General features: G+C 67.4%; 52 protein-coding genes, 1 other RNA gene and 1 riboswitch (1 of these 54 only partly in view). Of the genes, 27 read left to right on the forward strand and 26 right to left on the reverse strand.

Going from position 1 to position 56,013, the window contains the following annotated elements; all coding sequences use genetic code 11:
* Positions 1–130: 130 nt before the first annotated feature.
* From recG to AC1DR7_RS06120, 6 genes are all read right to left on the reverse strand, one after another.
* The gene (gene recG, locus AC1DR7_RS06095; RefSeq protein ID WP_478051208.1) at positions 131–2,242 is read right to left on the reverse strand and encodes an ATP-dependent DNA helicase RecG; all 2,112 of its coding nucleotides are present in this window, start codon (positions 2,240–2,242) and stop codon (positions 131–133) included.
* A 1-nt stretch (position 2,243) separates the two neighbouring features.
* Positions 2,244–2,636: a RidA family protein gene (locus tag AC1DR7_RS06100; RefSeq protein ID WP_457317971.1), complete on the reverse strand. Its 393-nt coding sequence runs from the start codon at positions 2,634–2,636 to the stop codon at positions 2,244–2,246.
* Positions 2,637–3,234: 598 nt separating this feature from the next.
* Positions 3,235–5,394: a RelA/SpoT family protein gene (locus tag AC1DR7_RS06105; protein WP_457317972.1), complete on the reverse strand. Its 2,160-nt coding sequence runs from the start codon at positions 5,392–5,394 to the stop codon at positions 3,235–3,237.
* Positions 5,395–5,615: 221 nt separating this feature from the next.
* Positions 5,616–5,915: a DNA-directed RNA polymerase subunit omega gene (rpoZ, locus tag AC1DR7_RS06110; RefSeq protein WP_005410877.1), complete on the reverse strand. Its 300-nt coding sequence runs from the start codon at positions 5,913–5,915 to the stop codon at positions 5,616–5,618.
* Positions 5,916–6,027: 112 nt separating this feature from the next.
* The gene (gmk, locus tag AC1DR7_RS06115; protein WP_256776037.1) at positions 6,028–6,693 is read right to left on the reverse strand and encodes a guanylate kinase; all 666 of its coding nucleotides are present in this window, start codon (positions 6,691–6,693) and stop codon (positions 6,028–6,030) included.
* Positions 6,690–7,550: a YicC/YloC family endoribonuclease gene (locus AC1DR7_RS06120; protein ID WP_256776036.1), complete on the reverse strand. Its 861-nt coding sequence runs from the start codon at positions 7,548–7,550 to the stop codon at positions 6,690–6,692. Before AC1DR7_RS06120 ends, gmk begins: the two co-directional genes overlap by 4 nt.
* 121 nt (positions 7,551–7,671) lie before the next feature.
* On the opposite strand from AC1DR7_RS06120, the gene rph reads away from it, so the two are divergent.
* The 7 genes from rph (at position 7,672) to pepQ (ending at position 15,207) form a co-directional block, all read left to right on the forward strand.
* Positions 7,672–8,400 carry a ribonuclease PH gene (rph, locus tag AC1DR7_RS06125; protein ID WP_256776035.1) on the forward strand — a complete coding sequence of 243 codons (729 nt, stop codon included), beginning with the start codon at positions 7,672–7,674 and terminating at the stop codon, positions 8,398–8,400.
* Positions 8,397–8,786, forward strand: a complete 390-nt coding sequence (locus tag AC1DR7_RS06130; RefSeq protein WP_457317973.1) for a VOC family protein — start codon at positions 8,397–8,399, stop codon at positions 8,784–8,786. Before rph ends, AC1DR7_RS06130 begins: the two co-directional genes overlap by 4 nt.
* Positions 8,783–9,376, forward strand: a complete 594-nt coding sequence (gene rdgB / locus AC1DR7_RS06135) for an RdgB/HAM1 family non-canonical purine NTP pyrophosphatase (RefSeq protein WP_457317974.1) — start codon at positions 8,783–8,785, stop codon at positions 9,374–9,376. The genes AC1DR7_RS06130 and rdgB overlap by 4 nt, the downstream gene beginning before the upstream one ends.
* 58 nt (positions 9,377–9,434) lie before the next feature.
* On the forward strand, positions 9,435–10,664 hold the full coding sequence (gene hemW, locus AC1DR7_RS06140) for a radical SAM family heme chaperone HemW (protein ID WP_457317975.1): 1,230 nt from the start codon (positions 9,435–9,437) through the stop codon (positions 10,662–10,664).
* Between the two features lie 235 nt (positions 10,665–10,899).
* Positions 10,900–13,440 (forward strand): DUF1631 domain-containing protein, encoded by a 2,541-nt coding sequence (locus AC1DR7_RS06145; protein WP_457317976.1) that lies wholly within the window; start codon positions 10,900–10,902, stop codon positions 13,438–13,440.
* Positions 13,437–13,796 (forward strand): PilZ domain-containing protein, encoded by a 360-nt coding sequence (locus tag AC1DR7_RS06150; protein WP_256776030.1) that lies wholly within the window; start codon positions 13,437–13,439, stop codon positions 13,794–13,796. The genes AC1DR7_RS06145 and AC1DR7_RS06150 overlap by 4 nt, the downstream gene beginning before the upstream one ends.
* A gap of 82 nt (positions 13,797–13,878) precedes the next feature.
* Positions 13,879–15,207: a Xaa-Pro dipeptidase gene (gene pepQ / locus AC1DR7_RS06155; protein ID WP_256776029.1), complete on the forward strand. Its 1,329-nt coding sequence runs from the start codon at positions 13,879–13,881 to the stop codon at positions 15,205–15,207.
* 228 nt (positions 15,208–15,435) lie between these two features.
* Here pepQ and AC1DR7_RS06160 read toward each other — a convergent pair whose 3' ends face one another.
* Both AC1DR7_RS06160 and AC1DR7_RS06165 read right to left on the reverse strand, forming a co-directional pair.
* Positions 15,436–16,761 carry an aminopeptidase P N-terminal domain-containing protein gene (locus AC1DR7_RS06160; RefSeq protein WP_457317979.1) on the reverse strand — a complete coding sequence of 442 codons (1,326 nt, stop codon included), beginning with the start codon at positions 16,759–16,761 and terminating at the stop codon, positions 15,436–15,438.
* A gap of 7 nt (positions 16,762–16,768) precedes the next feature.
* On the reverse strand, positions 16,769–17,317 hold the full coding sequence (locus AC1DR7_RS06165; RefSeq protein ID WP_256776028.1) for a UPF0149 family protein: 549 nt from the start codon (positions 17,315–17,317) through the stop codon (positions 16,769–16,771).
* Positions 17,318–17,516: 199 nt separating this feature from the next.
* On the opposite strand from AC1DR7_RS06165, the gene AC1DR7_RS06170 reads away from it, so the two are divergent.
* The 8 genes from AC1DR7_RS06170 (at position 17,517) to AC1DR7_RS06205 (ending at position 21,767) form a co-directional block, all read left to right on the forward strand.
* Positions 17,517–17,738 carry a TIGR02449 family protein gene (locus AC1DR7_RS06170; RefSeq protein WP_038686482.1) on the forward strand — a complete coding sequence of 74 codons (222 nt, stop codon included), beginning with the start codon at positions 17,517–17,519 and terminating at the stop codon, positions 17,736–17,738.
* Positions 17,735–18,031 (forward strand): cell division protein ZapA, encoded by a 297-nt coding sequence (locus AC1DR7_RS06175; RefSeq protein WP_259207475.1) that lies wholly within the window; start codon positions 17,735–17,737, stop codon positions 18,029–18,031. The genes AC1DR7_RS06170 and AC1DR7_RS06175 overlap by 4 nt, the downstream gene beginning before the upstream one ends.
* A gap of 199 nt (positions 18,032–18,230) precedes the next feature.
* Positions 18,231–18,415, forward strand: a non-coding RNA gene (ssrS, locus tag AC1DR7_RS06180) — 6S RNA.
* 79 nt (positions 18,416–18,494) lie between these two features.
* Complete coding sequence (locus AC1DR7_RS06185) at positions 18,495–19,097, forward strand: 5-formyltetrahydrofolate cyclo-ligase (RefSeq protein WP_457322028.1); 603 nt, start codon at positions 18,495–18,497, stop codon at positions 19,095–19,097.
* A 12-nt stretch (positions 19,098–19,109) separates the two neighbouring features.
* On the forward strand, positions 19,110–19,586 hold the full coding sequence (locus AC1DR7_RS06190; protein ID WP_137190237.1) for an EVE domain-containing protein: 477 nt from the start codon (positions 19,110–19,112) through the stop codon (positions 19,584–19,586).
* Between the two features lie 28 nt (positions 19,587–19,614).
* Entirely contained in the window at positions 19,615–20,262 is a 648-nt protein-coding gene (rpiA, locus tag AC1DR7_RS06195) for a ribose-5-phosphate isomerase RpiA (RefSeq protein WP_478051603.1), read from the forward strand.
* Positions 20,263–20,314: 52 nt separating this feature from the next.
* Complete coding sequence (locus tag AC1DR7_RS06200) at positions 20,315–20,764, forward strand: DUF192 domain-containing protein (protein WP_256776023.1); 450 nt, start codon at positions 20,315–20,317, stop codon at positions 20,762–20,764.
* A gap of 157 nt (positions 20,765–20,921) precedes the next feature.
* Positions 20,922–21,767, forward strand: a complete 846-nt coding sequence (locus AC1DR7_RS06205; RefSeq protein ID WP_312235977.1) for a SirB1 family protein — start codon at positions 20,922–20,924, stop codon at positions 21,765–21,767.
* Between the two features lie 116 nt (positions 21,768–21,883).
* Here AC1DR7_RS06205 and AC1DR7_RS06210 read toward each other — a convergent pair whose 3' ends face one another.
* On the reverse strand, positions 21,884–22,075 hold the full coding sequence (locus AC1DR7_RS06210; protein WP_256776021.1) for a rubredoxin: 192 nt from the start codon (positions 22,073–22,075) through the stop codon (positions 21,884–21,886).
* 72 nt (positions 22,076–22,147) lie between these two features.
* On the opposite strand from AC1DR7_RS06210, the gene thiE reads away from it, so the two are divergent.
* Together thiE and hemL are read left to right on the forward strand one after the other, a co-directional pair.
* Positions 22,148–22,783: a thiamine phosphate synthase gene (gene thiE, locus AC1DR7_RS06215; RefSeq protein WP_457320853.1), complete on the forward strand. Its 636-nt coding sequence runs from the start codon at positions 22,148–22,150 to the stop codon at positions 22,781–22,783.
* Positions 22,784–22,798: 15 nt separating this feature from the next.
* On the forward strand, positions 22,799–24,088 hold the full coding sequence (gene hemL, locus AC1DR7_RS06220) for a glutamate-1-semialdehyde 2,1-aminomutase (protein WP_457320855.1): 1,290 nt from the start codon (positions 22,799–22,801) through the stop codon (positions 24,086–24,088).
* A gap of 200 nt (positions 24,089–24,288) precedes the next feature.
* On the opposite strand, the gene azu is transcribed toward hemL, so the two are convergent.
* Positions 24,289–24,699: an azurin gene (gene azu / locus AC1DR7_RS06225; RefSeq protein ID WP_306175407.1), complete on the reverse strand. Its 411-nt coding sequence runs from the start codon at positions 24,697–24,699 to the stop codon at positions 24,289–24,291.
* Positions 24,700–24,859: 160 nt separating this feature from the next.
* Here azu and AC1DR7_RS06230 point away from each other — a divergent pair, with 160 nt between their 5' ends.
* Positions 24,860–25,471, forward strand: a complete 612-nt coding sequence (locus AC1DR7_RS06230) for an HAD-IA family hydrolase (RefSeq protein ID WP_457320857.1) — start codon at positions 24,860–24,862, stop codon at positions 25,469–25,471.
* 60 nt (positions 25,472–25,531) lie between these two features.
* On the opposite strand, the gene AC1DR7_RS06235 is transcribed toward AC1DR7_RS06230, so the two are convergent.
* Positions 25,532–26,761 carry an acetylornithine transaminase gene (locus AC1DR7_RS06235; protein ID WP_478052727.1) on the reverse strand — a complete coding sequence of 410 codons (1,230 nt, stop codon included), beginning with the start codon at positions 26,759–26,761 and terminating at the stop codon, positions 25,532–25,534.
* A gap of 64 nt (positions 26,762–26,825) precedes the next feature.
* Between AC1DR7_RS06235 and AC1DR7_RS06240 the strand changes: the two genes are divergently transcribed.
* Positions 26,826–27,698, forward strand: coding sequence for an ion transporter (locus AC1DR7_RS06240; protein WP_457321370.1), 873 nt, complete (start codon positions 26,826–26,828; stop codon positions 27,696–27,698).
* Between the two features lie 84 nt (positions 27,699–27,782).
* Here AC1DR7_RS06240 and AC1DR7_RS06245 read toward each other — a convergent pair whose 3' ends face one another.
* Together AC1DR7_RS06245 and AC1DR7_RS06250 are read right to left on the reverse strand one after the other, a co-directional pair.
* A complete protein-coding gene (locus AC1DR7_RS06245; RefSeq protein WP_478052728.1) occupies positions 27,783–28,733 on the reverse strand; it encodes a YiiG family protein in 951 nt (316 codons plus the stop codon).
* Positions 28,734–28,822: 89 nt separating this feature from the next.
* On the reverse strand, positions 28,823–29,641 hold the full coding sequence (locus tag AC1DR7_RS06250; RefSeq protein ID WP_256776014.1) for an SDR family oxidoreductase: 819 nt from the start codon (positions 29,639–29,641) through the stop codon (positions 28,823–28,825).
* A gap of 108 nt (positions 29,642–29,749) precedes the next feature.
* On the opposite strand from AC1DR7_RS06250, the gene AC1DR7_RS06255 reads away from it, so the two are divergent.
* A complete protein-coding gene (locus AC1DR7_RS06255; protein WP_457319666.1) occupies positions 29,750–30,436 on the forward strand; it encodes a hypothetical protein in 687 nt (228 codons plus the stop codon).
* Between the two features lie 7 nt (positions 30,437–30,443).
* Here the strand turns inward: AC1DR7_RS06255 and AC1DR7_RS06260 are convergent, their stop codons facing one another.
* Together AC1DR7_RS06260 and AC1DR7_RS06265 are read right to left on the reverse strand one after the other, a co-directional pair.
* A complete protein-coding gene (locus AC1DR7_RS06260; RefSeq protein WP_457319667.1) occupies positions 30,444–30,938 on the reverse strand; it encodes a DUF2867 domain-containing protein in 495 nt (164 codons plus the stop codon).
* A gap of 11 nt (positions 30,939–30,949) precedes the next feature.
* On the reverse strand, positions 30,950–31,612 hold the full coding sequence (locus AC1DR7_RS06265; protein WP_256776011.1) for a protein kinase family protein: 663 nt from the start codon (positions 31,610–31,612) through the stop codon (positions 30,950–30,952).
* A gap of 102 nt (positions 31,613–31,714) precedes the next feature.
* On the opposite strand from AC1DR7_RS06265, the gene AC1DR7_RS06270 reads away from it, so the two are divergent.
* The gene (locus tag AC1DR7_RS06270) at positions 31,715–33,715 is read left to right on the forward strand and encodes a bifunctional DedA family/phosphatase PAP2 family protein (RefSeq protein ID WP_256776010.1); all 2,001 of its coding nucleotides are present in this window, start codon (positions 31,715–31,717) and stop codon (positions 33,713–33,715) included.
* Between the two features lie 170 nt (positions 33,716–33,885).
* Here the strand turns inward: AC1DR7_RS06270 and AC1DR7_RS06275 are convergent, their stop codons facing one another.
* The 3 genes from AC1DR7_RS06275 to AC1DR7_RS06285 form a co-directional block, all read right to left on the reverse strand.
* A complete protein-coding gene (locus tag AC1DR7_RS06275) occupies positions 33,886–34,464 on the reverse strand; it encodes an LON peptidase substrate-binding domain-containing protein (protein WP_457319669.1) in 579 nt (192 codons plus the stop codon).
* 13 nt (positions 34,465–34,477) lie between these two features.
* The gene (gene mpl / locus AC1DR7_RS06280) at positions 34,478–35,842 is read right to left on the reverse strand and encodes a UDP-N-acetylmuramate:L-alanyl-gamma-D-glutamyl-meso-diaminopimelate ligase (protein WP_478051345.1); all 1,365 of its coding nucleotides are present in this window, start codon (positions 35,840–35,842) and stop codon (positions 34,478–34,480) included.
* 318 nt (positions 35,843–36,160) lie between these two features.
* Positions 36,161–36,724, reverse strand: coding sequence for an adenylate kinase (locus tag AC1DR7_RS06285; protein WP_312235992.1), 564 nt, complete (start codon positions 36,722–36,724; stop codon positions 36,161–36,163).
* 141 nt (positions 36,725–36,865) lie between these two features.
* Here AC1DR7_RS06285 and AC1DR7_RS06290 point away from each other — a divergent pair, with 141 nt between their 5' ends.
* Positions 36,866–38,122, forward strand: a complete 1,257-nt coding sequence (locus tag AC1DR7_RS06290; protein ID WP_457319235.1) for a 6-phosphofructokinase — start codon at positions 36,866–36,868, stop codon at positions 38,120–38,122.
* Between the two features lie 96 nt (positions 38,123–38,218).
* Here the strand turns inward: AC1DR7_RS06290 and AC1DR7_RS06295 are convergent, their stop codons facing one another.
* Positions 38,219–38,722 (reverse strand): hypothetical protein, encoded by a 504-nt coding sequence (locus tag AC1DR7_RS06295; protein ID WP_256776005.1) that lies wholly within the window; start codon positions 38,720–38,722, stop codon positions 38,219–38,221.
* 403 nt (positions 38,723–39,125) lie between these two features.
* Here AC1DR7_RS06295 and AC1DR7_RS06300 point away from each other — a divergent pair, with 403 nt between their 5' ends.
* Positions 39,126–41,153: a sodium-translocating pyrophosphatase gene (locus tag AC1DR7_RS06300; protein WP_256776004.1), complete on the forward strand. Its 2,028-nt coding sequence runs from the start codon at positions 39,126–39,128 to the stop codon at positions 41,151–41,153.
* A 64-nt stretch (positions 41,154–41,217) separates the two neighbouring features.
* Here the strand turns inward: AC1DR7_RS06300 and AC1DR7_RS06305 are convergent, their stop codons facing one another.
* Positions 41,218–41,532, reverse strand: a complete 315-nt coding sequence (locus AC1DR7_RS06305) for a hypothetical protein (RefSeq protein WP_457319237.1) — start codon at positions 41,530–41,532, stop codon at positions 41,218–41,220.
* Between the two features lie 281 nt (positions 41,533–41,813).
* Between AC1DR7_RS06305 and AC1DR7_RS06310 the strand changes: the two genes are divergently transcribed.
* Entirely contained in the window at positions 41,814–42,071 is a 258-nt protein-coding gene (locus AC1DR7_RS06310; RefSeq protein WP_256776073.1) for a DUF2789 domain-containing protein, read from the forward strand.
* 273 nt (positions 42,072–42,344) lie between these two features.
* Here the strand turns inward: AC1DR7_RS06310 and AC1DR7_RS06315 are convergent, their stop codons facing one another.
* Entirely contained in the window at positions 42,345–43,262 is a 918-nt protein-coding gene (locus AC1DR7_RS06315) for a hypothetical protein (RefSeq protein WP_256776002.1), read from the reverse strand.
* Between the two features lie 184 nt (positions 43,263–43,446).
* Here AC1DR7_RS06315 and ppa point away from each other — a divergent pair, with 184 nt between their 5' ends.
* Positions 43,447–43,983: an inorganic diphosphatase gene (gene ppa, locus AC1DR7_RS06320; RefSeq protein WP_256776001.1), complete on the forward strand. Its 537-nt coding sequence runs from the start codon at positions 43,447–43,449 to the stop codon at positions 43,981–43,983.
* A 151-nt stretch (positions 43,984–44,134) separates the two neighbouring features.
* On the forward strand, positions 44,135–45,256 hold the full coding sequence (locus AC1DR7_RS06325) for an HDOD domain-containing protein (protein WP_478052729.1): 1,122 nt from the start codon (positions 44,135–44,137) through the stop codon (positions 45,254–45,256).
* Between the two features lie 626 nt (positions 45,257–45,882).
* Here AC1DR7_RS06325 and AC1DR7_RS06330 read toward each other — a convergent pair.
* The 5 genes from AC1DR7_RS06330 to thiC form a co-directional block, all read right to left on the reverse strand.
* Positions 45,883–48,735: a TonB-dependent receptor plug domain-containing protein gene (locus tag AC1DR7_RS06330; protein WP_457319598.1), complete on the reverse strand. Its 2,853-nt coding sequence runs from the start codon at positions 48,733–48,735 to the stop codon at positions 45,883–45,885.
* A gap of 68 nt (positions 48,736–48,803) precedes the next feature.
* Complete coding sequence (locus tag AC1DR7_RS06335) at positions 48,804–49,685, reverse strand: helix-turn-helix transcriptional regulator (RefSeq protein WP_256776479.1); 882 nt, start codon at positions 49,683–49,685, stop codon at positions 48,804–48,806.
* Positions 49,686–49,806: 121 nt separating this feature from the next.
* Positions 49,807–52,119: a winged helix-turn-helix domain-containing protein gene (locus tag AC1DR7_RS06340; protein ID WP_478051182.1), complete on the reverse strand. Its 2,313-nt coding sequence runs from the start codon at positions 52,117–52,119 to the stop codon at positions 49,807–49,809.
* A 251-nt stretch (positions 52,120–52,370) separates the two neighbouring features.
* Entirely contained in the window at positions 52,371–53,048 is a 678-nt protein-coding gene (locus AC1DR7_RS06345) for an ion channel (RefSeq protein ID WP_256776482.1), read from the reverse strand.
* Between the two features lie 101 nt (positions 53,049–53,149).
* The gene (gene thiC / locus AC1DR7_RS06350) at positions 53,150–55,027 is read right to left on the reverse strand and encodes a phosphomethylpyrimidine synthase ThiC (protein WP_457318147.1); all 1,878 of its coding nucleotides are present in this window, start codon (positions 55,025–55,027) and stop codon (positions 53,150–53,152) included.
* 113 nt (positions 55,028–55,140) lie between these two features.
* A riboswitch (TPP riboswitch) is annotated at positions 55,141–55,242 on the reverse strand.
* A 219-nt stretch (positions 55,243–55,461) separates the two neighbouring features.
* On the opposite strand from thiC, the gene AC1DR7_RS06355 reads away from it, so the two are divergent.
* Positions 55,462–56,013, forward strand: partial view of a BCCT family transporter gene (locus AC1DR7_RS06355; RefSeq protein ID WP_478051184.1) — the 5' portion only. The gene runs 1,017 nt beyond the window's last position; only the first 552 of its 1,569 coding nucleotides appear in the window; the start codon lies at positions 55,462–55,464; the stop codon falls past the right edge of the window.

Genomic DNA, 56,013 nt, shown 5'->3' on the forward strand with positions numbered 1-56,013 from the left:
CGGTAGGCCTTTCTGCGAATGTTCCCCGGTATCCGCCTGCGGCGGCTACCTCCTCCTTTATTTCGCCGAAAGGCCTACCGGCCGCGAAGCGGCTCGGCTTGCGGAAGGAAGGGAGCCAGGCTAAGGGGCTCTATGCCGACGCGTAGCGCACGGCTGTGCCGATCCAGCGCCGCACGACCTGGTCGGCCACGTCGGGAGCTTCGGCCAGCAACCGCTCGGCCAGGTCATGCACACCCGGCAGCAGGTCCGCATCGCGGGCCAGGTCGGCCATGCGGAACCCGGCCAGGCCGGTCTGCCGGGTGCCCAGCAGTTCGCCGGGGCCACGCAGCTCCAGGTCCTTCTCGGCGATGAGAAAGCCGTCGTTGGTCTGGCGCATGGTTTCGAGCCGCTCGCGCGCCATGTTCGACAACGGCGCCTGGTACAGCAGCACGCAGCGCGAGACCGCCGAGCCGCGCCCTACCCGTCCGCGCAACTGGTGCAGCTGGGCGAGGCCGAGGCGCTCGGCATTTTCGATGATCATCAGCGACGCATTGGGCACGTCCACGCCGACCTCGATCACGGTGGTGGCCACCAGCAGGTCGATCTGCCCGGCCTTGAAGGCCACCATGGTGGCCAGCTTTTCGCTCGCCTTCAGCCGCCCGTGCACCAGGCCCACGCGCACGCCCGGCAGCAACGCCTGCAGCGATTCGAACGTGGCCTGGGCCGGGGTGGCGTCGAGCTCTTCGCTCTCCTCGATCAGCGTGCACACCCAGTAGACCTGCTGCCCTTCGCGGCACGCCACGGCGATGCGTTCGATCAGTTCCGGGCGGCGGTCATTGTTGAGCGCGACGGTCTGCACCGGGGTGCGGCCCGGCGGCAGTTCATCGATGGCCGAGACATCCAGGTCGGCGTACTCGGACATCGCCAACGTGCGCGGAATCGGGGTGGCGGTCATCACCAACTGGTGCGGCACGCTGCGTCCGTCCGCGCCCTTGTCGCGCAGCGCAAGGCGCTGATGCACGCCGAAGCGGTGCTGCTCGTCGACGATGGCCAGCGCCAGGTCCTTGAACACCACGCTGTCCTGCATCAACGCATGCGTGCCGACGACCACCTGCGCCTCGCCCGAGGCGACCTCGGCCAGCACCCGGGTGCGCGCCTTGCCGGTGACCTTGCCGGCCAGCCAGGCGGTACGCACGCCCAGCGGTTCCAGCCAGGCGCGCAGGTTGTTCAGATGCTGCTCGGCAAGCAGCTCGGTCGGCGCGGCCAGGGCAACCTGCTTGCCCCGCTCCACCGCCAGCATCGCCGCCAACGCGGCCACCACCGTCTTGCCCGAGCCGACGTCGCCCTGCACCAGGCGCAGCATCGGATGCGCCTTGGCCAGGTCGTTGCGGATCTGCTCGAACACGCGCTGCTGCGCGCCGGTGAGCTGGAACGGCAGGCTGTCGCGCAGCTGTTTGACCAGCGCGCCGGACCCACGCAGCGACGGTGCGTGATGCGCCTGCAATGCCATGCGCTGGCGGCGCAGGCTGAGGTGATGGGCCAACAATTCTTCAATCGCCAGCCGTCGTTGCGCCGGGTGCCGGCCGGCTGCCAACGCGGCCAGATCGGCATCCGGCGGCGGCCGGTGCACGGTCAGCAGCGCACTGCGCAGCGACGGCAGCCCCATCCCGGACAGCCAACCGGGCGGCAACAGCTCCAGCGTGGATTCTTCCGGCAACCGATCCAGCGCGAGCCCGATGAACCGGCGCATCGTGGCCGGCCCGACGCCGTCGACCGCGGGATAGACCGGGTCGAGGCTGTCGCCGAGTTCGTCATCGTCGTTACTGCCCATCACCCGGTAGCTGGGGTGGACGATCTCCAGCCCGAGATGCCCGGGCTTGGCGGTGCCGTAGCAGCGGATCCGCGTGCCGACGGCAAACTGCGATACCTGCTGGGCGCGGAAGTGGAAAAACCGCAGCACCAGCGTGCCGTAGGAATCATCTTCGATGGCGACCTTGAGCACCGGTCGACCACGGAACCCGCGCTCGACCGCGCTCACCCGCCCTTCCACCTGCGCCGCCACGCCCGGCTGCAACCGGGCGATGGTGGTCAGCCGGGTGCGGTCTTCATAGCGCAGCGGCAGGTGCAGCCACAGGTCCTGCAGCGAGGACAGGCCACGGGCCACCAGCTTGGCGGCCACCGCCGGGCCGATCCCGGAAAGCATCGACAACGATGCTTCCCCGGCCGCGGCCAGCGCCGGTGCAGGAGCCCGTGACCGCGCCACGTCAGGCCTGGTCGAGCACCATCACCGCATCGACTTCGAAGTTGGCGCCCTTGGGCAGGCCCGATACTTCGATCGTGGAGCGGGCCGGGAACGGCGCCTTGAAGTAGTCCTGCATGACCGCATTGACCTTGGCGAACTCGGCCAGATCGGTCAGGTACAGGCCCAGACGCACGATCTGGTCCAGCGAACCGCCGGCTTCTTCGGCCACGGCCTTGAGGTTGTCGAACGCCCGACGCGCCTGCGCCTCGATATCGCCGGCACCGACGATGTCACCGGTGCCCGGGTCCAGCGGAATCTGGCCGGAGAAATACACGGTATTGCCAGCACGCACGGCCTGCGAATACGGACCGATCGCGGCCGGTGCCTTGGCGCTGGTGATGATCTGGCGGGACATGGGAGCTCCACGGTTCAAAAGGGGGAGCGCAATTGTAGCCCCGAAGCCCCGATCAAAGCCCCGATCAAAGCCACGATCCACGGTAGAGCCGACCGTTGGTCGGCTGACTGGAGAACGACGAAGACGATTGGTCGGCTGGCCGGAGAACGACGAAGACGATTGGTCGGCCGGCCGGAGAATGACGAAGACGGTTGGTGGGCCGGCCGACCATATCGATCATTGTCGCGCAGTGTGCGAGCAGCCGACCAACGGTCGGCTCTACCCTCTGGTGGTGTGCCCATTGCCCGGCGAAGAGGCGTTGGAGCCGGCCATCGCCGCACGGTGCACGGCAGCCGACCAACGGTCGGCTCTACCCTGGTGGTGTGCCGATTGCCCGGCGAAGAGGCGTTGGAGCCGATCATCGCCGCGCGGTCTACGGCAGCCGACCAACGGTCGGCTCTACCTTGGTGGTGTGCCCATTGCCCGGCGAAGAGGCGTTGGAGCCGATCATCGCCGCGCGGTCTACGGCAGCCGACCAACGGTCGGCTCTACCCTCCGGTGGTGTGCCCATTGCCAGGCGAAGGGCGTCGGCGCCTATCATCGCCGCGCGGAATGCGGCTTATTGTCGGCGAACCGACTGCACCACCGACAACCGCCGCAGCCGGCGCATTACCTCGGCCAGATGGTTGCGGTCGCGCACCTGGATATTGAACGCCAGCACCGCCGCGTTGAAATCGCGATCCAGATAATCGACCCGCTCGATGTTGGAGTGACTCTGCGCGATCGCCGCCGCCAGCTGCGCCAGCACGCCCGTCCCGTTTTCCACCTCCACCACCAGCGCCGTATCGTAATCGCCCGACACCGTCGTATCCCACCCGATCGGCACCCAGCGCTCCGGCGACTTGCGCAGCTCCGCCAGGTTCGGACAGTCCAGACGATGCACCACGATGCCCTTGCCGGCCGTGTGGTAGCCCATGATGTCGTCGCCCGGAATCGGCTGGCAGCAGTTGGCGAAGCTCACCACCCCGCGCTCGCTGCCGTTGATCAGGATCTTCTCCTGCGAATGCTTCGAGTGACCGCCACCGCGCAGCTCCGCATAGGCCATCAACGCCTGTGCCGCCTGGTTCGGCATCCAGTTGCCCAGTGCCACTTCTGCCAGCAACGCCTCCAGACGCGGGTACCGGTGCTCGGCCAGGAACGCATCCAGCCGACCCTTCGGCAACCGCTCCAGCGAACTGTCCATCGCCTCCAGCGCGCGATCCAGCATCCGATGGCCCAGCTGCACCGCGTCCTCATGCTCCAGCTGCTTGAGCTGGTGGCGGATCGCCGTGCGCGCCTTCGAACTGACCACGAACTCCAGCCACTGCGGCTTGGGCGTGGCCGAGCGCGCGGTGATCACTTCCACCGTCTGCCCGCTCACCAGCTTGGTGCGCAACGGCACCAGCTTCTTGTCCACCCGCGAGGCCACCGCCATGTTGCCCACGTCGGTATGCACCGCATAGGCGAAGTCCAGCGCCGTCGAGTTGCGCGGCAGGGCCAGGATCTTGCCCTTCGGCGTGAACAGATAGACCTCGTCCGGGAACAGGTCGACCTTGACGTTGTCCAGGAATTCCAGCGACGAACCGGCCGCGCGCTGCGAATCGATCAGCTCCACGATCCATGCATGCGCACGACTCTGCGCGCTATTGGGGGAATCGCCGCCGAACTTGTAGGTCCAGTGCGCGGCCACGCCGCGCTCGGCGATCAGGTCCATTTCCTCGGTGCGGATCTGCACCTCGATCGGTGAACCGTACGGCCCGAACAGCACCGTGTGCAGCGACTGGTAGCCGTTGGCCTTGGGGATCGCGATGAAATCGCGGAAGCGCCCGTCCAGCGGCTTGAAGGTGGCATGCACCGCGCCGAGCGCGTGGTAGGCGCTGGGCACGTTGCGCACGACCAGGCGGAAGCCGAACACGTCCATGACCTGGTCGAAGGATTTGTTCTCGTCGTGCATCTTGTTGTAGATGCTCCACGGGGTCTTGATGCGACTGACCAGGCGGTGTTCCAGCCCTTCCTTGGCCAGGCGCTGGCTCAGCTGCACTTCCACCTGCGCCATTGCCTCGCGGCGCACCACCGGCTGGCTGCGGATGTGTTTTTCCAGGATCGCGTGGCGCCACGGATACAGCGCCTTGAAGCCCAGGTTCTGCAGCTCGCTCTTGACCAGGCTCATGCCCAGCCGCTGCGCGATGGGTGCGTAGATTTCCAGGGTTTCGCGGGCGATGCGGCCGCGCGCTTCGCGGCTCTGCGCGCCCAGCGTGCGCATGTTGTGCAGGCGATCGGCCAGCTTGATCATGATCACGCGCAGGTCGCGCGACATCGCCAGCAGCATCTTGCGGAAGCTCTCGGCAGCCGCTTCCTGGCGGTCGCGGAACTTCAGCTTGTCCAGCTTGGTCACCCCATCGACCAGCTCGGCCACCGCTTCGCCGAATTCGGCGGCCAGCTCCTCGCGGGTCAGCGGGGTGTCTTCGATGGTGTCGTGCAGGATCGCGGCGATCAGCGCTTCCACGTCCAGGCCGAGCTCCGCCAGCACCTGCGCCACGGCGACCGGATGGGTAATGTAGGGCTCGCCGGACTTCCGGGTCTGCCCGGCATGCGCGGAGGCACCGACTTCCCAGGCACGGCGCAGCAACGGCAGTTGCTCGGGCGGCAGGTAATGCGCTGCGCGTTCGAGCTGGAGGACATAGTCGGGTACGGCCGCGCCGGGGGGCGAGGCGACCTTGGCAGTGGGGCCTGGGTTCATGGCTGGAAGACTATGCCAGCGGCGGGATAACGGCAAACATCTGAACAGGGGATCCGCCCCCCGCTGCGTCGACCAACGGCGGTCGCCTACCGATGATGGTGGCGCGCGATGCGGCGAGTGACCATCTTCGCAACGCGGCATTTCCCCGATGTGCCACGCCCAAACGCAGAACAGCCCGCCAGGGGCGGGCTGTTCAAACAACAACGAACGATCAGGTGCGATCAGTCGTCGTTCTTGGACATGTCTTCGTCGGCGACGACTTCGGCAGCGGCCCATTCCAGTGCTTCACGCTCGGCACGCTCGCGCTCGGCCTTCTCGACTTCGTCGATCAGGGCGTTGTCGATCTTGCGGGCGGCAATTTCGCGCAGCGCCAGCACGGTCGGCTTGTCTTCGGTTTCGCTGTTGTCCAGGGTGGCCTGGACGCCATTGGCCAGCTGACGGGCGCGCTTGGACGCCATCATGACCAGTTCGAAACGGTTGTTCACGACTTCCAGACAATCTTCTACGGTGATGCGGGCCATGCGGGCTCCCGGCAGCCGGTGAGGGCTGCTCAATCGAATGAGGGAAAGGGGACGGATTGTACCGGCCAGGACTGGACAAAATCAAGCCAACCGGCTAGCACCCCGTTGAGAATCAGTCAGTTGTGGCCGCTTCCTGGGTCAACAGGGCCTGAATGAGGCCCGCGTGGCGGACCTTCTGGGCCTCCCGGCGCAGGCGGCTGGCGGTGAAGATGGCGCAGAGCTCGTCCACGGCGGTTTCGAAGACTTCGTTGACGATGACGTAGTCGAAGTCATTGAAATGCAGCATTTCTTCACGCGCGGCGGCCAGCCGCTGGGCGATCACCGCCTCGCTGTCCTGCCCGCGCTTGCGCATGCGGTCCTGCAGGGCCTGCCTCGACGGCGGCAGGATGAACACCGTCACCGTGCCCGGCACCAGCTGGCGGACCTGCTGGGCACCCTGCCAGTCGATCTCCAGCAGCACGTCCTGGCCGGCGGCCAGCTGCGGCTCCACCGATTGCCGCGCGGTGCCCTTCCAGTCGCCATGTACCCAGGCATGCTCGAAGAAGTCGCCGGCGGCGATCATCCGCTCGAACTCGGCCGCACTGACGAAGTGGTAGTGCTCGCCGTTGATCTCACCCGGGCGCGTGGCCCGCGAGGTGAACGAGATCGACAGCGCGATCTGCGGGTCGCGCGCCAGGGTGGCGTTGACGATGCTGCTCTTGCCGGCCCCGGAGGGCGCGGCCACGATGTACAGCGTGCCGCGTGCGGGCTCGGCGGTCGGCGTGGGCTGGCTGCTCATTCGATGTTCTGCACCTGTTCGCGGATCTGGTCGATCAGTACCTTCAGCTCGACGGCGGCGTTGGAGGTGCGGCTGTCCACCGACTTGGAGCCCAGCGTATTGGCTTCGCGGTTGAACTCCTGCAGCAGGAAGTCCAGTCGCCGGCCGACCGGCTCGCGCTGGGTGAACACCCGGCGGATCTCCACGATATGGCTGCCGAGGCGGTCCAGCTCCTCATCCACGTCCAGCTTCTGCAGCCACATCACCAGCTCCTGCTCGGCACGACCCGGATCGACCGGGTGCGGCAGATCGGCCAGGCGCGCGGCCAGCTTGGTGCGCTGGCCCTCGCGGATCAGCGGGATCAGCGTGGTGACTTCGGCGGCGATGCGCTCCACCCCATCCACGCGTTCCTGGATGGCAGTGGCCAGCTTGTCGCCTTCACGCTCGCGCGCGGCCACGAAGCCGTCCAGGGTGGCATCGAGCAGGGCCAGCGCCTCGGCATGCAGCGCAGCGGCGTCGACCGCCTCGCCCTGCATCACCCCGGGCAGCTGCAGCAGTTCGGTGAAGCTCACCTGCAGGTTCGGGAAGCCGGGCGACAAGCGGGTGGCCAGCGTACCGAGCTGGGCCAGCAGCGCATCGTTGACCACCAGCGCACCGGTGACCTCCGGGGCACGCAGGCGCATGACCAGGTCGATCTTGCCGCGGCTGCAGCGGGAAGCGACGCGCTCGCGCAGTTGCGGCTCCAACGCACGCAGTTCGTCGGGCAGGCGCACGCCCACCTCCAGAAACCGGTGGTTGACCGAACGCAGCTCGCAGGCCAGCGTGCCCCAACGGGTGGCGCGCTCGCCGTTGGCATAGGCGGTCATGCTTCGAATCATGCGGGTTTCCGGTGCTCTCAAAGTGCAAATGGTACCCTAGCGGTCTCCTTGCGACCTCCTCGCCTGCCGGTCCTCCGGTCCGGGCGCGGTCCTGCATCCCCTGACTTACCGGAAGCCAAGCATGTCCGATTCCCGTCCCAGCGGCCGCCAGGCCGACCAGCTGCGCGAAGTGCGCATCGAACGCGCCTTCACCCGCCACGCCGAGGGCTCGGTGTTGGTCAGCTTCGGTGAAACCCGCGTGCTGTGCACCGCCAGCGTGGAAAACCGCGTGCCGGGCTTCCTGCGCGGCAAGGGTGAAGGCTGGGTCACCGCCGAGTACGGCATGCTGCCGCGCTCCACCCACACCCGCAACGACCGCGAAGCGGCGCGGGGCAAGCAGGGCGGCCGCACCCTGGAAATCCAGCGCCTGATCGGCCGCACGCTGCGCGCCTGCATCGACCGCGGCGCCCTGGGCGAGCGCACCATCACCCTGGACTGCGACGTGCTGCAGGCCGACGGCGGCACCCGTACCGCGGCGATCACCGGTGCCTACGTGGCCCTGGTCGATGCGGTCAACTTCCTGCTCAAGCGCGGGGACATCAAGCGCAACCCGATCTTCGGCGCGGTCGCGGCGGTGTCGGTGGGCGTGTACCGCGGCACGCCGGTGCTGGACCTGGATTACGCCGAAGACAGCGACTGCGACACCGACATGAACGTGGTCATGAACGACGGCGGCGGCTTCATCGAACTTCAGGGCACCGCCGAAGGCCATGCCTTCCGTCGCGATGAACTGGACGCGCTGCTGCTGCTGGCCGAGAAGGGCATCAAGGACCTGTTCGCGGCACAGCAGGCCGCCCTGGCGTCTGCATGAACCGCCGCATCGCCCTGACCACCCTGGTGGTGGCCGATTACGACGAGGCCATCGCCTGGTACACCGCCAAGCTCGGCTTCACCCTCATCGATGACATCGACCAGGGCGACAAGCGCTGGGTGGTGGTCGGGCCGACCGACGGCAGTGCCGCTGCCCTGCTGCTGGCCCGCGCCAGCACCGAGGAACAGCGCACGCGGATCGGCAACCAGACCGGTGGCCGGGTCGGTTTCTTCCTGAACACCGACGATTTCTGGCGCGACCACGCGGCCATGACCGCCCAGGGCGTGGAATTCCTGGAAACCCCGCGCGAAGAGGTTTACGCGACCGTCGCGGTGTTCCGCGACCTCTACGGCAACACCTGGGATCTGCTGGAGGCGAAAGGATGAAACTGGTCCTGGCCAGCGGCAACGCCGGCAAACTCAAGGAACTGCAGGCCATGCTCGGCGACCTGCCGCTGCAGATCGTGGCGCAGGGCGAGCTGGGCGTGAGCGATGTGCCGGAAACCGGACTGACCTTCGTCGAGAACGCGCTGATCAAGGCCCGCCACGCTTGCCAGAGCACCGGCCTGCCGGCGCTGGCCGACGACTCGGGCCTGATCGTCGATGCGCTCGATGGCGCGCCCGGCCTTTACAGCGCGCGCTATGCCGGCAGCCCGACCGACGATGCGGCCAACAACGCCAAGCTGCTGGAGGCGATGCGCGACGTGCCGGCCGAGCGCCGGACCGCACGCTTCTATGCGGTGATCGTGCTGCTGCGCCATGCCAACGACCCGCAGCCACTGATCTGCGAAGGCAGTTGGGAAGGGGTGATCCTGGACGAACCGCGCGGCAGCCATGGCTTCGGTTACAACCCGGTATTCCTGGACCCCGCGCTCGGCCTGACCGCGGCGGAAATGGAACCGGCGCGGAAGAACGCCATCAGCCATCGCGCCATCGCCCTGCAGCTGCTCAGGCAGAAGCTGCCCGCCCTGCTGTGATGCCTACCCTGATGATGTCTGGAAAGCCGACCAGCGGCCGGCACTACCCTTGAATGCCATGCAGCAGCCACACGACCATTGCGACCACCTGCCCGGCGAACACTGCACCGGCGATCACGACCACGCCCACGAACTGCGGCTGATTCCGCCGCCGTTGTCGCTGTACGTGCACCTGCCGTGGTGCGTGCGCAAATGCCCCTACTGCGATTTCAATTCGCACGCGGCCAAGGGTGAGCTTCCGTTCGAGGCGTACATCGACGCGTTGATCCGCGACCTGGACCAGGACCTGCCCCTGGTCTGGGGCCGGGTAGTGAGCAGCGTGTTCTTCGGTGGCGGCACGCCGAGCCTGTTCCCGCCGGAAGCGATCGACCGCTTCCTGCAGGCGGCCTCGGCCCGGCTGCGTTTCGCGCCGAACCTGGAAGTGACCCTGGAGACCAACCCGGGCACCGCCGAGCACGGTCGCTTCGACCGCTACCGCGCTGCCGGGGTGAACCGGATCAGCTTCGGCATCCAGACCTTCAACGACGAGGCGCTCAAGCGCCTGGGCCGCATCCACGACAGTGGCGAAGCCGAGCGCGCGGTGAAGCTGGCGCAGGACGCCGGCTACGACAACTTCAACATCGATCTGATGTATGCGCTGCCGCAGCAGACGCTTGCGCAGGCCGAGCATGATCTGGAGCGTGCCTTCGCGCTGCAGCCCACGCATCTGTCGCACTACCAGCTCACCCTGGAACCGAACACGGTGTTCTTCGCAAAGCCGCCGCAGGGCATCCCCGACGAGGATTCGGCGTGGGACATCCAGGAGCATTGCCAGGCCCTGCTCGCCAACGCCGGCTACGCCCAGTACGAAGTCAGCGCCTACGCCAGGCCGGGCCGGCAGAGCGCGCACAACCTCAACTACTGGCGCTTCGGCGATTACCTGGGGATCGGCGCGGGCGCGCACGGCAAGATCAGCAGTGGCGCCGAACAGCACGTGCTGCGCCGCTGGAAGCACAAGCACCCGCAGACCTTCATGGACGCCGCCGGCAGCCCGGCGGCGATCGGCGGCGATGACATCATCGATGCGCCGCGCCTGCCGTTCGAGTACATGCTCAACCTGCTGCGCCTGCATGAAGGCTTCACCCTGAAGGACTTCGAATCGCGCACCGGGCTGGCGCGCGCGAGCATCGCCGCGCCGCTGCAGGCCGCCATCGCGCGTGGCTGGATGACGCTCGACGGCGAGCATGCCCGGCCCACCGAACTGGGCCGGCGCTTCACCAACGACGTGGTCGAACTGTTCCTCCCGTAGAGCCGACCGTTGGTCGGCTGCTCTTGATCCTGCTCTTGATCCTGCTCTTGATTGCCTGCCGCTGGTCGGCCACTGTCGGTCAGCGGCCCCCGATCAGCCCACGTCATCCAGCCCGCCAACGCCATGCAAAGCAGCCGACCCACGGTCGCGTCCACGCTGTCGGGGTATCCCTTCTGGCGGTGACAGGGCGAAAACGTTAGATTCTGTGCTCTCAGGGGAGCCGGAACTACAACGGATGTCTGCGTCCGCACCTTCAACGTCCCAGCCCGATCCGGCCCGTTTCGCCAGCGTGGCCGCGCCACCGCGCGTGCGCCGGCTGCTCGCCGCCCTGCACGCGCTGGCGGCGCAGACCCTGGCCAACCCGCTCAAGCTGACCATCGTGGAACTGGAACGCGAGCTGTTCCGCGAGGCCGAACGCGCGCACAACAGCCAGATCCAGGCCGACATCTACGCCCAGGCCCGCCGCCTGCACGAGGTCAACGCGCAGTTCGCCCCGCGCTTCCTGGAGGAACTGGCCACCGCCCTCGCCGGGCTGCGCGAGCCGCGTATCCGCCACGCCCCGGCAACGCCTGCAGCGGCGATGACCGCCACCACGCTGACCCTGGTGGCCGACACCGACATCGAACGTGACATCGTGCTGGTGGACATCATCCGCCGCGAGACCCAGCGCTCGGCCAGTGCGCTGCAGCTGCTCGGGCAGCGCTTCGGCGTGCTTGCCGCCGGGCCGGCCTTCGATGTCGAGGACCTGCCGTTCGGCCCGCAGGTGCTGTGCGGGATCGTGCGCGGGCTGGGCGAACGCTTCGACCTGGGCATGGAAACCCAGCTGGCGCTGTACCGGGTGTTCGACCGCCAGCTGATCGACCGGCTCGGCGAGCTGCTGGAACGCGCCAACATCCTGCTCGGCCACGAAGGCATCCTGCCGGGACTGGTCTACACCCCGTACCTGGCACGCTCGGCGACCACCCGTCGCATCGTCACCGGGCCGGAGCGCAACGCCCCCCCGCGCGAAGGCGGCAAGGTCACCCGTCCGCTCACCGGCTGGAGCGGCTCGGCCAGCAGCGGCAGCTGGGCGGCGATGACCAGCGAGGCGATGGGCGCCCTGCCCGCCTCGCTGCGTCCGGCGGCCACGCCCCCTGCGTCCACCGCTCCCATGCAGATGCCCCAGGAGGCCGCGACAGGCGCTGCGCAGGACCTGTCCGCCCCGGCAATGTCGGCGCTGCACCAGTTGCTCAGCGCGGCGCGTCAGACCAGCGGCAGCGATGTTGCCGGCGCCACTGCCGGCGCCACTGCCGGCGCCGCGGGGCAGGCCGCTGGCAGTACCGGCACGGGCTCTGGCTCTGGCTCTGGCTCTGGCACGGGCTCTGGCACTGGCGATACCCACAGCGCTGCCGACGGTGACGGCGCGGCGACCACGCCAGCGTCGCCCACGTCTTCCTCGCCAGCGCCCTCCCCGGTCGCCGTGGCCACCGAGACCGTGCATGCCACCCTGGCCAAGCTCCAGGCGCAGGCCGTGGGCAGCGGCAGCGCGCGGCGCAGCATGGGCGACCTGCACAACGCCCTGTTGGCGCAGATGCGCGCCGACCATGGCGCGCAGGCCGCCTTGACGGTCAAGGACAACGACACCTTCGACCTGCTGGACATGCTGTACGGGCAGATCCAGCGTGAAGTGCGCCCCGATGCGGTCGCCGCCGACCTGCTGGCCCGCTTGCAGGTGCCCGTGGCGCGCGCGGCGTTGTCCGATCCGGCGTTCTTCGTACGTGACCAGCACCCGGCCCGTGAACTGCTCAACGCCGTGGCAGAAGCCGGTGCCAACTGGCTGGGCGAGGAGGACGTCGATCCGCAGCTGGTGCAGAAGCTGGGCCGCGCGGTCGACCAGGTGGTCAACGATTACCAGGGCGACGCGGCGGTGTTCGACACCGCCAACGAAGAGATCCAGCAGCACTTCCGCGCGCTGGCGCACAAGGCCGAACTGGCCGAGCGCCGCCACGTGGAAGCCGCACGCGGCAAGGAGCGGCTGGAGGCGGCCAAGCAGCAGGCCGGTGCCAGCATCGAACAGCTGTGTGCCCAGGCCGCGCCGCCACGCTTCGTGCAGTCGCTGCTCAAGCAGGCATGGTCGGACGTGCTCACCCTGACCCTGCTGCGCCACGGCGAAGGCTCCGAACAGTGGCAGCAGCGCGAACAGGAAACCGCGCGCATCGCCGAGGTCACCTGCCTGCCACCGGGCACCGAGGCCAGCGATACCGAACTCGGCGGCCAGGTCGAGACCGCACTGACCCAGGTCGGCTACCACCAGGACGAAGCGGCGGCGATCGCCCGCCGCCTGTCCACCCCCGGCGGTGAGGACGACAGCAGTTCACGCACCGAACTGACCGCGCGCATCCGCGCCCGCACGCGCCTGGGCGAACAGGCCGAAGGCAACGAAGCGCGCAAGGTGGCACCGCTGGCACGCACCGTCGCCGAGGAAGACTGCTACCGACAGCTGCGCACGCTGCCATTCGGCACCTGGTTCGAGTTCACCACCAACCAGCAGGGCGACCTGCGCCGGCAGCGCCTGTCCTGGTACAGCCTGCTCACCGACAATGCGCTGTTCGTCAATCCACGTGGACAGAAGGTCGGCGAGCATTCGCTGGATGCGCTGGCGCGGCTGATGGCGCATGGCCAGGTGCGGATCGTCAGCGAGGACAAGAGCCGCCTGATCGACCGTGCCTGGCAGGCCACGCTGCGCACGCTGCGTTCGCTGGCCGGCACCGGCCCCGCCGTGGAGAGCGCGCAATGAGTACCGACACCGACACCGATACCCGCCGCGCCCCGCGCCGCCAGGTCGCCGAACTGGTCCCGGTCACCGACATGCTGGCCGAGTGCGTGGTCGGTCGGCTGGGCAATGTCTCCGAGACCGGCATGCTGATGCTGGCCTCGGTGCCCATGCACGACGACGCGCTGTACCAGCTGCAGTTCGCCATCCCCGGGCCGCAGGGCCAGCGGCTGGCGCTGGACGTGGGCGCGCACCTGCTGTGGAGCGAGCAGACCCACGCACCGGGCCAGGCCTGGGTGGGTTTCCGCTTCCTCACCCTCAGCCGCGAGCACCGCGAGCAGCTGCGCGAGTGGATCGCGCAGGAAACTTCGGCGGTCTGAGTGCCGGTTCTGGCACAGCGCGCCGGAGCCGATTGCGGCAGAATCAGGGGCTGCATTCCGCACTGTCGAACGAGCCCCCGCGATGAACCAGCCAGACCTCGGCGCCCTGTATTCCCACCACGTCAGCGTGCTGCGCCAGCGCGCCGACGAAGCGCTGGCACGCGGCGGCTTCGATCATCTGGTGGTCCCCAGCGGCACCCAGCACTACCAGGTGTTCGATGACCGCGACTACCCGTACGCGGTCAACCCGAACTTCAAGGCCTGGCTGCCGCTGACCAAGCTGCCCAACAGCTGGCTGGTGTACACCCCGGGCCAGCGCCCGAAGGTGATCTTCTTCCAGCCGTTCGATTACTGGCACGTGGTGCCCGACGCGCCCAACGGCTGGTGGGTGGAACACGTCGACATCGAGATCATCCGCACCGCCGAGCAGGCGCTGGCGCTGCTGCCCAAGGACCCGGCGCGGTGCGCGATCCTGGGCGAGCCGCAGAGCACGCTGGGCGCCTTCGTGCCGAACAATCCCGAGCCGGTGCTGCACTACCTGGATTGGCAGCGTGGCTACAAGACCCCGTACGAAATCGCCCTGATGCGCCAGGCCCAGCGCCTGGGCGTGCGCGGTCACCGCGCCGCCGACGCCGCGTTCCGTGCCGGCGCCAGCGAGTTCGAGATCCACATGGCCTACTGCGCCGCGGTCGGCCAGGACGCCAATGAGTTGCCCTACGGCAACATCATCGGTCTCAACGAACATGCCGCCGTGCTGCATTACACCGACCTCGGCCGCAGCGCACCGACGCCGCTGCGCAGCTTCCTGATCGATGCCGGTGCCAGTGCCTACGGCTACGCCAGCGACATCACCCGCACCTACGCGGCCGCCGGGCACGACGAGTTCCAGGCGATGATCGACGCGGTCGACGCCGCCCAGCAGCAGATGGCGGCCGGCGTACGGGCCGGCGTGGACTACAAGCAGCTGCACGTGGACGCGCACCTGTCGCTGATGGGCATCCTCAAGGACTTCGGCGTGCTCAAGGTGTCGCCGGAAGCGGCGCTGGCCACCGGCGTCAGCGCAGCCTTCTTCCCGCACGGGCTGGGCCACCTGATCGGCCTGCAGGTGCACGACGTCGCCGGCTTCGCCGCCAGCGACCGCGGCGGCCGCATCGAGCGCCCGCAGGGCCACCCCTACCTGCGCCTGACCCGCGTGCTGGAACCGGGGATGGTGGTCACCATCGAGCCGGGCGTGTACTTCATCGACATGCTGCTGGACGAAGTGAAGCAGGCCGGCAACGGCGACAGCATCGACTGGGCGCGGGTCGATTTCTTCCGGCCCTACGGCGGCATCCGCATCGAAGACGAGGTGCTGTGCACCGAGGCCGACGCCGACAACCTGACCCGCCCGGCATTCGCGGCCGCCGATTGAGGGATGGGTCCCGGCCAGTTGCCGGGACCACCGTGCCGCATGACCCGCGTAGCGCCACCCCATGGGTGGGCCGCTCCTGAATCCGGCATCGCGCGCAGCCACCCATGGGGTGGCTCTACCGGGGTCATGTGCAGGTGGTTCGCAGCCACCCGTGGGGTGGCTCTACTGGGGTAATGTGTGGGTGGCTCTACCCGCGCGCAGGAACCGCGAACACGCCCGGTAGTGCCGTCAGCGCGAGGCCATCGCCTCTTCAATCTCATCGGCGCTGCGCGCCAACGCCGCGGTCAGCACCCGGTGGCCGTCCTCGGTGATCAACACGTCGTCCTCGGTACGGATGCCGATGCCGCGCCAACGCGCTTCCACGCTGCGGTCGTCAGCGGACACGTACAGGCCCGGCTCGATCGTGAACACCATGCCCGGCTCCAGCATGCGCGAGTCGCCGGCCAGGCGGTAATCGCCGACGTCGTGCACGTCCAGACCCAGCCAGTGGCCGGTCTTGTGCCGGTAGAAACGCTGGTAGTGACCTTCGGCGATGTTCTCTTCCAACGTGCCCTTCAGCAGTCCCAGCCGCAGCAGGCCTTCGGTCAGGGTCTGCACCGCGGCCAGGTGACCAGCCTCATAGGCATTGCCCGGGTGCGCCTGGGCCAGCGCCGCCGCCTGCGCCGCGCCGACCAGGTCGTGCAGCGCGCGCTGCTCCGCACTGAAACGGCCGTTCACCGGGAAGGTGCGGGTGATGTCGCTGGCGTAGCCGCGGTACTCGGCACCGGCATCGATCAGCACCAGGTCGCCATCGCGCGAACGCGCGCTGTTGTCGCGGTAATGCAGGATGCAGCCGTTGGCGCCGGTGCCCACGATGCTGCTGTAGGCCGCGCACGCATCGTTGGCGCGGAACTCCCGTTCCAGATCGGCCTGCAGCTCGTACTCGTGGATGCCCGGCCGGGCCACGCGCATCGCCACCGCGTGCGCCTGCACGCTGATGTCGGCAGCACGCTGCATCAACGCGATCTCGGCACTGGACTTGAACAGCCGCTGCTCGTGCAGCAGGTGCCCTAGTTCCAGGAATTCATGCGGCGGCTGCGCGCCGTGGCGGACCTGCGCGCGTACCTGGTTGACCCAGCCGATCAGCTTGAGGTCGAAGTCTGCATCGCGCCCGAAGTGGTAGTACACCCGCGAGCGCCCTTCCAGCAGCCCGGGCAGGATCTCGTCCAGATCGTCGATCGGGTACGCATCGTCCATCCCGTACTGCGACACCGCGCCTTCCTGGCCGGCGCGCGCGCCATCCCAGGCCTCGCGACCGGCATCGCGCTCGCGACAGAACAGGATCACCTCGCCATGGCGCCGGCCCGGGATCAGCACCAGCACCGCGTCCGGCTCCGGGAAGCCGCTGAGGTACCAGAAATCGGAGTCCTGGCGGAACGGATAATGCGTGTCCAGGCTGCGCACCCGCTCGGACGCGGCCGGCAGCACCAGGATCGCATCGTCGCCGGCCATCTCCATCAACTGGCGGCGGCGACGGGCGTATTCGGCGGCGGAGATGCCGGTCAGCTGCCGGATATCCATCTCAGTTCAGGCGCTGCCGGTGACGTGCCGCCATCACGCAGTCGCCGTGCAGCAGCAGGACCGCCACGCGGACGAACTCTTCGATCTCGGCCAGCGCGTCTTCGTCGTCATCGTTGCCGCTTTCGAAGTCTTCGCTGGAGGCCTGGGCCAGCTTGGCCAGGTCGCTCAGGGCTTCTTCGCCCTCTTCGGACAGCGGCGGACGCTGACCGCCCGCGCCCAGACCGAAGCCGCCCAGGAACGCACGCGCCCAGGTGAACAGCGCATCGGCCTGCGCGGCGGTATCGGCGTCATCGCTCAGCAGCAGTTCGAAGGCGAAGTCGCGATCCTCCAGCTGCGCCACGCTGGCGCTCAGCAGGCGCGACAGCGCGTCGCCGTCGGTCGGCAGCGGCAGGTTGTCGTCGGCCAGCACCCGCGCCGGCCATTCACGCACCGGCGCACCGCCCGCGGACAGCCAGCCGCACAGGCCACCATGCAGTTCAGCGGCAGTGGCGCCCAGGCCCAACGCCTGGCTGGCCTGGTTTACGTCATCGACACTCGGAAGTTCGGTCATCTTGGGGCTCGATCGGAAAAAGGTGCCAGCAGCCCCGGTGGGCGGCGCTCTGGCAGCCTCACAGTGTAGCAATCCGCCCGCCCGCATCGGGTCGTGATCGCCGCCCGGGGCGCTGCCGACAGGGACCGGGAGCCAGCCGCCGCAGGCCCCGTCATTATTCGCTTGACCGCCTCCACCGCCCTTGCCTATCGTGCCGGTCATGGAACCTTCCGACGCCATCACCCAATTGCAGGCCTTCGCCGCCCGGGTGGAGGCGTTGCTGGAGCGCAACCAGCGCCTGGCCGAGGAAAACCGCAGCCTGCGCCACCAGCAGGAACAACTGGTGGCCGAGCGCTCCCAGCTGCTGGCCAAGAACGAACAGGCCCGCTCCCGGGTCGAAGCGATGATCACCCGCCTCAAGTCCCTGGAGCAGCACACATGAGCCAGACCGAACCGGTCAGTGTCCGCATCCTGGACCGTGAATACACCGTGGGCGTGGGCGCGGAGGAACGCGAGATCCTCACCGCCGCCGCGCGCCTGCTGGACGCGAAGATGCGCGAGATCCGCGGCAGCAACCGGATGGCTGCCGTGGACCGGGTGGCCGTGCTGGCCGCGTTGAACCTGGCCCACGAACTGCAGCAGCTGCGCGATGAACATGCGCGCCAAGCCGTCGCCCTGCAGCAGACGCTGGCCGATCTGAACCGGCGGCTGGACCGGGCGATCGACGGGGCGTGAGCAGCCGACCAACGGTCGGCTCTACCGGGGTCATTGGCACGTGCGGTGTGGGCAAGCCGACCAACGGTCGGCTCTACGGTGTTCCACGCGATGTTTCATTGCACGCGGCCATCGCATCGTCGTCATCGATCTGAATTCCCCTGCAATCGGACCGACGAACGGCCTATCGCCCGGCGCGTGCTTGGCTATAATGGCGACGCGTTCTCTGCTGTGAACGACGGCGTGTGCAAACATTCGCCTTGTCCCTTAATTACGACCACGGGTGCGCGACGGCGCCGGGAGTGCAAGTCCGCCTTGTAGCGGGAAGCCCGAAGGAGTCCCAGCGTACCCACTTGAACCCCGGGTTCAAGGTCGTTTCGCACGCATCGTCACCGCGGAGAATGCAGTCTTCCTGCAAGAGCGACGCCCCTTCGGGACGTCGCTCTTGTTTTATCCGCGCCCGCACCACGCCCCGGACCCAGGCATGACCGACCCGCGCTCCGCACTGCGCCAGCAGTTGCGCCAACGCCGCCGAGACATCCCCGCCGCGCAGCGCCTGGCCGCGGCCGAGCAACTGGCCGAAGGCCTGCTCCAGCTTCCGTTCGCACCCACCCAGGGCTTCGTTGCCGGCTACTGGGCGATAGATGGCGAGATCGCGCTGCACCGCTGGCAGATGCAGTTGCCGCCAGCGCTGCAGTACTGCCTGCCGATCCTGGCCGGCGACACCCTGCGGTTTGCGCCCTGGCGCCCCGGCCAGCCACTGACCAGCAACCGCTACGGCATTCCCGAACCCGATCTCGCGCCCGAGGCCACGCTGGCCCCGGAGCAGATGGCGCTGGTGGTCGCCCCACTGGTCGGCTTCGATGCGCTGGGCCGCCGCCTTGGGATGGGAGGCGGCTGGTATGATCGCAGCTTCGCATTCCGCCACCAGCGCCCGGCCCCGCCGTGGCTGGTCGGGGTCGGCTTCTCGGTCCAGCAGGTCGATGACCTGCCGGTGCAGCCCTGGGACGTCGCGGTGGATGCGATCTGCACCGAAGCGACCACCCTTGTTCCCGTGCCGGCCGATGGCCGGTACCTCCCGCGATAGACAGATAGACGGATGACCGCACGCAAGCGCTACTGGCTGATGAAGTCCGAACCGGACGCCTTTTCCATCGATGATCTGCAGCGCGTGGGCCGTGAGCCCTGGAATGGCGTGCGCAACTACCAGGCGCGCAACTTCATGCGCGACGGCATGAAGGTCGGCGATGGGGTGCTGTTCTACCACTCCAACACCAAGGTGCCGGGCATCGTGGGGATCGCCACCGTGGCCAGCGAGGCCTACCCGGACGATACCCAGTTCAACCCGAAATCCGACTACTACGACCCCAAGGCCACCCGCGAAGAACCGCGCTGGATGCTGGTGGACGTGGCCTTCGAGCGCAAACTGCGCGACACCATTTCACTGGACGAGATCAAGCTGCATGCCGATGCGCTGGGTGAAGGTTTCCCGCTGACCGCGCGCGGCAACCGTCTCTCGATCCTGCCGGTGACCGCAGCGCAGTGGAAGCTGCTGCTGTCGCTGGAAAAACACTGATCCCCTTTTCCCTCAAGAGTTTCCCGCCATGTCCGAAGCCAAGCGCCTGGCTGCCGAAAAAGCCCTGGAATACGTCGAAGACGGCATGATCGTCGGGGTCGGCACCGGCTCCACCGTCGCCTACTTCATCGACGGCCTGGCCCGTATCAAGCACCGCATCAAGGGCACCGTGTCCAGCTCGGAGCAGAGCACCGCCCAGCTGAAGTCGCACGGCATCGAGGTGATGGAACTCAACCACACCGGCAACCTGTCGCTGTACGTGGACGGTGCCGACGAGTGCGACGGCAACAAGTGCCTGATCAAGGGCGGCGGCGCCGCGCTGACCCGCGAGAAGATCATCGCCGAGGCCAGCGAGCGCTTCGTGTGCATCATCGACCCGAGCAAGCAGGTGCCGGTGCTGGGCCGCTTCCCGCTGCCGGTGGAAGTGATCCCGATGGCACGCAGCCTGATCGCGCGCCGGATCATGGAAATGACCGGCGGCCAGCCGGCCTGGCGCGAAGGCGTGGTCACCGACAACGGCAATGCGATCCTGGACATCCACCACCTGGAGATCACCGATCCGGTCAAGCTGGAGCGCGAGCTCAACCAGCTGCCCGGCGTGGTCAGCGTGGGCCTGTTCGCCCGGCGCCCGGCCGATGTGGTGATCGTCGGCGGACAGCCGCCCAAGGTGTTCTGATTCCGTGGCCGGCCAGCGATGGCCGGCCTTTTTTCCTTCCGAGGTAGACCCGATGTCGTTGATCCGCCTGCTGCCACTGCTGCTCCTGATGTCCCTGACCGGCTGCGCCAGCACCGGCGCCCGCCACTGGGTGGAACTGGGCGGTGCCCGTTACCAGGTGGAACTGGCCACCGATGACGCCAGCCGCGCACGCGGATTGATGTTCCGCGACCAGATGCCCGCCGACCACGGCATGCTCTTCCTGCACGAGCGCGAAGAGCTGCAGGCGTACTGGATGAAGAACACGAAGATCGCACTGGACATCCTGTACTTCGACGACCAGCGCCACCTCGTCAGCCAGCAGCGCGACGTGCCGCCGTGTTCGGCCGGCGACCGCTGCCCGCCCTATCCCAGCAGCGGCCCGGCCCGCTACGTGCTCGAACTCAACGCCGGCCAGGCCGAAAAGCTCGGCCTGAAGGACGGCACCGAGATCACCTTCGGCCCAGGCATCGCCGACCGCTGACACCGCGCCCCCGCCCGGGGTAGAGCCGACCGTTGGTCGGCCGCCCCTGGCCCTCCTCAACGCTCCCGCTCAGCCGACCAACGGTCGGCTCTACCGGCGGGCGTGATCCGGCGCTGAAGCCCTTGAAACCGGTTGCGTTTGTCGCCAGTCTGTAGCCATGCAGGGGCAGATGACATTGCCGACGTGGGATTCACTGGCCGAGCTGGACGACGAGGCGTTGCCGCTGTTGCCCACCGCGCTGCTGATTGCCCGCGACGAGTACCCCGACCTGGACCCGAAGGTCTACGACGCGCTGCTGCAGAGCCATGCCGACCACCTGCGCACCGAGGTGGACACGATCGAGCATTGGCCGCTGAAGATCGCCGCGGTCAACCGCCATCTGTTCGACGAACTCGGCTACGGCGGCGACCACGGCGAGTATTACGACCCGCGCAACAGCTATCTCAACCAGGTATTCGAACGCCGCCTGGGCAACCCGATCTCGCTGGCGCTGGTGCAGATGGAAGTCGCGCGCCGGCTCGGCATTCCGCTGGACGGGGTGTCCTTCCCGGGGCATTTCCTGGTCCGGCTGCCGGTCGATGACGGAATGCTGGTGATGGACCCGTTCAACGGCGGGCGCCCGCTGGATGTGGAAGAACTGCGCGAGCGCGCGCGCTCGCACCTGGGCGGGGAAACCCCGGACGACCATGTGCTGGCGCAGATTCTGGATGCAGCGCCGGCGCGCGCGATCCTGATGCGCATGCTGCGCAACCTGCACGGCGTGTACGTGGAACGCGGCGAATGGGACCGCGCCGCGCGCAGCGCCGATCGCCTGCTCAAGCTAGCGCCGGAACAGGACGACGCCCTGCGCGATCGGGGCCTGGCCTACCTGCACCTGGACTACCAGGCCGGCGCGCACCGCGATCTGGCGCTGTACCTGCAGCGCAATGGGCAGGCCACCGACGCGCAGTGGGTGCGCGAGCAGCTGGTAGAGATCGGCGGACGGGCGCCACGGTTGCATTGAGGGATTCGGTTGCCGAGCGCGGCTCGGCACTACCGGGGGACCGGGACGTTGGGCGCGTAGCGCCGAGCCACGCTTGGCTGCTTTCCCTTGCAGGCCAAGGATTTACACGGCTGCCCTCAATCGACCTCGACCATCTCGAAATCGTCCTTGGTCACGCCGCAATCCGGGCAGGTCCACGTATCGGGAATGTCTTCCCAGCGGGTGCCCGGCGCGATGCCTTCTTCCGGCAAGCCCTCTTCTTCCCTGTACAGGAAGCCGCAGACAACGCACATCCAGGTGCGGAAAGTGGTGGCGGTGGCGTCGGTCATTGGATAATCACGGTTGGACAAGAACTGGCGATGGCCATTGTCCCACTCCCGTCGTGCTACCGGTAGCCACCGATGAATCCTGCTTCAGCCTCCCCTGCACGCCCGCGTGGCGTCTACCTGATCACGCCTGACGAGCCCGACACTGCGCGGCTGCTGGCGCGCACCGCGCCGCTGCTCGCCGCCGGGGCGACCTGGCTGCAGTACCGCAACAAGACTGCCGACACGGCGTTGAAACAGGCCCAGGCCATCGCCCTGCAGTCGCTGTGCGCCCAGCACGGGGTGCCGCTGATCATCAACGACGACCCGCTGCTGGCCCAGGCCGTGGGCGCTGCCGGCGTGCACCTGGGCGGTACCGATGGCGACATCGGCGCCGCGCGTGCCCTGCTCGGGCCGGAGGCCGTCATCGGCGCGTCCTGCTACGACCAGCTGGCCAATGCCGAACGGGCCGTGGCCGCCGGAGCCAGCTACGTGGCCTTCGGCGCGTTCTTCCCGACCACCACCAAGGTCACTTCCAGCCGCGCCACCGTCGACCTGCTGCGGCAAAGCGCCGCACTGGGCGTGCCGCGGGTGGCGATCGGCGGGCTGAGCCCGGACAATGTCGGACCCATCATCGAGGCCGGTGCCGATCTGGTCGCCGTGGTCAGCAGCGTGTTCGCCGCCGCCGACCCGGTCGCCACCCAGCGCGCCTTCCTCGCCCAGTTCCCGTAATACCCAGGACACCCCATGAACCACGACCAGTCCCACGCCCTGTTCACCCGCGCCCAGAAGCTTCTACCGGGCGGCGTCAACTCGCCGGTGCGCGCGTTCAAGTCGGTCGGTGGCGAGCCGTTCTTCGTGGAGCGGGCCGATGGCCCGTATCTGTACGACGTCGACGGTAACCGCTACATCGACTACGTGGGTTCGTGGGGCCCGATGATCGTTGGCCACAACCATGCCAGCGTGCGCCAGGCGGTCAAGCACGCGATCAACAACGGCCTGTCCTTCGGCGCGCCGTGCGAAGCCGAAGTGGTGATGGCTGACACCCTCACCCGCCTGATCCCGTCATGCGAGATGGTGCGCATGGTCAACTCCGGCACCGAAGCGACGCTGTCGGCGATCCGCCTGGCGCGCGGCGCCACCGGCCGCAACCGCATCGTCAAGTTCGAAGGCTGCTACCACGGCCACGGCGACTCGTTCCTGGTCAAGGCCGGCAGCGGCATGCTGACCCTGGGCGTACCGACCTCGCCGGGCGTGCCGGCCGGCCTGAGCGAGCTCACGCTCACCCTGCCCTACAACGATGTCGACGCGGCCACCGCGCTGTTCGCCGAACAGGGCGAGCACATCGCCGGCCTGATCATCGAACCGGTGGTCGGCAACGCCAACTGCATCCCGCCGCGCGAGGGCTACCTGCAGCACCTGCGCGCGCTGTGCACGCAGTACGGCGCGCTGCTGATCTTCGACGAAGTGATGACCGGTTTCCGCGTCGCCCTCGGCGGTGCGCAGGCGTACTACGGCATCACCCCGGACCTGACCACCTTCGGCAAGATCATCGGCGGCGGCATGCCGGTGGGCGCCTATGGTGGCCGTGCCGACCTGATGTCGCAGATCGCCCCGGCCGGCCCGATCTACCAGGCCGGTACGCTCAGCGGCAATCCGGTGGCGATGGCGGCCGGCCTGGCGATGCTGGAGCTGGTGCAGGCACCGGGTTTCCACGACCGCCTGGGCGCCGCCAGCGCGCGCCTGTGCGCCGGCCTGGAAGCCGCCGCCGCCGACGCCGGCGTGGCGGTGACCACCAATCAGGTCGGGGGCATGTTCGGGCTGTTCTTCACCGACCAGAAAGTGGAGACCTATGCGCAGGCAACGTCCTGCGACATCCCGGCATTCAACACCTTCTTCCACGCGATGCTCGAGCGCGGCGTGTTTCTGGCGCCGTCGGCGTACGAAGCCGGGTTCATGTCCAGCGCGCACGATGACAGCATCATCGACGCAACCCTCGACGCGGCACGCGAGGCGTTCAAGGTGGTCAAGGGCTGAGCCCCTGCGACGGTAGCGCCGCGCCATACGTGGCTGCTGTTCGATCCGGCATTGCATGCAGCCACCCATGGGGTGACTCTACCCGTGCAATCCGACCACGGTAGAGCCACGCCATGCGTGGCTGCTGTTCGATCAGGATTCGGCATTGCGTGCAGCCACCCATGGGGTGGCTCTACCCATGCCATCCCGGCAGCTACGCCTCAGCCGAAAACGAATCGGCCCTTCATCATCGCGAAGTGGCCCGGGAACGAGCAGAAGAACGTGTAGTCACCGCCCTTGGCCAGCTTGGCCGTGGCGAAGGTGACGCTGGTGCTCTGCCCGCCGCCGATCACCGCCGTATGTGCCAGCACCCGTGCATCGCCCTTGGGCAGGTAGCTGTCGGCCGGGGTCATGCGCATGCCGGCCATCGCCACCGGCTGGTAATCCGCGCTGCGGGTCAGCACCCAGTTGTGGCCCATCGCGGTGGCGGCCAGCTTGCCGGTGTGGCGCAGGGTCAGCTTCACCTGCGTGCAGTCCGCGCCGACCTTGATCTCCTTCTGGCTGAAGCTCATCTGGTCGGTGCTGTCGATGTTGACCGCGCACACGCGGGCATGGGCAGCCGGGGCCAGCATCAGGCCGGCGAGCAACACGGGGGCAAGCAGTTTCACGGCGATCTCCAACAATCAGTCCGGAGATTCTAGACAGCCGCTTGGCCGCCCACCTGCGACGCGATGTCGCAGCGGTCACCCGGAGTGGGTTACGGTCGACGCTGGACCTGGACGAATGTTGCCGATGCCGGTTGCCGTGGACTGCCTGCTGCTGGATTTCGATGGGGTGCTGGTGCGCCATGCGCGCCACCTGCGCGTGCGTCACCTTGCCGCCAGCACCGGCCGCAGCGCCGCACAGGTGCAGGCGGCGTTGTTCGACAGTGGGCTGGAGCAACAGCATGATGCCGGGCTGGACAGCGCGCTGTATCTGCAGCAACTGGGTGCTGCATTGGATACCACGGTGAGCGTCGCGCAATGGCAGGACGCACGCATTGCCGCCTCATCGCCGCAGGCAGGCGTGATCGAACGCATCGAGCGCATCGCGCGTGAGCTGCCGATCGCCATCCTGACCAACAACGGCGCGCTCATGGCCCAGACCATCCCGCGCATCCTCCCCACCCTGGCCGAGGCCTTGAACGGGCGCATCCTGTGCAGCGGCGCGCTCGGTGGACGCAAACCGGACCCGGCCGTGTTCGTGCAGGCCATGACGCTGCTTGGCGCACGCGCCGAGCGCACGCTGTTCATCGATGACCTGTTCGTCAACGTACGCGGTGCGCGGCAGGCAGGGTTGCACGCGGAAACGGCGACCGACAGCCGCAGTATCGGCAAGGTGTTGAAGCGCTACGGGCTGGCGTAGAGCCGACCGTTGGCCGGCTGCGTTCGCCCAAAGACAACAGCAGCCGACCAACGGTCGGCTCTACCGCGAGGCGATGAAGGATTGCACCGCGGCGCGCAGGCGCTTCAGGCCCTCGGCGATCTCTTCATCGGTGATGTTCAGCGCCGGCACGAAGCGCAGCACGTCCGGACCGGCCTGCAGGGTCAGCAGGCCGTGTTCGGCGGCATGGTCCAGGATCGCCCCGGCCTGGCCGGCGAAGTCCCGGTCCAGCACCGCGCCCAGCATCAGGCCGCGGCCACGAACCTGGCTGAACACCTTGAACTCGTCGTTGATCCGGCCCAGCCCATCGTGCAGCGCCTGCGACTGGCGGCTGACGTTGTGCGCGATCTCCGGCGAGGACAACTTGCGCAGTGCCACGCGCGCCACCGCCGCGGCCAGCGGATTGCCGCCGAAGGTGGTGCCGTGCGCGCCGAACTGCATCACCTCGGCCACCTTGGGACCGGCCAGCATCGCGCCGATCGGGAAACCGCCGCCCAGCGCCTTGGCCAGGGTCACGATGTCCGGCTTGATGTTGTCCTGCCAGTGCGCGAACAGGGTGCCGGTGCGGCCCATGCCGACCTGGATCTCGTCGAGCACCATCAGCGCGTCGTGCTGGTCGCACAAAGCGCGGATGCGCTGCATGAAGCCCGGCTTGGCCGGCATCACCCCGCCCTCGCCCTGGATCGGCTCGAGCATGACCGCGGCCACGTCGCCGGCGGCCATCGCGGTTTCCAGCTGCACCTCATCATTGAAATCGACGTAGCGGAAGCCACCGGGCAGCGGCTCGTAGCCTTCCTGGTACTTGGGCTGGGCAGTGGCGGTCACCGCGGCCAGGGTGCGGCCGTGGAAGCTGCCGCGGAAAGTCACGATCACCCGCTGATGGGCGGGACGGCCCTGCGAGGAGGCCCACTTGCGCACCAGCTTGATCGCCACTTCGTTGGCTTCTGCACCGGAATTGCACAGGAACACCCGCTCGGCAAAGCGCGAGGAAGTGACCAGTTCTTCGGCCAGGCGCAGCGGCGGCTCGCTGTAGAACACATTGCTGGTGTGCCACAGCTTGCCGGCCTGCTCGATCAGTGCGGCGGTCAGGTCCGGGTCGTTGTGGCCCAGGCCGCACACGGCGATGCCGGCGGCCAGGTCGATGAACTCACGGCCCTGGTTGTCCCAGACGCGCGCGCCCTGGCCGCGTTCGAGCACCACCTGGCGCGGTTTGTAGACCGGCAGGTAGTAATGCGACAGGGACAGGAGCGGATCGGCGGCGGCGGCGGTCATGGCAGTCAGGGTGGTCAGGGAAAGCCCATTCTCGCGCTTCCACCGGCTGGGGCACAATGCGCCCATGCGACCGTTCAGTGCCCCCCAGCTCAATCCCGCGACCGAGACCGGCTGGCGCCGGACCTGGTTCGACATCATCTACCGCCACGACACCCGGCCCTCGCGCAATTTCGACCTGCTGCTGGTCTACGCGATCATCGCCAGCGTGCTGGTGGTCATGTTCGACAGTGTGCAGCGCTTCCACATCGCCCACGCCGACTGGCTGTACGTGGTCGAGTGGGGCTTCACGATCCTGTTCACCGCCGAATACGTGCTGCGCCTGGCGGTGGTCAAGCGCCCGCTGCGCTACGCCTTCAGCGTCTGGGGGATCATCGACCTGGCCTCGATCCTGCCCACCTACCTGTCCCTGTTCATTCCCGGTGCGCAGAGCCTGCTGGTGGTGCGCGCGCTGCGCATCCTGCGCGTGTTCCGCATCCTCAAGCTGACCCGCTACATCGAAGAGAGCGGCGTGTTGATGGAATCGCTGTGGCGCAGCCGCCGCAAGGTGCTGCTGTTCCTGTTCACGGTGGTCACCATCACGATCATCGCCGGCACCCTGATGTACGTGATCGAAGGCCCCAACCACGGCTTCACCAGCATTCCCAGCAGCATGTACTGGGCAGTGGTGACGATGGCCACGGTGGGCTTTGGCGACATCGTGCCGCAGACCGTGCTGGGCCGCTTCGTCACCTCGGTACTGATCCTGATCGGCTACAGCATCATCGCCGTGCCCACCGGCATCTACACCGCCGAACTGGCCAGCACCATGCGCGAGGCCGAGCACGCCGCGCGGCGTGATGCACGCGGCTGCCCGCACTGTGGGCTGGAAGGACACGAGCCGGATGCGCTGCATTGCCGCCATTGCGGGGAAAAACTGCCGCCGGTGTTCAACGCCTGAGCCCTGCAGGCAGGCGCGCGGCGGGGCGTTCACCGACCCGCCGCGTTGACGCCGTCGTCGCCGACAGCGACGTGGCGCTGCGACTTATCGCGACAGCTGGTTGCTGGCGTCGACCAGATCGTTGTAGCTGTCGGTCACCGCTTCGGCCGAGCCCTGCGGGTTGCCGATGCGGCCACCGCCCTGCATCAGGATCTGCTCGCTGCGGGTGAGTGGCTTGTTTTCCTGCAGGCGGTCCACGCGACGCCCGGCATCACGGGCCAGCCCATCGGCAGCGCGCTCCAGGTGACCCCACATCGCATCGCCCTTGCCGATCTTGTCGTCCTGGGCCTGCTTCAGCAGGGCCTGGAAGGCGGCCAGCTGGGTGCGGGCGAGGGCCAGGTCCGGCGTATCGGCCGTCAACAGCGCCACCAGCTGCTTGGCATCGCCGACGATCTTGAGCTGGTAATACGCCGCCGAGCGCCCTTCGGCCGCCTCGATCTCCTTCAGCTGGGCGTGACGACGTTCGTCTTCGCGCTTCTCCAGCGCGGCATCCAGCGCATCGCTGGCATCGAAGAAGGCCATGTAGGCCTGCATCAGCGGGCCGTGCTGGGTGCGCATGCCAGCGTGGTCGTCGCGCAGGTAATCCTCGCGGGTGTAGTAGCGGTCGGTCTGTTCGATCAGCGCGTACAGGTCAACGAAGCGCTGCTGGTAGGCGCGCGCAGGCGCATCCAGCGCGGCATCGGCCGGCGTCATCGCCAGCGCCGCCACCATCGGTTCATTGCACAGCGCGACGCGGTGCGACAGCACCATGCCCGGCCCGCGCACGTGCGTCTCCTTGCCGGTCGGGCCCGCCTTCGGATCCTGCATCCAGCCGGTGTACTGCTGGAAGCCCTCGTGGATGGGCTGCTCCACCGCGTTGAAACACGCGACGTAAGCATTCACCTTCTCAACGCCCTCGGTATCGGCGGCGTGCGAGGGGCCTTTGCTGCAGGCGCCGAGCAGGCCGATGACGGCGATGGCGGCGGCGAGCGATGCACTTCGTTTGCGATGGGACATTCAACAGACCAGACAAAAGGGGGCACGCACAGTAGCAGTTGCGCGTGCAGCCTTTGTCGACGACCGGGCCCTGCGACGCTGCCGCAGGCTCAATCCAGGAACAGATCGGGCAGCAGCGGTCGCGACGGATCCACCGCGTAGCCGCTCAGGTCGGTGATACCGGCCTGCGCCAGTACCTCGTCATCAAGCAGGAACTGCCCGCTGAAACCGGCCGCATCGCGGGTCAGCACCGCGTGCGCGGCATCGGCCAGGATCTGCGGCGTGCGGCAGCCGTTGATATCCACGCCGGGAATCATGTTGACCGCATCGGTGGCGATGATCGTGCGTGGCCACAACGCGTTGACCGCCACGCCCTGGGGCCCGAACTCGGCGGCCAGGCCCAGGGTGACGAAGCTCATGCCCATCTTGGCCAGCGTGTAGCCGGTATGCGGACCCCACCATTTCGGGTCCAGGCTTGGCGGCGGCGCCAGGGTGAGGATGTGCGGGTTGGGCGCCTGCAGCAGATATGGCAGGCAGGCCTGCGCGCACAGGAAGCTGCCGCGCGAATTGACCTGCTGCATCAGGTCGAAGCGCTTCATCGGGGTATCCAGCGTGCCACGCAGCCAGATCGCGCTGGCGTTGTTGACCAGAATGTCGATGCCGCCAAAGGTGTCCACCGTCGCGGCGACCGCCGCGCGCACCTGGTCTTCCTCGCGGATGTCGCACTTCAGTGCCAGGCCCTGGCCACCGGCAGCGGTGACTGCTTCGACGGCGCTGTGGATGGTGCCGGGCAGCTTCGGATTGGGCACCGCCGATTTGGCCGCGATGGCCACGTTGGCACCGTCGCGCGCCGCGCGCAGGGCGATGGCCAGGCCGATGCCGCGCGAGGCGCCGGTAATGAAGAGGGTCTTGCCTTGCAGACTGGCCATTGTCCGTTGCTCCTGCGCAATCGTTGATGGGGCAGTATGCCGCGCCCACGCAGAGTTCACCGCTTCTTGACGATAGTGTCCTCCGGTCACCGCTGCGAGGTACTTGCCATGCGCCGTTCCCGTTGCCTGCTGCCTGTCCTAGGCCTGCTCCTGATGACCACGGCCTGCCAGGGCGATTCCTCCGCTCCTGCCCCGATCATGTCCAACGGCGCGACTGCCGCCGCCCCAACGCCGCCTGCCGACGGCGCAGTGCGCTGGAGCCGGGCGGTGGTATGGAGTGGCGATCTGAACAGCTGTCGCCAGGGCGAGGCCGCCGCGTCCCGCGACTGCCTGATCAAGGCGATGCAGAGCGGTGGCGCCGGCCCCGATGCAGTGCGTGCCGCCGAGCAGCTGTCCAGTGGCGGCGAACTTGCCTTCGTTACCGCCTGGCATGAACACGACGGCATCGGCGTGGCCACGGTGGCGTATCCGTTCCGCGCCAACACCAATGAAGGCACGCGCCTCATCGATGCAAGCGGCACGCGCATCGATGTGGACACCGTGCAATGGGACGATGCCCTGCGTGCCGATCCCGGCGTGCAGGCGCTGTTGCAGGCCCATCCGCAGGCGACGCCCTTCGCACCGGCGCAGGCGGCTGGCAGCACGCCGCTGGACGGCGGCGGCGTCCGTCTGCTGTATCGCACGCCGCTGCGTGACTGCCACGCCTGCGCCAACGAAGGGCAACTGCAGATCGGCTATGACTTTGATGCCAAGCGAAATTTCATCGGTCAGCAGGTGGTGCCGGTGACACCGTGAAGTGGCGTCACCCCGCGTAGGTGCGTACCTGCCGCCGCAACAGACGCGGCACGATCCATCGATGCACCGGCGCGACCGGCAGCATGTACAGCCGCCCAAACGCGTTATGGGTGTGCACCACCGTGGCGATCTCCAGCAGATCGCCACGCCATTGCAGCGCCAGCTGCACGCGCAGGTGGCGGTCGTCATCTTCCAGCACGATCGCATCGGGCGTGCACAGCTGCACGGTGAAGATGCCGAGCCGGTCACCCGGCCGTGGATCAACGCTGTCGGGCACCGCACGCAGCGAGCCCAAATCCTTCATGCCGAGCAGGCGCATGCCGCCGTTGCGTATGGCCATCAGCCCATCGAACCAGCCCGGCACCGTCGCGGCCATGTCCTGGTAGGCCTGCAACGCCGAACGTCGCGCGCGCGGCGCTGCCGCCTGGCAGGCGTGTACGAAGTCGGCGCCGGGCAGCTGCGCAGGCAGCACGTTGCCGGCGTCCAGCGGCACCACGCTCACCCCCGGCGTCCTCACGGCTTGGGGCCCTGCCCCTCGTTGTCTTCCCAGTGCAGGATCTTCCGCGTAACGAAGCGGTACACCGGCTTGCCGGTACGGAACCACAGATCGCGCACCCACGAGGTGCGCTTGAGCAGGCGCTTCTCGACCGGGGTGAGCTGTTCACGACAGTACATGCGCTTGTGCTTGAGCAGGTGGCGCAGATCTTCGCGCGCCAGCAGGCGCATCCAGCGCGAGCGCGGGTTGCCGATCACCGCCAGCTGGAAATCGATCAGGGCCGGCGAACCGTCCTCGCGCACCAGCCAGTTGGCTTCCTTGGCCAGGTCGTTGTGCGCGATGCCATGCCGATGCACGCGCTGCAACAACCGACGCGCGGCACGGAAGTAGGCCAGGTCGCCGCGCGGCGGGCGCTGGTACATCGCATCGCCGGCCATGAAGCTGCGGTCCAGCCAGCGGCCGTTCCAGGCCAGTAGCGCCGGAGTGTCGGCCATGCCGTCCAGGTGCGCCAGCGCGCGCGCTTCACGCCGGGCCAGCCACCACGCCGGCAGCCGCAGCCACCACGGGGTGGCCTCCAGGTCGCGGCGGACAAAACGATGGCCGTCCTGCTCGATCAGCAGGATGCGGCCGAAGCTGTCGGCTTTGAGGGCGTGCGGGGCGGGATCGGGGGCGCGGTTCATCGCGCCATTCTAGGCGCGTGATCGCCTGCGATCACTGCAGATGTCCGACATTGACCGGCCTTGGCCGGCAGTCAGTCACCTTCACACCTCTATAATCGGGCGATGGACTCGTCATGGATCGATGCCACGCTTGCGTGGATCTCAGCTCACCCCGTGCTTGCCGGTGCGGTCATCTTCCTCATTGCCTTCTGCGATGCGGTCATCGTGCTGGGCGCGATCGTGCCGGCGTTGCCGCTGCTGTTCGCGGTGGGCGTGTTCATCGGCCTTGGCCAGATTTCCGGTCCCTATGCGGTGGCGTGCGCGGCGCTGGGCGCCTTCGCTGGCGATGGCCTGAGTTACTGGGTGGGCCGGCGCTGGGGCGATCGTCTGCGGGGTTTCTGGCCTTTCAGCAAATACCCGCAGCTGCTCGACCGCGGCGAGACGATGTTCCGCCGCAATGCTTTCAAGAGCATCCTGGTGGCGCGGTATGTCGGCGCGATCCGTCCCTTCGTGCCGGCCATCGCCGGCATGATGAACATGCCGATGTCGCGCTACATCCAGGCCAGTGGCATCGCCAGTCTGTCGTGGGCGGTGCTGTTCCTGGCCCCGGGCTGGGTGCTGGGCGAGGCCTACGACACGGTCGCGGCGGTCGCCGGCCGGCTGGTGATGGTGCTGGGCCTGGTCGCCGTGGTGATGGGCGCGGTCTGGGCGATCGTGCTGTACAGCTATCGCTGGTCGGCCTCGCGCATGGACAGCTGGCTGGCCACGCTGCTGCGCTGGTCGCAGCGCCATCCCACCCTGGGCCGCTATTCGGTGTCGGTGTTCGATCCGCAGCGGCGTGAATCGGTGCCGCTGGCGATGCTGGCCCTGATGCTGCTGTTGCTGGGCTGGTGCTGGTTCGCGCTGTTGATGGCGGTGGTCGCCCACGGCGAACCGCTCCGCCTGGACCTGGCCGTGCACGACGCCATGTTGGCGCTGCGCAACCCGTTGGCCGACTACCCGATGGCTGCACTGGCCTCGCTCGGCGCGTGGCAGGTGCTGCTGCCGGCCACCGCCGCCGGCATGGGGTACCTGGTCTGGCGTCGACGCTGGATGGCCGCCGCGCATTGGCTGGCCGCACTGGCCTTCGGCCTGGCACTGTGCAAGCTGCTCGGGGCCACCGTGCACGTGGTGCGCCCGCCCGATGCCAGCAGTGGCTTCGGCTTTCCGTCGGTGTCGGTGACCATGGCCACCATCACCTTCGGCTTCTTCGCGGTGTTGATCGCGCGCGAGCTGCCCGGGCGCACGCGCGTGTGGCCGTACCTGTTGTCGGGCATCATCGTCAGCCTGATCGGCTTTGCGCGTATCTATCTGGGCGCGCATTGGCTGAGCGATGTGATCGGCGGCATGCTGTTCGGCATTTTCTGGCTGCTGGTGCTGGGCATCGCGTACCGCCGCCGCTTCAACCGGTCGTTCTGGGTCAAGCCGGTGGCGTGGCTGTTCTACGGCGTCTTCGCGATCAGCGCGCTGTGGTATGCGCCGCGCAACATTCCGGTCAAGCTCGCCCGCTTCGAACCGGCGCAACCGGCGCCGGTGGACATGGCCTCCACCGCCTGGTGGCAGGACGACTGGAAGCAGCTCCCGTCGCGTCGCAACGAGTTCGACGATGACCAGCGCTGGCCGCTGGACGTGCAGGTGGCCGGGCCGCTGGCGCCGCTGCAGCAGCGCCTGGAACGCCAGGGCTGGCGGGTGCAGCCGCAGGCCGGTTGGCAACAGGCGCTGCTGATGCTGGACAAATCGGCCAAGCCGGAGGAAGTGCCGGTGCTGCCGGCGACGCTGGATACTCAAGTCGAATCGCTGCTGATGCTGCGCGCGGGCAACGCACCCAACGAGATCTTCGCGTTGCGGCTGTGGCCGGCACCGGCACGCCTGCAGCCGGGCGATGCGCCGTTGTGGTTGGGCAGCGCGCAGACGCTGCACTACCAGCAGCATTTCCACCTGATCGGGATGTGGCGCCCGCTGCGCGGCATCGACCCATCGTTGAACGCGGTGCGCGAGGCGCTCGATGGCCTGCCGCAGCAGGTGGACACCCATCCGGAAACGCAGATGCCGGTGCTGCGGGTGCGTACGCCAGCGGCGGAGTAATCCACGCGTCGTTCGGGCGCGTTCGCGCCGACCAGCACGGCGAACGCATCAACGCAGCCGGCGACGCCTTCGATCGCCGCTCATGCCCTCGGTGAACGTTGCGCGGTCATCGGTGGTCGATCGGGATGCGACCCTACCGCTGCGCTCGGATGGAGCACGTCGCTCGGCCCTTACGGCATCCAGCCCAGCAGGTCTTCCAGTCGTTGATGCGGGTCATCGTGCTGCAGCAGCTGCAGCCGGTGCGGCTCTTCCAGCGGCAGCAGTTCGGCCAGCCGCCAGCCAACCCAGGCGGCCTGTTCCAGCTGCGCCGGGTGGGTGGGCGCGAAGGCCGTGCCGGCCTGCTCGATGATGTGCTCCAGCACCGTGGCCAGCAGCGCATGCTCGGGCCGCAGTTCGTCGTCGTGGTCGGGCGTACTCCATGCCACGTCGGCCAGGATCAGGCCGTTGTCGCGCACCCGTGTGCGCAGTACATGGAAGCGGCGCTGGCCCCGCAGGCGCAGTACCAGTACGCCATCGGGGCCGACGTCGAAGTCCTCGATCCGCGCCTCTACGCCGTAAGCCGCCGGCGATGCCGGTCGCCCCACTTCGTCGCCATCGAGGATCAGGCAGATGCCGAACGTGGACTCCTGCCGGCTGCATTCGCGCAGCATGTCCAGGTAACGGCGCTCGAACACGCGCAGGCCCAGCCGCGCGCCGGGCAGCAGCACCGCGTGCAGGGGAAACAGGGGCAGCGAAACGGTCTCGGTCATGGCGTGCCCCGACTCATTCCTGCTGGAGCTGCGCCAGGAAGCGGCGCGGCGCGCCGTCGAAACCGCCGTTGGACATGAACACCACGTGGTCGCCGGGCCGGGCGATGTCGCCCAGCTGCGCCAGCAGGGCATCGGTATCGGCCACCGCATGGGCCTGGCCACGCACGGCGGCGATCACCCCGGCCGCATCCCAGGCCAGTTCCGGGCGGTGCAGGAAGACCACCGCGTCGGCCAGCGCCAGCGACGGTGCAAGCGCCTGCGCATGCGCGCCCAGCCGCATCGAGTTGCTGCGCGGCTCCATCGCCACCACGATCCGCGCATCGCCCACCTTGGCGCGCAGGCCTTCCAGCGTGGTGTGGATGGCGGTGGGGTGATGGGCGAAATCGTCGTACACAGTGATGTCGTGCGACTGTCCGATCACTTCCAGGCGACGCTTGACGCTGCGGAAGCGCGCCAGCGCGGGGATCACCGTGGCCAGCTCCACGCCCACCGCATGCGCGGCGGCCAGTGCGGCCAGGCCGTTGAGCACGTTGTGCCGGCCCAGCAACGGCCACCGCACCTCGCCCACGTGCTGTCCGCGATGGTGCACCACGAAGGCGCTGCCATCGGCGTTGATCAGTTCGGCATGCCATTCCAGCGACGCATCGAAACCGAAGCGCTCTACCGGGGTCCAGCAGCCCATCGCCAGCACCTCCGCCAGGTAAGCGTCCTCGCCGTTGACGATCAGGCGCCCACGCGCGGGCACGGTGCGGATCAGGTGATGGAACTGGCGCTGGATCGCGGCCACGTCCGGAAAAATGTCGGCGTGGTCGTACTCGAGGTTGTTGAGGATCGCCACCAGCGGCCGGTAGTGCACGAACTTGCTGCGCTTGTCGAAGAAGGCGGTGTCGTACTCGTCGGCCTCGACCACGAACTCACGCCCCTGCCCCAGTCGCGCCGACACGCCGAAGTCTTCGGCCACGCCGCCGATCAGGAAGCCCGGCTCGCGCCCGGCGGCCTGCAGCAGCCAGGTCAGGATGGTGGTGGTGGTGGTCTTGCCGTGGGTGCCGGCGACGGCGAGCGTGTCGCGGCCCGGCAACACCTGTTCGGACAGCCACTGCGCGCCGGAAATATAGCGCTGGCCGGCGTCCAGCACCGCTTCCACCGCCGGGTTGCCGCGCGACAAGGCGTTGCCGACGATCACCGCATCGCAGTCGCCCGAAACGCTGTCGGCCCGGTAGCCCGGGTCCAGGGCGATGCCCAGCTGTTCCAGCTGGGTGGACATCGGCGGATAGATCGCCTGATCGCTGCCATGGACCGTATGGCCCAGTTCCCGCGCCAGCGCGGCCACGCCGCCCATGAAGGTGCCGGCAATACCAAGGATGTGAATCGTGCTCATGCGTTGGATTGTCGCCGATCCCCTGCGTCGTGGGCCATGGTCGGCAGACAATTCCTCATGCGCGCGCCGGAATTCAGTCGCCGGGTGTCGGGGAATCCCCGATAGCGATGTACTGTGAAGACGGACACAATGGAACCGGCCAGCCTCAGCACCCCATTGGTCCTACTCCCCAAGAGGCCATCCCCAGGGGAGCTCATGCTGCGGGGCTCTGAGCAAGCCCGTTCGCTGGCACCTCCACACCACGCGCCTGGCCCCTTCGGGGGCCGGGCGTGTGCGTTCATGGGCCAGGCAGGCGCCGCGCATGCGGCGCCGGGTGACTCAGCCGTGGATCGCCGCGCGGATGCGCGCTTCCACCGCGTCCAGCTCACCGACGCCATCGACGCGAGCCAGGGTGCCGCGGCCGGCGTAGAAGTCGACCACCGGGGCGGTCTGGTCGTTGTAGACCTGCAGGCGCTGACGCACCGATTCGGGATTGTCGTCGGCGCGGCCCTGCTCGGCGGCACGGCCGGCGATGCGCTCGACCAGCAGTTCGGTCGGCACGTCCAGCTGCACCACCGCATCCAGCGGCTGGCCGATCTTGGCCAGCAGGGTGTCCAGCGCGTTGGCCTGGGCCACGTTGCGCGGGTAACCGTCGAGGATGAAGCCGTTGGCCACGTCAGCCTGGCCCAGTCGCGATTCGAGCATGCCCAGCAGGATGTCGTCGGACACCAGGTTGCCCGCGTCCATCACCGCCTTGGCCTGCTTGCCCAGCTCGGTGCCGGCGGCCACTTCGGCACGCAACAGGTCGCCGGTGGAAATGTGCGCAATCGACAGGTGTTCCTTCAGGCGCGTCGCCTGTGTCCCCTTGCCCGAACCGGGCGGTCCCAACAGAACCAATCGCATCAACCTGACTCCAACTTGGTAAGAAAATGGAAGGGCGCGCGCCCCGGGATTGTCCACAATCACGCTGCACCGCAATACGCGCACTTTACCCCATACCGGTAATGTCTCTGCAATGTCCTTCCCCCAGACCAAGGTCGACCCATGTCCAAAGGTACCCTGCTCTACGCCCAGTCAGGCGGCGTCACCGCCGTCATCAACGCCACCGCCTCGGCGGTCATCAGCACCGCCCGGGCCAAGGGAATCAAGGTCTTGGCCGCGCGCAACGGCATCCTCGGCGCGCTCCGCGAGGAGCTGATCGATACCACCAAGGAATCGGCGGCGGCGATCGCCGCGCTGGCCCATACCCCCGGCGGAGCGTTCGGCTCGTGCCGCTACAAGCTGAAATCGATCGAGGCCGACCGGGCCAAATATGAGCGCCTGCTGGAGGTGCTCCGGGCCCATGACGTGCGCTGGTTCCTCTACAACGGCGGCAACGATTCGGCCGACACCGCGTGGAAGGTGTCGCAGCTGGCCAAGGCCTTCGACTACGACCTGACCTGCATCGGCGTGCCCAAGACCATCGACAACGACCTGGCGGTGACCGACACCTGCCCCGGCTTCGGGTCGGCGGCCAAGTACACGGCCGTGTCGGTGCGCGAAGCGGCACTGGACGTGGCGGCGATGGCCGAGACCTCGACCAAGGTATTCGTCTACGAGGCGATGGGCCGCCACGCCGGTTGGCTGGCGGCGGCGGCCGGGCTGGCTGGCGAAGGCCCCGATGACGCCCCGCACATCATCCTGCTGCCCGAACGCGCCTACGACGAGGCCGCGTTCCTGGCCAAGGTCAAGCAGGTGGTCGAGCGCGTGGGGCACTGCGTGGTGGTGGCCTCCGAAGGCATCCAGACCGCCGACGGCCGCTTCGTCGCCGATGCCGGCGGCGGCAAGGACTCGTTCGGGCATACCCAGCTGGGCGGCGTCGCCTCGCAGCTGGCTGCACGGGTCAAGGACACGCTGGGCTACAAGGTGCATTGGACCTTGCCCGACTATCTGCAGCGCTCGGCCCGGCATATCGCCTCCAAGACCGACTGGGAGCAGGCGCAGGCGGTCGGCAAGGCGGCGGTGCAGTTCGCGCTGAAGGGCCAGAACGCGGTGATGCCGGTGATCGTACGCGGCAGCGACAAACCGTACCGCTGGAAGATCGAGGCCGCGCCCCTGCACAAGGTGGCCAACCACGAGAAGAAAATGCCGGCCGGTTTCATCCGCAAGGACGGCTTCGGCATCACCGCCAAGGCGCGCGCCTACCTGTCACCGCTGATCAAGGGCGAAGCGCCGTTGCCCTACGGCGCCGACGGCCTGCCCAAGTACGTCACGCTGAAGAACGTGGCAGTGAAGAAGAAACTGCCTGCGTTCAAAGCGTAAACCACTGCAGCAATAACGGCCGCTGGTGGGCTCCGTCGGGGATCAGGCGATCCCGGGGAGCCGGCCAGCGGCCTTCATTACTGTCACGCAAGCTGCTCAGTTGCAGGGCTTGCCTTCCACCTTCAGCTGCGCGGCAAACATCGGCACCTGCGCGATCTTGCCGGCGGCCGCCTGTTTCTTGGCCTCTTCCAGGTAGATCCGGGACTGGCCCTGGCCATCCAGCTCGGGCTTCTGCGCGACCGGCATGCGCCATACCCGCACGACCGCCTGCTGTGCGGGGCACGCGGCGCTGGGGACGCGGATCACATCATTGAGCTTCCAGCCCTTGGCCTGACTGGGCTGGGCCTTGTCGAAATCGACGAAACGCGCACGCGGCTGGCACTGCTCGCTGGTGCGCACCACAGCGAATTTGTAGGGCTGCGCGGCATCGGCGGTGAACATGCCCTCCAGCCGCGCACAGGCCTCGGGAATCTGGCGCAGCGTATGCGCCGCGCCCACCGCCTGCGGCGCACCGGCGGCGCGTTGCAGCTCGGGGGTTTCGGCGGCGCTGGCCGCGATGGCGGGCAGCAGCGCGAGCCAGAGCAGGTGACGGGTGGACATGGCAGGACTCCGGGAGCTGGGGATGGAGCGAGGCTGCCAGCGGATGGCTGAACGGCGTGGCAAGGCGTCCCATCAACGCGTAGCTGGATCCAGAGGGCTGGCCACCAGCCCCCTGAGTCAGGGGGCAGCCGCGAAGCGGCGGGGGACTGGATGCTGATAAGAGGGGCCCGTGGTTTGCGCAGCAAACCATGGGGCGACAGCGCGCATGCGATGGCGCGTACCCGGCACTACCGGTCTGCGGGAGAATGCCCGCATACTCGGGTCACCAGGGATTGCTGAACACCGCCACACGCTTGAGGACCGGGTACGGTCTGAACGGGTTGGTCCAAGGTTGCAGCCCGTTGTGCCCCGCGTGGAGAGGTTCGTCCGTTCACTGGATGCCATCCATCACCCGGGAGGGGACATGCTGGAACGTTACGGGCTTTCTCTGGCGCTGTTCTGCGCCATTCTCGCGATTCTCTACGGCATCGTGTCGGCACGCTGGATTCTCCGGCAACCGGCTGGCAATGCCCGCATGCAGGAAATCGCCGCCGCCATCCAGGAAGGCGCGCGCGCCTATCTCAACCGTCAATACCTCACCATCGGCATCGCCGGCGCCGTGCTGTTCGTGCTGGTCGGCGTCTTTCTCAGCTGGTACACCGCGATCGGGTTTGCGATCGGCGCGGTGCTGTCCGGCGCGGCCGGTTACATCGGCATGAACGTGTCGGTACGCGCCAACGTGCGTACCGCCGAAGCGGCGCGCAACGGCCTCAGTGCGGCGATGGACGTCGCCTTCCGGGGCGGCGCGATCACCGGCATGCTGGTGGTCGGGCTCGGCCTGCTGGGCGTGGCCGGCTACTACGCGCTGCTGCTGCGGCTCGGTCTGGAAACCGGGCAGGCGCTGCACGCGCTGGTCGGGCTGGCGTTCGGTTCGTCGTTGATCTCGATCTTCGCGCGTCTGGGCGGCGGCATCTTCACCAAGGGGGCCGACGTCGGCGCGGATCTGGTGGGCAAGGTCGAGGCCGGCATTCCCGAGGATGATCCGCGCAACCCGGCGGTGATCGCCGACAACGTTGGTGACAACGTCGGCGACTGCGCCGGCATGGCGGCCGACCTGTTCGAGACCTACGCGGTGACGGTGATCGCCACGATGCTGCTGGGCAGCCTGATGCTGGCCGAAGCCGGGCGCAACGCGATCCTGTATCCGCTGGTGCTGGGCGGTGTGTCGATCATCGCCTCGATCATCGGCGCGCTGTTCGTCAAGGTGAAGCCGGGTGGCTCGATCATGGGCGCGCTGTACAAGGGCGTGATCGTGTCCGGCGTGCTGGCGGCGATCGCGTTCTATCCAATCACCATCCAGTTGATGCCGGACAACGCACACGGTGCGCTGAACCTGTACTTCTGCGCCCTGGTCGGCCTGGTGCTCACCGGCCTGATCGTGTGGATCACCGAGTACTACACCGGCACCCAGTACAAGCCGGTGCAGCACGTGGCGCAGGCATCCACCACTGGGCACGGCACCAACATCATCGCCGGGCTCGGGGTCTCGATGAAGTCCACGGCCCTGCCGGTGATCGCGGTCTGCGTGGCGATCTGGCTGGCGCACTACTTCGGCGGCCTGTACGGCATCGCCATCGCCGCCACCGCGATGCTGTCGATGGCCGGCATGATCGTCGCGCTGGATGCCTACGGCCCGATCACCGACAACGCCGGCGGCATCGCCGAGATGGCCGAGTTGCCCTCCGCCATCCGCGACATCACCGATCCGCTGGATGCCGTTGGCAACACCACCAAGGCGGTGACCAAGGGCTATGCGATCGGCTCGGCGGCACTGGCCGCGCTGGTGCTGTTCGCCGATTACACGCATAACCTGCAGGCCGCCAACCCCGGGGAGGTGTTCGCCTTCGACCTGTCCGACCACACGGTGATCATCGGCCTGCTGATCGGCGGCCTGATCCCCTACCTGTTCGGTGCGATGGCGATGGAGGCCGTGGGCCGGGCGGCGGGTGCGGTAGTGGAGGAAGTGCGCCGCCAGTTCCGCGAGATCCCCGGGATCATGGAGGGCACCGGCAAACCGCAGTACGACCGCGCCGTGGACATGCTGACCCGCTCGGCGATCCGGGAAATGATCGTGCCCTCGCTGCTGCCGGTGGCGGTCCCGGTGGTGGTCGGCCTGCTGCTCGGGCCGCGCGCGCTGGGTGGCCTGCTGATCGGCACCATCGTCACCGGCCTGTTCGTGGCGATCTCGATGACCACCGGCGGCGGTGCGTGGGACAACGCCAAAAAGTACATCGAAGATGGCCACTTCGGCGGCAAGGGAAGCGAGGCGCACAAGGCCGCGATCACGGGCGATACGGTCGGCGATCCTTACAAGGACACGGCAGGCCCGGCGATCAATCCGTTGATCAAGATCATCAACATCGTGGCATTGCTGCTGGTGCCGTTGCTGTAGAACGCGGCAGGGGTGCATGTCCCGGCCGTGCCGGGGCATGCGCGCCTTTGCAGGAGCGCACACTCTACGCGCGGCGCAGCTTCACCGCCCACCAGACCATGAGCATGACGCCGCCCACTGCCCACAGGGCGGCCATGGCCAGCAACAGGTCCGGCAGGTCTTCGAACCGCAGGGGGCTGCCGAGGAACGCCGCCGCACAGAGGGCCAACCCGACGCCACTGGGCAGACGGGCACCGTGCCACGCCGTATACGCGAACAGCGGAGCCAACGCGCCGGTGAGCGTGATCGCCGCGACGAACGGGGCCAGCGAAAGCAGCGCAACGAGCAACGCGATGACGGCGGCAGCCCATGCAACAACGGTGGCACGTCTGCGATGCATCCCTGTCCCTCCCGAATGCGGCCATCCGTGCCGTGGTGCCGAGGATGCTAGTGCCACCTCGCTGCGCAGGCAACGCAGGGGCCACGCCCGGGTTCAGCGGCGACGGATGAAAAAATTCCACCGGCACCATGACCGCCACCGGGTCGCCGCGCTGTCCACCGCGGCCAGCGGCGCGGCGACCCTGTGCATCGCCGGGCGCCCTGCCCCCGCTCCGGCGATGCGGCGCTCACGCGGCTGCATCGATAATGGGGACCCCCCTTTTTTGCGGAGACCACCTCATGATGATCACCACCGAACCGCGCATGGGCAATCTGTTCCTGCAGCTCGGGCTGGAGGCGTCCGACGAGGCGATCGCCGGCTTCATCCGTGCCCACCAGCTGCCGACCGAGGTCGCCCTGGTCGACGCACCGTATTGGAACGACGGGCAACGTCAGTTCCTCGCCGAACAGCTCAAGTCCGATGCCGACTGGGCGATCATCGTCGATGAACTCAGCGAAGCGCTGCATGCCGACGCCGTGGCGCAGCAGACCGGCGTGTAATGACAACGCAGGGACCGGCAGCTGCCGGTCCCTGCGCACCAGGTAGGTTGGATCACGTCTTCGGTCCCGCCATCATGTTGCCCCGGTTGCATTGCACCGGCCGCAGCAACGCCGGGCGTCCGCGGATCCGCATCCCGGTGCGGGCGGAGGCATCGGTGGTCATGCGACAGACACAGGGCCGGGGCGGAAGGCGCGTCAGGTCCCCCGCAAATGCAGATGCGTCGTGCCTGCCCGCCTCATCCGCTACCGCGCCTGCGGCGATCACACGGCAGCTCACAGGCAGGTAGTCAACCCTTCGTACACCGTAGTGCTGGTCCCCGGTAGAAGGGTGTCGATGGCGTCCTGCCCGTGAAGCGTATCCAGCAGCAGCGGCAAGGGGGTGTAAGACGCCAGCGGCAGGCGGCAGGCCCAATCGCGGGCATCCACGGTGACCGCACCGGTGGCAGCCTCCACCGCCATGTTGCTGCCGGCGAATGTCCACCGGCACTCCCCCACCCGGCCGCTGGCGGCGTGCACCGAACAGCGCAGGCGCATGGCCTGCAGGTTGTAGTACTCGCCTTCGCAGAAGGTGTCGCCGCAGATGTCATCGAAGCCGCGCACCAGCGCCTGTTCAAGCGCACGTAAACGCGCCCCACCCTGGCCCTGGCGGGGATAATCCCGCGCGTCCACGTAGCGGGCCGACGCTGCCGCGCGCGCCGACCGCCGGGTCTGCTGGAGGCAGTCGCCCACCGCCTCGCCGATGGACATCGCGGCACCGGGCAGCACGATATCCAGCGCGTCGGCGCTTTCCAGGGAAGCATGGAAGGCCTCCACCGCCACTCCCTTGCCCAGCGGCAAAGGGCAGTCCCAGCGTCGGTTGTCCACCCGCACCTCGCCCGTGTCCGGCGCTACCTGCAGTTCGCTGGCAATGAACAGCCAGTTGCAGGCATGCACCTGCGCACGGGCCGCATTGACCGAGCAGCGTAGTTGCAGCGCGCGCAGATTGCTGTAGTCGCCTTCGCAGAGGGTATCGGCACAGACTGCGTCAAAGCGGCTCGCCAGGTGGGCTTCCAGGGAATAGAAGCGATCCCAGTTGGCCTCGTTGCGGGGGAAATCCACCAGGTCGATGAACGGCCGGGCAAGCAGGGGGGCGCTGGGCAGTGCCAGCAGCAGGGCAAACACTCGCAGCAGCAACCGGTGACGCATGTCCATGGCCAGACTCCAGCAGAAGGAGGGACCAGCCTCGCCGATCGCGGGGTGCAGCCCCATCCGGGCAGGCCGCGCCGGGCCGTGGGGAAACCCTCCACGGGGCCATGGTCCCACCCCGCTGCACGCGGGGCGGCAAAGGCATAAAATGGGGGGCTATCCGCCTTCATCCCCCTCTCGGAGTACACCCATGGGTCTGGAACTCGTCTCGCCCGGCAAGAACCCGCCGGAAGAAATCAACGTCATCATCGAGATCCCGAAGGATTCCGAGCCGGTGAAGTACGAAGTGGACAAGGAAACCGGCGCGATCTTCGTCGACCGCATCCTGTCCACCCCGATGCGCTACCCGTGCAACTACGGCTACGTGCCGAGCACCCTGTGCGGCGACGGCGACCCGGCCGACGTGCTGGTGGTGCTGCCGCTGCCGCTGATCCCCGGTTCGGTGGTGCGTTGCCGTCCGGTCGGCGTGCTCAAGATGAGCGATGAGGCCGGCAGCGACGAGAAGATCCTGGCCGTGCCGATCTCCAAGGTCTTCAGCGGCTACGCCCATGTGGAAGACATCGGGCAGGTGTCCAGCCACTGGCTGGAGCGCATCGGCCACTTCTTCGAGCATTACAAGGACCTGGAAAAGGGCAAGTGGGTCAAGCTTGACGGCTGGGCCGGCGCTGCCGAAGCCAAGCAGATCCTGATCGAAGCGCACCAGCGCTACCTCAGCAACAACGGCTGAGGCTGAACCGCATCGCTTCGGCGCTCGCCGCCGAAGCGATGGACATCACGTTTTTTAACTGCGGCACATCACTATTTGTGCCGGATTGGGTACATTGCGTCTTCACACCGTCCACGGTGCGTTTCACCGTGGTCAGCCAGGGGACTGTGTCGTGCGTATTCTGCTTGTTGGGGACCAAGCCAGCCTGTCGGCTGAGCTGATGGATTTCATTGCCGATCTTGGGGAAGAGTGGCAACCGTTGACCGCATCCGATGGCCAGGCGGCCATGAACATCGTCGCCGCCGGTCCGATCGACGCGGTGATCGCCTGCCCTACTCTGCCCGATCTCAACGCCACCACGCTGCTCGGCCAGATCCGGACGCTGCGTCCGGAGACGATCCGCATCGCGCTGGTGGATGCCGAGCAGGGCAACCGGCCGCCGCCGGCGCGCCTGATCGGGGTGGCCCACCGCTTCCTGCCGATGCCGCTGGCCCCGGAAGTGCTGCTGGAAGCACTGACCAGCCTGGAAGAGCTGCGCGAACTGCTCGACAGCGCACATCTGCGCAGCGCGATCGGCCGCATCGAAAAGCTGCCTTCGCCGCCGCACCTGTACCTGAGCCTGACCCAAGCGCTGGAGCATGACGACGAGACCGACACCGCCGATGTCTCCAAGCTGGTGTCGGCCGACCCGGCGATTGCGGCGAAGGTGCTGCAGCTGTCCAACTCGGCGTTCTTCAACAGCGGCCGTACCATTTCCGACCTGCGCACCGCGGTAACGCGACTGGGCCTGTCCACCCTGCGCGACCTGGTGCTGGCCAGCGAGGTGTTTTCCGCCTCGGCGTTGTCCGGTGCCGAACGCAATTCGCTGCAGCAGCGCGCGTTGCTGGCCTCGCGGCTGGCGGCCAAGCTGCTGCCCGATTCCAGCGCCGAGCTGGGTGCAACCGCCGCCCTGCTGGCCGACATCGGGCTGCTGTTGCCGGGCGTGCGCAACGAGCGCGTTGCCCCGGCCGACGCGGCCGATAAACGCCCCGGCCATGCCGAGGCCGGCGCCTACCTGCTGGGCCTGTGGGGCCTGCCGATGCCGATCATCGAGGCGGTGGCGTTCCACCTGCAGCCGCAGAAGTCCAACACGCGCAGCTTCTGGGTGACCGGTGCGGTGCACGTGGCGCTGGCGCTGATCAATGGCGATCCGGTGGACGAGGAGTACCTGCAGCGCGCTGGCGTGCTGCACAAGCTGCCGCAGTGGCGGGACCACGCCAATGCGCTGATGGGGCTGGTGGCCAGCGAGGCCTGACGCCTGCCGCCTTCCGGCGTGGCGATGCGGCTGCGCTGGAAGGTTTGATCGTGGGCCGGCCAATGTCCGGCCCTTCCGAATTCGATCAACGGCACATACAGCGTGTCCGCCGGCGCTGACGTAGACCCGTGCGCGTGCACGTGCGGCGGTGCGGTGCAAAGCGCCTTCCATTGCGCAATGAACTCGACAAAGAGGCTTCTCCCATCGGCGTCGCACGCATGACGCGCGCTGTGAAGCCTTCCAGGCGCGGCCGTCGGTGGATCGGGCGTTGGGCCCCCATGCCCTTTCCGGCGAATGTCCTCCGGCGTCGGCCTGCGGCCGCCCCCTCCCCCTTTATTTCGCCTCCAAGGGCATGGGGCCCCAACGCCCGACCCACCGACAGTCAAAAGCCCGTCTTCCTGCCTGCGCGCCGCGACGGGGCCCTCACGCGCGCAACAGACCTGATCGGAGACGCCGGCCGATCCAACCGGCAACCGGACTGCCCGGCCGCACGCGTATCGCCATGCGCCCCCCACTAGGCCCGTGGAACTCGACGAGATGGTCCCTTCCATGGGGAAAAGGACAAAAGAAAAGGGCGGACCTTGCGGTCCGCCCTCCCTTTTTTACTGCTACAGAGCTTCGATGGATCAGAAGCGCTGGGTGTACTTCATGTACAGGAAGCGACCGATATCGAAACCGCCGTAGTAGGCGAAGCTCGAGTTCGGCGCCGAGTACATCAGCGGACCCTTGTGGTCGAACACGTTGTTCGCGCCCAGGGCGATGGTGGCATCCCACGGCGCCTTCCAGCTAACCTGCAGGTCGTGGAAGGTGTTGGAGCCGGTCTTGCGCAGCGGCTCGGATTCGCCATTGGCCATGTGGTTGGGCGCATTGCACCAGAACTCGCCGGTGTCGATGCAGTCTTCCTTCATGCCCGAGTAGTAGCGCGCGGTGTAGTTGACACCGAAGTCGCCCATCGCCCAGTTGATGCCCACGTTGGAACGCACGCGGAACAGGCCGGCTTCGCCGACGCGACCGATCATGATGTTCTGACCGGCGGCATTCTGGCCCTGCTCGTCGTACTTGGACAGGTAGCTGGTCTGCCAATCGATCGAGAACTGACCGATGGCCAGTTCCGGCAGGCGGTACTTGATGCCCAGGTCGTAACCTTCGGTTTCCATCTTGCCGAGGTTGGCGGTGCCGTAGGTGATCGCGCTGACGTGACCGTCATCGGCACGGACCACGCCTTCGCAGCGTGCCGAGTTGCCCAGCACGTAGCAGTCGCGCAGGATGCGGTCGACGCTGTCAGCGATGATCATGTCGCTGATTTCGTACTTGTACCAATCCAGCGAGATGTCCAGGCCCTGCACCCAGCGCGGGCTCCAGACCAGACCGGCGGTCGTGCTCTTGGAGGTTTCCGGCTTCAGGTTCGGGTTTGCACCGGAGACGAACTGGTCACCGGACTGGCACGGCAGGGTGGAGCAGGCCTTGTTGCCCTGGCCCAGCTGCACGTAGTCGGCCGGAACACCTGCGGCCGAGCACGGGCCGTTGCCGGCGACGCTGCCCGGAGCGGTGGTGCCGCACGGATCGATGTACGACTCGAAGCTCGAGCTCAGGCCACCGTACAGATCGGCGATGGTCGGCGCGCGGAAGCCTTCAGCATAGGTGGCGCGGACCAGCAGCTCGTCCATCGGACGCCAGGTCAGGCCGAACTTGCTGTTGGTGGTGCCGCCGAAGTTGCTGTAGTCCGAGTAGCGGCTGGCCATGTTCAGGGTCAGCTCCTTGGCGAACGCCATGTCCGCCAGGATCGGCACGTTCAGTTCGAGGTAGACCTCGTTCAGATCGTACTCACCACGGGTCGGCTTCTGGCCCAGGCCGGTGGACTGGCCCGACTGTGCGAAGGCGTCCGGCGTGTAGCTGCCTTCTTCCTTGCGGTGTTCCACGCCCATGGCAAAGCCCAGGTCACCGGCCGGCAGGGTCACGATGGAGCCCGACAGGTTGGCGGTGAAGCTGGTGGTCTTGGTGATGCCGCGGGTGGTGAAGGTCGGGAACAGGAAGTCCTGCAGCTCCTGGTCGGCCAGCGAACCCTGACCTGCGACGCCGTAAGGCAGCAGTGGGTTCCACGGACGGCAGTCACCCAGGATCGGGTTGGCTGCGGTGCCGCAACGGGCAGCGCCGGCGCCGTCGATGAACGACGGGCCCAGCGCCTGACGGGCAGCGATCAGGCTCATGTCACCGCGGTTGGTCTTGATCGACTCGTTGCGGTTCCACAGCGCGCCCACGTCCCAATCGAAGCTCTTGTCAGCCACTTCGAAGAAGCCGCTGATGGTCGGTGCGAAGCGCAGGGTCTTCAGCTGGCTGTCGGTGGTGCGCGGCACCTCCCACAGGCGACGACGGAAGTCGACGTTCTGGCCAACCGGGTTGAAGGCGCTGGTCGCCGACAGCGGGGTGCTGAACGAGCTGGACTGGTACGGGTAGCCGGCGATCTGCTGGAACGTGTTGCGTTCGTTGTAGAGCAGATCGGTGTTCAGGCTGATCGAATCAGTGAAGTCGTACGTGCCGTTGATGTAGACCGACTTGCGCTCGACACCGGTCAGCAAGGTCATCTGCTGGTTGGAATTGGCGTACTCGTCGGCGGTCAGCTCGTGGTAGTCGTTCGGGTTCTTCGGGTTGCCGCCCTGGTTCAGGGTCTGCCACACCGCGGTCTTGGAGGTGCGCGAGCAATCAAACAGCAGCGGGTTGCACCAGCTGCCGTTCTGGCTGATCGGGCTCCAGTCTTCACTGGTGGAGTTCGGACCCAGCGAGCCGTCACGGCTGTACCAGCGGTCCTTGGCCCACACCGGATCCTGCTTGGAGTATTCGGCCGACAGGGTCACGCTGCCGCGCTCGCCCTTGGCACCCAGGGTCATCGAGTACTGCTGGCTTTCACCGTCGCCGTTGCCGTACTGGCCAACGTAGACGCTGGCTTCGCCGCCTTCCACGTTCTTGCGGGTGATCACGTTGACCACGCCGGCGATGGCGTCGGAACCGTAGATGGCCGACGCACCGTCCTTCAGGATCTCGATGCGCTCAACCGCGGACATCGGGATCTGGCTCAGATCCTGCAGGCCGGCGGTGGAGGCGCCCAGGCGCTTGCCGTTCATCAGCACCAGGGTGCGCTCTGCGCCCAGGTTGCGGATGTCGACGTAGTAGCCGCCCACGTTCTCGCCCGAAGCCAGCGACTCCGAACGCGAGATGGCCGGGGAGCCGGCCGAGGTCAGGTTGTTCAGCACGTCCGCGACGCTCGAGAAGCCCTGCTTTTCCAGGGATTCGCGGGTCATCGTCAGGATCGGCTGCTGCGTCTCCATGTTGGCGCCGCGGATGCGCGAGCCGGTAACCGAGATGCGGTCGAGGTCAGTGGTGCCGGAGGCAGCTTCCTGCGCCGAGGCAAAGCTCGGCGCCAGCGCCAGCGCAATGCCGGCGGGCAGAAGGCCCAGCCGCACTGCGGGAGTACGAAAATTCATTTATCTCTCCGAGGTACGTTAGTAGCGTGTTAAAACGCCTCGGAAAGTTACGATTGCGTTGCAGTTAATTATTTGCGCGAAGCAACCGGAGGCTTTGCCGACTTTGGCGGGAGCATTCCGACGGTCTCGCGGAAGCCTGACGCAGACTGCCCATAACGTGCCCGGAAGGCCCGTGCGAAGCTGCAACAGTTGTCAAATCCGCTTGCTGCGGCCACTTCGCCGATCATCATGTCGGTATCACGCAGCAGGTCGGCCGCGCGCTCCAGGCGCAGGCGCGCCGACAGCGATTGCGGGCTTTCCTCGTACAGGCTCTGGAACGTCTTGGACAGGTACCAGCTGGAGAAGTTGGTTAGCTCGGCCAGTTCACCAATGCGCACCACGCGGTGGCTGTTGCCTTCCAGGTACAGGCGCGCGCGCTGCATCCGCCCGAACACCTGGCGCTTGCGCAGGCGCGAGCGGCCGGGGCAACGCTGCACTCCGGTGGCCAGCGCGCGCTGCAGTGAGGCCAGGTGCAGCAGCACCGGGCGCAACGCCTGCGCCGGCTGGCCACTGGCCAGGGCATCGCGCCACAGCCGCAGGGCCACGCGGACTTCACCGCGGCTCATGCTGCCGCGACCGGCATACAGGCTGCAGTCTTCCAGTTCGCCGAGCGCACGCAGCGCATCCGGGGTCAGGCTCAGCCCGATGCACAGGCCATCGCGGCCGGCCTGGATCATCGGGCGCGATTCCTTCTCGAAGGCGATCCACTCGCGCTGGCGCAGACGGAAACGGCCTTCCTTGGATTCCACCCACGCGCTGCCACGCAGCTGCATCCATACGGTGAAGGTGGCGCCGGCGGTCTGCAGGCTGCCGAGCCGAGCCACGCCCAGGCAGGTGGGCAGCGGGCCGTCGTCGACGATCTTGTCCAGGGAAAGCGATTGACCGCGATCGGCGAGGGAGAGCTGACGCATGACTACACCGTGTTTGCCGTAACTGGGCAACCGTTTTGCCAAATCAGGTCGACCCGGTCAGGAAAGTCCTACGAGATTCATCCGAATTCGACACGAGGTCGATACGAAGGAATCACGAAGTTCATTTCCCTTTTGTAAACAAGGCGTTGGAGATCGTGGAGAAGACCGGTGCGGGAGCCTCGGGCAGTTCCATCACGCCGATATCGGCGCCGTCGGCCACCGCAAGCGCCACATACAGCGCGCTGCCATCGGCCTGCGCACTGAAGCCGTTGCCGGCACTCAGGCGATCGGCATCCAGGCAGTGCTCGACGCTGGGCGCGCCGACGTTGATGCGCGAAAACAGGGTGGCGCAATCGGCGCGATTGGACAGGTAGTCGACGCTGCCGTTGCGGGCGACGGCCCAGGTCCGATAGCGCCAGCGCGTCGGCCGGTCGTCGCTGAGCTGCCGGATGCTGTCGGCACTGAGCCGCGCATCGGCCGACCACAAGCCGCCGGCCGACAACCGCGTGAACAACACGCGCTGGGTGGCCGGGTCGAAGCGGGCCTGCGAGACCCCGTCGATGCTGCCGAGCAGCGTCCACGGCGAGGCGCGCCGATCGAACAACAACAGTCGCATGCGTTCGTGCGGGTCGCGATCGACTACCAGCAGGTGGTCGGCATCGCCCGCATACAAAGCCTGCAGTGGCTGGGCGACGGGTACCGGCAGCGCCACCACCTGCTCGTCGCGCGGGGAAACCTCGTAGATCACCGGATTGGCCTGCGCATCGCGCCCGGACACCAGCAGATGCGTGCTGTCCGGTGACCAGTCCGCGGCTTGGCGCGTCTCCGGACGCAACCCATCGACCGGGCGCAGCGATTCGGGCCGGGTCAAGTCGGCCCACCACAATCCGTAGTTCCCGGAGCGGTCGGAGGTGAACACCAGTTGCCGGCCATCCGGGGCCAGCATCGGCTGACCATCACGGCCGTTGGAGGCGAACAGGCGCTCGGGGTGGCCGGGCCGGCCCTCCTTGAGCGACACGCGGAACAGACCGAACTGCGCCTTGCGGTGCACGAAGGCCAGCATTTCGCTGCTGCGCGACACCGCCGGCGACTGCGCATCGTCGATGCCCACATCGCGCAGCGTGCGGGTCGGGATATCCAGCTCGTACAGCCGCGATTCGCTGTCCACGCGGCGCCCGAACACGATGTGCCGGCTGTCGCTGCGCCAGGCCCACCCGCGGATCTCGGCCGAATCGTCGGTCAACTGCTCCGGCACGCCGCCCGCCGCCGGCAACCGCCACAGATCACCGATCTGCGGATTGCGCACGAACACGATCCAGCGCCCGTCCGGCGAGTAGCGCGGGGCGTAGTCGAAACTGTCTTCGGCCACCTCGTAGTCCAGTGGCGTCCAGCGCCCGCTGGCGATGTCCAGGATGCGGATGCCACGGTGCGCGTAGCGCCCGGCCAGCGAGCCGAACAGCAGGCCGCGCCCGTCCGGTGTCCAGTCGAAGCTGAGCAGTTCGGTGCCATCGCAGCGGGTGACGTGGCGCACCGCGCCGCCGGTCGCGCTGGCAATCAGCACTTCGCAGCCGGCATCGGGACCAAAGCGGGCGAAGGCGATGTCGCGACCGTTCGGCGACCAGTTGGGGAAGCGGTCGGAGTACCCCTGCGGCGTCTCGGCCAGCAACCGCGCCGGGGCGTTGCCGGAGGTCTGCACTTTGATGCTGCTGCCCTGGCGGGCGCTGCTGTCGGCCTCGTAGGCCACCTGCGAACCGTCCGGGGACAACGTGGGATAGGTTTCAAACCCCGCCGTGGCGGTAATCAGCCGGTACGGTCGCTGCGGGCTGCCGATCACGCGGCTGCCGTCTTCCAGCACGCCGCTGGACGCGGCCGATGGTGCAGGACGTTGCAGCAGCAATGCGGTCAGCACCAGCAGCGCGATCATCATGCCAACGCCGAGCGCGAGCAGGACGTAGCGGCGCATCCGCCGCCACCGGCTGCGGAGGGATCCCGTGGCGGGCGCGGCCACTTCGGCAGGCACGTCCAGTGCTGCGGTGTCGTCGCGTTCGATGAACGTCACCGCCTCGGCAGCCGGCGCCGCATCGACCGCTCTCACCGGCACGAGCAGGCGATAGCCGGTCTTGGCAATGGTTTCGATGTAAGGCGTGCCCGTGACATCGTCGTTGCTGAACGCCTTGCGCAGCTGTGTCACTGCCTGGGTCAGCACGTCATTGGTGGGCAGCGTGTCCGGCCATACCTCGGCGAACAGTTCATCACGGGTGACCACCGCACCCGGCGCGCGCATCAGCGCCTTCAACACACCCAATGCCTTCGGCGTCAGCCGTCGCGGACGACGCGCACCGGGCACCGTGACCTCGCGGGAGGACAACGTGACGGTGCACTCGCCGATCCTGATCACATCGGCTGAAGTTGGCTCACTAAAGGGGCTGATCATTCCGGTGGTACGAGTGAATGCAGGACAACAGGAACGCAGCATCCATCGCAACCGAACACCGATCGAACGAACCGCCAGATTCCGCACATGCCATCAGCGCAAACCGCAAAAAAACTGAAGCGCGCGAATACTAGCCTATGGCGGTTAACTGCGCCTGTGCGCGTGGACAACATCAGGCCCTCTCTCGCCGACGAATTCACATAAATCGCTTCAGTATTCGCGCCTCCGGGCGCGAATTTTTTATCTGCGATTCAGTTTCGTCCACGGCGCAGCATGGTCAGTCCGACCAGCCTGGATACCACCAAAGCTACGTACATCACGCCTGCAAACTGCTCCAGCATGACCAATGCGCGTGCCTGCGGATGCACCGGCACCACATCACTCAACCCCACCCCGGACAGCAAGCTGAAGCTGAGATAAAGCAGCTCCATCCAGGTGCGCAGTTCGCTCTCGCTGGTGGCCATGAAACTGCCCGGATACCACTGCTGGCAGACCGAGAATGCGAACGCGAAGGCCCATGCCAGCAAGGTGAATGTCGCACCGGCGGCGAACAGCTCGTCGCGGGTGACTTTGTGATCCTGCAGCATGTAGGCGGTCAGGCTGCCAGCCGTGTAGAAATACAGGAGGCATTCGAGCAGCTGCGCGGTGATGGTCAAGGCGGGCTTGCCCAGCAGCGCACCGGCGATGGAGAAGACCACCGCCGGGATCGCCAGCACCAGCGCCAGCCACATCCCCAGCGGGCTGCGCCGCACCACCCACAACGACAGGCCAAGCACGGCTATGCCGAACGCGCCGAACAGCGCGCGGCTGGCACCGGCCTCGTCCATGGCCGGGTACAGCAGCACGCCCAGCAGTTGCACGGCCAGCAGCCATGCAGAAGGATGCCTGCGCGCGATGGCCAGCCATTTGGTGGTGCGTGCTATCGCCATCGTCTTCCCTCGCCCTGGCCGTGTGGCGCCGAGCTTAACGCGGAAGCCGCGCAGGCGAGATGAGCAGGCCGGGGCGCTGGCTCAGCGCCCCGGCCGCCGCGTCATTGCGGCCGATAGACCTCCGCACCGAGGTCGCGGAACTGCACCGACTTGTCGGCCATGCCCTCCTGCAGCGCGTCCTGTTCGGACAGGCCGTGTTCGGCGGCATAGTCGCGCACGTCCTGGGTGATCTTCATCGAGCAGAAGTGCGGCCCACACATCGAGCAGAAATGGGCCAGCTTGTGCGCGTCCTTGGGCAGCGTCTGGTCATGGAACTCCCTGGCCTTCTCCGGATCCAGGCCGAGGTGGAACTGGTCTTCCCAGCGGAACTCGAAGCGCGCCTTGCTCAGCGCGTTGTCGCGCACCTGTGCACCGGGGTGGCCCTTGGCCAGGTCCGCGGCGTGCGCGGCGATGCGGTAGGCCATGATCCCGTCACGCACGTCCTGGCGGTTGGGCAACCCCAGGTGTTCCTTCGGGGTGACATAGCAGAGCATCGCCGTGCCGTACCAGCCGATCATCGCCGCACCGATCGCGCTGGTGATGTGGTCGTAACCCGGGGCGATGTCGGTGGTCAGCGGGCCCAGCGTGTAGAACGGCGCCTCACCGCACTCGCGCAGCTGCTTGTCCATGTTCTCCTTGATCAGCTGCATCGGCACATGGCCGGGGCCTTCGATCATGGTCTGCACATCGTGCTTCCAGGCGATCTTCGTCAATTCGCCCAGCGTTTCCAGTTCACCGAACTGCGCGGCGTCGTTGGCATCGGCGATGCAGCCCGGGCGCAGGCCGTCGCCGAGCGAGAAGGTCACATCGTAGGCCTTCATGATCTCGCAGATGTCGTCGAAGTGCGTGTAGAGGAAGTTCTCCTTGTGGTGGGCCAGGCACCACTTGGCCAGGATGCTGCCGCCACGCGACACGATGCCGGTGACGCGTTTGGCGGTGAGCGGTACGTAGCGCAGCAGCACGCCGGCGTGGATGGTGAAGTAATCCACGCCTTGCTCGGCCTGTTCGATCAGCGTGTCGCGGAAGATCTCCCAGGTGAGTTCCTCGGCGCGGCCATCGACCTTCTCCAGCGCCTGGTAGATCGGCACGGTGCCGATGGCGACCGGGGAGTTGCGCAGGATCCACTCGCGGGTTTCGTGGATGTGCTTGCCGGTGGACAGGTCCATCACCGTGTCACCGCCGCAGCGGATCGCCCACACCAGTTTCTCGACTTCTTCGGCAATGCCCGACGACACCGCGCTGTTGCCGATGTTGGCGTTGATCTTGGTCAGGAAGTTGCGACCGATGATCATCGGCTCGCTTTCAGGATGGTTGATGTTGTTGGGCAGCACGGCACGCCCACGGGCGATCTCGTCGCGGACGAACGCGGGAGTGATGATCGTCGGGATCGACGCGCCGAAAGATTCGCCCGGGTGCTGCTTGAGCAGTGCGGCGTCGCGGAGCGCCTCCAGGCGCTGGTTCTCGCGGAGAGCGACGAATTCCATTTCCGGGGTGATGATGCCGCGCCGTGCGTAGTGCATCTGGGTGACGTTGCCGCCGGCAACCGCGCGACGGGGCTGCAGCCGCGACGGGAAGCGCACCGCGTCCAGCCGCACGTCGGCTTCGCGCGAACGCCCGAAGGCGGAGCTCAGGCCGGGCAGCGCTTCGGTATCGCCCCGCTCGGCGATCCAGGCCGCGCGCAGCGCCGGCAGGCCGACAGACAGATCGATGCGTGCCTGTGGGTCGGTATAGGGGCCGGAAGTGTCATACACGGTGACCGGTGCATTTTCCTCACCGCCGAACAGGGTCGGGGTGCGGGTCAGCACGATCTCGCGCATCGGCACCTGCAGGTCGCTGCGCGAGCCCTGCACGTGGATCTTGCGCGAACCGGGGATCGGACGGGTGACCGATTCGGAGAGTTGCCGGGCCTGCTGCTGCAGGGAGGAAAGCGCTGCGTTCATGACTTCGTCCTGGATCGAGTTCCGCACTGGAATAGGCGGAACGGACGAAGCGGCGGCGCACGGCAGATCGATCGCGGGCGGTCTTCGGGCGGGGCAGCCCTACGGCGCAATGCGGTTGCAGTTGCGAAGCATCCCTACGCCGGTATCAACCGGATCAGGTTCGAAGGGACTGTCTCAACCGTGGCCGTTCGGCCGCGGTACCCCCGCTTCGGGGCGAATTAGACCACAACGCGACGCAATCGGCGCAGCCGTCGGCGACACCCGGCGGGCATCGGCTTGAACGTGAACAAGGCAATGACGATCCATGGCCTAGAATGCTGCGGCGCGGTGTGACACAAACGCACGCCTCGGTGGCGCTCCGCATTGACCGGCAGCGACCGCCCTGAGTCGCCCCGGTGGCTCGCCCTGCCCCTTTCGTACGGAGAAACTCCTGCATGGTGTTTCGCATTTCCATCGCATTGATTGCCCTGCTGGTGCTGGCCGCCGGCCTTGCGCCGGGCCCCTTCAACGACATCGTCCAGAGCGGGTTGACGACCATCGTCCGCAGCACCGGCTGGCTGTACCTGCTGGTGGTGTTCATGACGCTGTCGTTCCTACTGTACCTGGCCTTCGGTCGGCTCGGTTCGCTGCGCATCGGGGGTGAAGACGCCGAGCCGGATTTCTCCAACGCCAGCTGGATGTCGATGCTGTTCGCCGCCGGCATGGGCATCGGCCTGGTGTTCTGGGGCGCGGCCGAGCCGATCTCGCATTTCGTCAAGCCGCCCGAAGGCTTGGCGCCGCAGAGCATGGACGCCGCGCGCGCGTCGATGCGCTATGCGTTCTTCCATTGGGGCCTGCATCCGTGGGCGATCTATGCGCTGATCGGCCTGGCGATGGCGTGGTTCCAGTTCAACCGCAACGGCCGTGGACTGATCAGCGATCTGCTGCAGCCGATCATCGGTGCGCATCATCGTGGCTGGATGGGCACGGTGGTGAACGTCGCGGCG

The sequence above is a fragment of the Stenotrophomonas sp. P5_A9 genome, from assembly GCF_056400525.1.

Excerpts from the sequence above, each read along its gene's own strand:
- AC1DR7_RS06100 (WP_457317971.1), bottom strand. The coding sequence starts at position 2,636 with ATGTCCCGCCAGATCATCACCAGCGCCAAGGCACCGGCCGCGATCGGT.
- AC1DR7_RS06105 (WP_457317972.1), bottom strand. The coding sequence starts at position 5,394 with ATGAACCCAGGCCCCACTGCCAAGGTCGCCTCGCCCCCCGGCGCGGCC.
- rpoZ (WP_005410877.1), bottom strand. The coding sequence starts at position 5,915 with ATGGCCCGCATCACCGTAGAAGATTGTCTGGAAGTCGTGAACAACCGT.
- gmk (WP_256776037.1), bottom strand. The coding sequence starts at position 6,693 with ATGAGCAGCCAGCCCACGCCGACCGCCGAGCCCGCACGCGGCACGCTG.
- AC1DR7_RS06120 (WP_256776036.1), bottom strand. The coding sequence starts at position 7,550 with ATGATTCGAAGCATGACCGCCTATGCCAACGGCGAGCGCGCCACCCGT.
- rph (WP_256776035.1), top strand. The coding sequence starts at position 7,672 with ATGTCCGATTCCCGTCCCAGCGGCCGCCAGGCCGACCAGCTGCGCGAA.
- AC1DR7_RS06130 (WP_457317973.1), top strand. The coding sequence starts at position 8,397 with ATGAACCGCCGCATCGCCCTGACCACCCTGGTGGTGGCCGATTACGAC.
- rdgB (WP_457317974.1), top strand. The coding sequence starts at position 8,783 with ATGAAACTGGTCCTGGCCAGCGGCAACGCCGGCAAACTCAAGGAACTG.
- hemW (WP_457317975.1), top strand. The coding sequence starts at position 9,435 with ATGCAGCAGCCACACGACCATTGCGACCACCTGCCCGGCGAACACTGC.
- AC1DR7_RS06145 (WP_457317976.1), top strand. The coding sequence starts at position 10,900 with ATGTCTGCGTCCGCACCTTCAACGTCCCAGCCCGATCCGGCCCGTTTC.
- AC1DR7_RS06150 (WP_256776030.1), top strand. The coding sequence starts at position 13,437 with ATGAGTACCGACACCGACACCGATACCCGCCGCGCCCCGCGCCGCCAG.
- pepQ (WP_256776029.1), top strand. The coding sequence starts at position 13,879 with ATGAACCAGCCAGACCTCGGCGCCCTGTATTCCCACCACGTCAGCGTG.
- AC1DR7_RS06165 (WP_256776028.1), bottom strand. The coding sequence starts at position 17,317 with ATGACCGAACTTCCGAGTGTCGATGACGTAAACCAGGCCAGCCAGGCG.
- AC1DR7_RS06170 (WP_038686482.1), top strand. The coding sequence starts at position 17,517 with ATGGAACCTTCCGACGCCATCACCCAATTGCAGGCCTTCGCCGCCCGG.
- AC1DR7_RS06175 (WP_259207475.1), top strand. The coding sequence starts at position 17,735 with ATGAGCCAGACCGAACCGGTCAGTGTCCGCATCCTGGACCGTGAATAC.
- AC1DR7_RS06185 (WP_457322028.1), top strand. The coding sequence starts at position 18,495 with ATGACCGACCCGCGCTCCGCACTGCGCCAGCAGTTGCGCCAACGCCGC.
- AC1DR7_RS06190 (WP_137190237.1), top strand. The coding sequence starts at position 19,110 with ATGACCGCACGCAAGCGCTACTGGCTGATGAAGTCCGAACCGGACGCC.
- rpiA (WP_478051603.1), top strand. The coding sequence starts at position 19,615 with ATGTCCGAAGCCAAGCGCCTGGCTGCCGAAAAAGCCCTGGAATACGTC.
- AC1DR7_RS06200 (WP_256776023.1), top strand. The coding sequence starts at position 20,315 with ATGTCGTTGATCCGCCTGCTGCCACTGCTGCTCCTGATGTCCCTGACC.
- AC1DR7_RS06205 (WP_312235977.1), top strand. The coding sequence starts at position 20,922 with ATGCAGGGGCAGATGACATTGCCGACGTGGGATTCACTGGCCGAGCTG.
- AC1DR7_RS06210 (WP_256776021.1), bottom strand. The coding sequence starts at position 22,075 with ATGACCGACGCCACCGCCACCACTTTCCGCACCTGGATGTGCGTTGTC.
- thiE (WP_457320853.1), top strand. The coding sequence starts at position 22,148 with ATGAATCCTGCTTCAGCCTCCCCTGCACGCCCGCGTGGCGTCTACCTG.
- hemL (WP_457320855.1), top strand. The coding sequence starts at position 22,799 with ATGAACCACGACCAGTCCCACGCCCTGTTCACCCGCGCCCAGAAGCTT.
- azu (WP_306175407.1), bottom strand. The coding sequence starts at position 24,699 with ATGCTGGCCCCGGCTGCCCATGCCCGCGTGTGCGCGGTCAACATCGAC.
- AC1DR7_RS06230 (WP_457320857.1), top strand. The coding sequence starts at position 24,860 with ATGCCGGTTGCCGTGGACTGCCTGCTGCTGGATTTCGATGGGGTGCTG.
- AC1DR7_RS06235 (WP_478052727.1), bottom strand. The coding sequence starts at position 26,761 with ATGACCGCCGCCGCCGCCGATCCGCTCCTGTCCCTGTCGCATTACTAC.
- AC1DR7_RS06240 (WP_457321370.1), top strand. The coding sequence starts at position 26,826 with ATGCGACCGTTCAGTGCCCCCCAGCTCAATCCCGCGACCGAGACCGGC.
- AC1DR7_RS06245 (WP_478052728.1), bottom strand. The coding sequence starts at position 28,733 with ATGTCCCATCGCAAACGAAGTGCATCGCTCGCCGCCGCCATCGCCGTC.
- AC1DR7_RS06250 (WP_256776014.1), bottom strand. The coding sequence starts at position 29,641 with ATGGCCAGTCTGCAAGGCAAGACCCTCTTCATTACCGGCGCCTCGCGC.
- AC1DR7_RS06255 (WP_457319666.1), top strand. The coding sequence starts at position 29,750 with ATGCGCCGTTCCCGTTGCCTGCTGCCTGTCCTAGGCCTGCTCCTGATG.
- AC1DR7_RS06265 (WP_256776011.1), bottom strand. The coding sequence starts at position 31,612 with ATGAACCGCGCCCCCGATCCCGCCCCGCACGCCCTCAAAGCCGACAGC.
- AC1DR7_RS06270 (WP_256776010.1), top strand. The coding sequence starts at position 31,715 with ATGGACTCGTCATGGATCGATGCCACGCTTGCGTGGATCTCAGCTCAC.
- AC1DR7_RS06275 (WP_457319669.1), bottom strand. The coding sequence starts at position 34,464 with ATGACCGAGACCGTTTCGCTGCCCCTGTTTCCCCTGCACGCGGTGCTG.
- mpl (WP_478051345.1), bottom strand. The coding sequence starts at position 35,842 with ATGAGCACGATTCACATCCTTGGTATTGCCGGCACCTTCATGGGCGGC.
- AC1DR7_RS06285 (WP_312235992.1), bottom strand. The coding sequence starts at position 36,724 with ATGCGATTGGTTCTGTTGGGACCGCCCGGTTCGGGCAAGGGGACACAG.
- AC1DR7_RS06290 (WP_457319235.1), top strand. The coding sequence starts at position 36,866 with ATGTCCAAAGGTACCCTGCTCTACGCCCAGTCAGGCGGCGTCACCGCC.
- AC1DR7_RS06295 (WP_256776005.1), bottom strand. The coding sequence starts at position 38,722 with ATGTCCACCCGTCACCTGCTCTGGCTCGCGCTGCTGCCCGCCATCGCG.
- AC1DR7_RS06300 (WP_256776004.1), top strand. The coding sequence starts at position 39,126 with ATGCTGGAACGTTACGGGCTTTCTCTGGCGCTGTTCTGCGCCATTCTC.
- AC1DR7_RS06305 (WP_457319237.1), bottom strand. The coding sequence starts at position 41,532 with ATGCATCGCAGACGTGCCACCGTTGTTGCATGGGCTGCCGCCGTCATC.
- AC1DR7_RS06310 (WP_256776073.1), top strand. The coding sequence starts at position 41,814 with ATGATCACCACCGAACCGCGCATGGGCAATCTGTTCCTGCAGCTCGGG.
- AC1DR7_RS06315 (WP_256776002.1), bottom strand. The coding sequence starts at position 43,262 with ATGGACATGCGTCACCGGTTGCTGCTGCGAGTGTTTGCCCTGCTGCTG.
- ppa (WP_256776001.1), top strand. The coding sequence starts at position 43,447 with ATGGGTCTGGAACTCGTCTCGCCCGGCAAGAACCCGCCGGAAGAAATC.
- AC1DR7_RS06330 (WP_457319598.1), bottom strand. The coding sequence starts at position 48,735 with ATGAATTTTCGTACTCCCGCAGTGCGGCTGGGCCTTCTGCCCGCCGGC.
- AC1DR7_RS06335 (WP_256776479.1), bottom strand. The coding sequence starts at position 49,685 with ATGCGTCAGCTCTCCCTCGCCGATCGCGGTCAATCGCTTTCCCTGGAC.
- AC1DR7_RS06340 (WP_478051182.1), bottom strand. The coding sequence starts at position 52,119 with ATGATCAGCCCCTTTAGTGAGCCAACTTCAGCCGATGTGATCAGGATC.
- AC1DR7_RS06345 (WP_256776482.1), bottom strand. The coding sequence starts at position 53,048 with ATGGCGATAGCACGCACCACCAAATGGCTGGCCATCGCGCGCAGGCAT.
- thiC (WP_457318147.1), bottom strand. The coding sequence starts at position 55,027 with ATGAACGCAGCGCTTTCCTCCCTGCAGCAGCAGGCCCGGCAACTCTCC.